Here is a 57,671-nt window from a genome sequence, read left to right as displayed (position 1 = left end):
GACTGGTCACGTCGCTGGCGACGACCAATTCGATTCCCCGCAGGTCGGGTGCGTCTGCGGCGCACACTACGTCGATGCGATGCAGATCGGCCGCAGTCGGGGTCAGGCGGCGGCCGTCGTGGTCGTGGAATGTGTACCCGAGCGCGGCAAGCGTGCCCACGCCGCCGTCGGTGCTGGCGCTGCCGCCCAGGGCCAAAACCACCCGGCGTGCACCCAGATCGATCACGTGGCGGATTGCTTCGCCGAATCCATAGCTACTGGCAGTCATCGGGGCAAGCACACCGCGGGGCAGTGTCGCCAGGCCACATGTGTTCGCGACTTCCACCACGGCAGTCGCCTCGTCGATGGCGATCGTCGTATGGTGCGGACGGCCGAGCGCGGCGGCGACAACGCAGGTGCGCGAACGCATCCCGGCGGCGAGCGCGGCGGCGACGCTACCGTCGCCGCCGTCTGCCAGCGGCAGCGTCACGCTGTCCACACCCGCCCGCGCAAGTCCGTGGGCGAGATTGTCGGCGACTTCGGTGGCCGACAGGCTGCCCTTGAACTTGTCGGGCGCGATGAGGACCCGCATACGAGTCTCCTTTCTCGAAACCGGCGCGTCCGTTCAGGACCGCGCGGCGGGACTGACGAGCACCGAGTCGACAGGGGCGGCGGACGACGTGATCACATCGCTTTCGGCGTTCCCCGGTACTGGCGCAGGATCGTCGAGCGGCGCAACATCCTGGCCCGTGAACACTTTTCGAGCTCGATCGAGGTCGAGTTCGTTGTTCCATTTCGCCACGAACAGGGTGGCGACCGCGTTGCCGATGAAGTTGACCAAGGCCCGGCATTCGGACATGAACTTATCGATGCCGAAGACGAGCATGATGCCGACCGCCGGAATGTGGCCGACAGTGCTCAATGTCGCGGTGAGCGCGATGAAGCCACCGCCCGCGACGCCCGCCGCGCCCTTGGAGGTCAGCAGCATGACGGCGAGCAGGCCCAGTTGCTGGCCGATGGTCAGGTCGGTGTTCGTGGCCTGGGCGATGTACATCGCCGCTAGCGACAGGTAGATGGCGGCGCCGTCGAGGTTGAAGCTGTATCCAGTCGGCACGACCAGACCGACGGTGGTCTTGCTGACCCCGGCGTGTTCGAGCTTGCGCATGAGTCCCGGCAGTGCCGGTTCGGCGGTGGACGTGCCCAGGATCAGCAGCAACTCTTCGCGCAGGTAGTCCAGGAGCTTGAAGATATTGATCCGCAGATACGCCAGCACCGAGCCGAGCACCACGAACACGAACAGTGCCGAGGTGGCGTAGAACAACAGGATCAGGCTGCCGAGGCTGGTCAGCGTCGAAACTCCGTACTTGCCGATCGCAAACGCCATGGCCCCGAACGCGCCCAGCGGGGCGAGTTTCATGATGTAGGACAGCACCTTGAACACGATCTTGGTGAGCCGGTTCACCGCATCGAGCACCGGCCGGCCGAGCTGGCCGACCGCATTGAGCGCGATACCGAAAACGACCGCCAGGAAGATGATCTGGAGGATGTCGCCCTCGACGAACGGCCCGACAACACTGTTGGGCACGATATGGGTAATGAACTCCCACCAGTGCTGTTTCTCACCGGCGCTGATCAATTTCTGTGCCGACGCGCTGGCCTCGATCTTGGTGGGATCCGCGTCGACACCGTCGCCGAGGCGGAACACATTGATGGCCACCAAGCCGCTGATCATCGCGAGGATGGTGCCGATCTGGAAATAGGTCAGCGCCTTGATCCCGGTCAGACCGACCTTCTTCAGATCGGCCACACCGGCGATGCCGCCGACGATTGTGAGGAACACGATCGGCCCGATCAGCATCTTCATCGCGGTCACGAATGTGGTGCCGATCGGCTCCATCGCGACCGCCGCGTCCGGCGTCAACCAGCCCATCAGCACACCCAGGACAATTGCGACCAGCACCCAGATGTACAGCTGCTTGTACCACCGCTTTGTGGCCGGATGGTTGGGGCCCGAGCTCTGTGTTGCCATGATGACGTAACCTCTTGTGGCCGTTGCGGTGTCGATCAGGCGTGGGTGAGCGCCGAAGTCAGCGCGGCGATCACGGCTTCGGTGAGGTCATCGGTGCTGGCGGTGCCGCCGATATCACGAGTGAGCACGCCTCTGCCCGTTGCGGTTTCGATCGCAACCTCGACCCGGCGCGCCTCCTCGTGCAAGCCGAAGTGTTCGAGCATGAGCGCGGCACTGGCGATCGCGCCGATCGGATTACTGATCCCTTGACCGGCGATGTCCGGGGCCGAACCGTGTACCGGTTCGAACATGCTGGGGAACCGTCGTTCGGGGTTGAGATTGGCGCTGGCGGCTACACCGAGGCTGCCAGCAAGTGCCGACCCCAGATCCGACAGGATGTCGGCATTGAGATTGGAGGCCACGACCACCGACAAATCCTCCGGATGCAGCACGAATTTCGCGCTCATCGCGTCGACAAGCACGCTCTCGGTCGCCACGTCCGGGTAGTCGAGCGCGACACGCTGGAATACCTCGTCCCACAGCACCATGCCGTACTGCTGCGCGTTGGATTTGGTCACACTGGAGACCTTCTTGACCCGGCGGGTGCGGGCCAGGTCGAACGCGAAGCGCATGATGCGCTCACAACCCTTTTCCGTGAACAACGCGGTCTGCAGTGCGACTTCGTTTCCCGGCCCGCGACCACTCAGGTTGCGCCCGCCCAGGCCCGCGTATTCGCCCTCGCTGTTCTCCCGCACGACCACCCAGTCCAGTTCGCGATCGTCGGCAGCGCGCAGGGGCGATACCACGCCGGGCAGGAACTTCACCGGTCGCACATTGGCCCACTGGTCGAAGTTCTGGGTGATGTTGAGCCGCAACCCCCACAGGCTGATGTGGTCGGGTACGTTCTGCCAGCCGACGGCACCGAAGTAGATCGCGTCGAAGGACCGCAGCGTCTCGAGACCGTCGGCGGCCATCATCCGGCCGGTCTGCTCGTAATACTCACAGCCCCACGGAAACTCGGTCCACTCGAAGCCGAACTTCCCCTCCGATTGCGCGGCCGAGATATCGAGCACCCGTCGACCAGCCGCGACAACCTCCTTACCTACTCCGTCCGCGGGAATAGCGGCGATCGTGAATGTTTGCTGTGCCATGAGATAACTCCGAGCTGATCGACTGTTGTGTGCGTCACATTGCGTGTCGGATCCATTACGCGTCACACGGGCGGCGGGCGTCTAAGACCAACTTGCGATCCGGGGTATAGGTTGAGCCTATCTATCCAGGTAGAGTGGATGCTCGTGGACGTCAGACAGCTGAAGTTCTTCCTGGCGGTGGTCGACCACGGCGGTTTCGGCAAGGCCGCACAGCAGTTGATGGTCGCGCAACCGTCACTGTCGCAAGCGATCGCGGGCTTCGAACGCGAGCTCGGGATGCCGCTGTTTCACCGCGTGGGCCGCGGGGTGGTGCTCAGCGATGCGGGTAAGGCTCTCGTCGGACCGGCGCGCGTGGTTCTGCGCGACGTCGACGAGGCGGCCGCGGCAATGCGCGCGCTGAAAGGCCTGCGCGGCGGCCGGGTCGACGTGATCGCCATGCCGTCACCAGGAATGGAGCCGCTGACGACAATCCTCACCACGTTCCTCCGAAACCATCCGGACGTGACCGTCAATGTCGAAGCCGGTTTCACCCCAGACGAGGTGCTCAGCAGCGTGCGCAGCGGTGTGTGCGAGATAGGTGTGCTCGGATCCGCCGAGCCGACCCGCGCTCCCGACCTGGACGTGATCCCGCTGGAAAACCAAGCGCTGGTATTGATTTCGGGCCCACACGACGAGGTGCCGGCCGAACCGACCATCCGTCGCGAAGACCTCGGCGGCTGCCGATTGATCGTGTCGCAGCGCGGCTCGCTGATGCGAGCACTCGTCGACGACGTGCTCGCCGAAGGCATCCAGGTCACCATCGTCGCCGAGATCGCGCACCGCACCTCGATCCTGCCGATGGTCCTCAACGGCATCGGGCGCGCGGTGATGCCCTCATCGTGGACACAGTCGGCGCAACGCGCGGGCGCGCACGTACACCGCATCGTCCCAGAGTCGTACCTGCACGTCGCCGCCGTCAGCCGCCGCAACCACCTCACGGCACCGGCGACCGCACTCATGGCCGAGGCACGACGCAGCGGAATACGAACTCACCGGCACGCGGCGTCGAAGTCACACGATTCCGGCACCTGAGTTCACGATCGAAGCCAAGATCTGCGCCGCATCGCGAGTCGATGTCCCGCGGGCACCTCCGCACCACGCCACGACCAATCGCCGCACCCGTAGATCCCGACATCGTCTACAGCATGTGCACCATCGGCACCGCCGGACGCATCCACGACCGCGCAGTCCTCGACGTACTCCGCTGGCAAACCGGTACCCACCTCGGAATCCGCGCGCCTACGACGGATTCGGAACCATCACATTTGTAGAGAGCCGATACGTCGTCACTGCCACGCGCGCAGCAGATCCTCTGGTCCCCAACAGGCGGCGATCGGCAAATCACCAGCTACTCCGGACCGCGAAACCGCCACCAACGGGGTATCGAACCGCGTGCCGGGAACGGAGAGCACGCCGCGAGCGAGGGCGTCGTAGTCATGACGGTCGAACGGACGGTTTTCGAGCCACTTGATCGATCCGACGAAATGCATTGCGCCCGCGACAGGTTCGCGGTCGGCGCCGATGAGATCGAGTTCCGGGTTGTTCTGGCGGTTCCACCATCCACCCACCGCTTCGGTCTCCGGCCACCGGTCGTTCGGCAACAAACGCAGCAGCGATTCCCGAATCACAGGTTCCACCGCGCGACCACGCCACGTCGTCCACGAACGCTCGATCCGCTCCAACGCCAGATCCCCCCGACCACGCTCGATCAGCGGAATCCCGCGCTTCAGGAAAGCCAGCCAGAACCGCAAATAGGAGTCGGCGATACGGTAACGCTTGTTCTTGCTATCCGGTTTCGTGGACAGCGGCAGATCCGCCGCCACAATCCGCTTGCCCTGCAAGGTATTCAGCAACGGCGTAAGAGTTCCGGCCGCCAACACACCCGAGCCACCCGCTGCCGCGGCGATTGTGCTGTAGGTGCGTTCACCGCTGCCGATCGCCTCCAGCACGGCCCGAGAACGCGACGCCTCGGGGAACTCGCCGAGCAGCGACAACTCTCCCGCCACCAAAAGCGGTGACAGCGGATTCGTCGTGGCATCGCGCAGGAAAGCCTTGCGGCTCATGCCCGGTCGCCAGGACTGGACGATCTCCGGGAACCCACCGGTGATCAACAACGCGTCCATCGCCTCGGCCGCCGACAGCTCGGTCATGGCCCGAACATCCGCCAAATGCAACGGCTGCACGGTCATCTTCGTCGCCCGCCCGAAGAAGGGACGACCATGCGACTGCAACGCCTCCATCACCGAGATATCGCTGCCCACCAACACCAACAGCACCGGCTTGGCCGACAGGTGCCGATCCCACACCGTCTGCAGCGCCCCTTCGAACTCCGAGTCCTGCTCCACCAGCCAAGGCACCTCGTCGATCACGACAATGCTCGCAGCGTCATCCGGCAGGGCGATGGCCAAGGTCCGCAACGCCTGGTTCCAGTCGGCCGCCGATATCCCCGCAACGAGTTCCGCCCCCCGCAGCGGCGAGTAAGCCAAGGCCGCGACAAAGTCCTCACGTTCAGCCACCGGATTGCGCCCACGCGTCGCTTGGAAGACCACATACGGAACACCCGAGCGATCACAGAACTCCTGGACCAAACGCGACTTCCCGACCCGCCGCCGACCGGTCATGATCACGGCACATCCCCGCGTCACACCCGTTCCACCCGTCACCTGCCGCAGCTGTCGCCCCAGCAGGTCGATGTCCGCTACACGCCCCTTGAACTCCACCCAGACACCTCCGCAACGAAATATAGGACATATCTTACATAGATTCAATCTAAGTAAGATCTAATCTATGTATCTTGTCCATATTCTCGTGCCGCGCTCCCGACGCCCAACTTCCTCGGCACGACATACATCCGCGACGCCGACGCGCAGCAGGTGGCGAATAGACCCAGGTTCGATCGAGGCGCTCGAACACCCACTCTTTTCCCTCCGGCTCGCTCACAGCCGCCCGGTCGTGGCGCGCATCCGCCGGAAGTGCCACTCGAAGCACACATTCACATCAGAAATGAACCACCTGCGTGTTCGAGTGAACTTCGCCCAGCGCTCTACCACGCGCAATCGGTCGTACGACGCAACGGCCGCAGTACGCGCTCGGCCGCCGAATATATGGTCGGTGCGATCGGCTACCTATCCCGATTCGCGGCAAACGACGGCGTGGTCTCTGCGTTCCGCAACGCGTTTCTGCACACCGACAAGCCCAGACGACTTCCGAGCGCCCGCCTGGCGCTGTCCCCCGCCAACTCGCACAGATCAACCACGCCGCCGCGACAACGGGGGCCCGAATCCCGACGAGATACCCCGTCGCAGCCTGGATCAGCGCCTCTGCCAGCGCTTCGGGCTGGGTCGGCTGCGATTCGTAGCTGCCCAGGGCGTAGATCGGCGGTCGCCGTAGACGCCGATCTCGACGGCCGCCGCGCGCTGGCTTTTGCCTCGAACCCCGCAGGGGACACGCGTCTCGAGATCATTGCGGTGGTTCGACCCGTACCAGACCTGATTGGAAGGCGACCACTACCAGTTGGGCGCGGTGGCGGGCGCCGAGTTTGGTCATGGCGCGCTGGACGTGGGTGCGGATGGTCAGTGGGCTGAGGTACATCTGTTCGGCAATTTCGTCGTTGGACAATCCCTCCGCGACCAGCGCTACGACTTCGCGTTCGCGTGCGGTGAGAACCTCGAGCGCATCGGCGGTGGCGGTGTGGCCTTCGGGGCGTGCGAGGAAGCGGGCGATGAGTGTCTTTGTGGCTGTGGGCGAGAGGAGGGTGTCGCCCGCCGCGACGGTGCGGATGGCGCGAAGCAGTTCCTCCGGACCGACGTCTTTGCCGAGGAATCCGCTGGCACCGGCGCGCAGTGCCTGGGCCACGTACTCGTCGAGTTCGAAGGTGGTGAGGATGAGGACGCGGGTGGCTTGCAGGGATTCGTCGCGGCAGATTTCCTGGGTCGCGGCCAGTCCATCGAGACCGGGCATGCGGATGTCCATGAGCACGACGTCCGGTTTGGCACTTCGCACGGTTTCGATTGCCTGCCTGCCGTCTTCGGCGACTCCGACGACCTCCATGTCGTCGGCGGAGTCGATCAGCAGCTGGAAGGTTCCGGCCAGCAGGGCCTGGTCGTCGGCTATCACGACGCGGATGGTCATCGCTCGCTTTCCTTCTCGTCCTGGCCGGATGGGCGCGGCTCCAGGGGTAGCTTCGTGGACACTTCGAAGCCCCCGCCCTGCCGGTATCGGGCGAGCAGCTCGCCGCCGACGGAGAGGGCTCGTTCGTTCATCCCGATCAGACCGTAGCCGGGCTCGCCTGGTTGCCTCGATCCGTGACCGCTATCGGAGACGGTGATGGTCAGCAGCGACTGTGCGTAGACGAGCCGGACCAACGCGGATTGTGTTCCGGCGTGTTTGGTGACATTGGTCAGCGCCTCCTGCACGATCCGGTACGCGGTCAGGTCGACACCGGGTGACAGCGGCTGCGGCTCGCCTGTCACCGATATCGAAACCTCCAGCCCTAGCGGCTCGAACGAGGCCAGCAGCTTCGGGAGCCGGGCCAGTCCCGGTGCCGGTTCGAGCGGGGTTTCGGGGTCGTCCTCTTGGCGCAGGAGCCCGACGGTCGCCTTGAGTTCGCGCAGTGCCGAAGATGTGGTGTCGGCCAGCTGATCCAGAATCTCCTGTGCCTGTTCGGGTTTGGAGCGCAATAGATACGCGGCGGTGGATGCTTGGGCGTGGGCCAAAGCCATGTGGTGCGCGACGATATCGTGCAGTTCCCGGGCGATGCGGACCCGTTCCTCGCCGACGCGGTGTCGTGCCTCTTCTTCCCGGGTGCGTTCGGCCAGTTCTGCGCGCGCCCGCATCGCCGCGAGATAGTTCTGCCGGCTTCGTGTCGCTTCGGCGAAGGCGCCGGTCAGCAGGAACCCAGTAAGAAGCGTGACCTTCCCGGGAGCGAACAGCGCCCCGGGGCTCTGGAGTACAGCGGCAATCAGCAGAATGATCCCGCAGATCGGTGGGTAGAGGTGAGCCGAGCGGCGATCGGAGCGCCAGCCCACCGAGTACGCGCAGACGAGCGCGGGACCCACCAACGACGCCGAGATGTCGAATCCCAGTGCGCCGATGGCCAATCCGCACGCGGTGGTCACTATCAGCATGGTGCGCGGATGGGTGCGGTGCCACAGCAGGGCAATGGCGGCCGGCACCGCGATGAGGACGACAAAGGGCGATATGGCGCGGGAAAACACCGGAACGGAAGTCGTGGTGTCCAGTGTGCTCGAGACGATGGTGAGCCCGCACAACGCCCCGGCGAGTGTCACGTCGACGGTTCGGGGATAGCGTTGCAGTACCTGCCACCAGTCTCTGGCCACCGGCTCTCTTCCTGTCGTATCGAAAACTGGTCGATGGGACGGATTCGACCGGGTAGGCCGTCCCCGACGGGCGGCCTACCCGCAACACATCGCGTCACCCATGTGTGGAGACCAGTTCCTCCTTGTCGTCGGGTGCGTCATCGGTATGTGTGTCGATCCGACGCAGATCCTCACCTTCGATATCCACGTTAGGCAGGATCTTCTGCAGCCAGCGTGGCAGCCACCAGGCCTTGTCGCCGAGCAGTGCGAGGATGGCCGGGACGATGGTCATGCGGACGATGAAGGCGTCGAAGAAGACCGCGGCCGCCAGACCGATGCCCATCATCTTGATCATCGAATCGCTCATGCCGACGAAGCCGGCGAATACGGCGATCATGATGGAAGCCGCGGCGACGACCACTCGACCGCTGTGCCTGAATCCGGTGACTATCGCGTCTTTCGCCGATTCGCCGTGGACGTAGGCCTCACGCATGCGGGTGACGAGGAAGACCTCATAGTCCATGGCCAGGCCGAACACCAGGCCGATGAGGAAGATCGGCACCATGCTCATCACGGGCCCGGTCGACTGGACCCCGAGCAGGTCGGCCAGCCAACCCCACTGGAAGACGGCGACGATCACACCCAGCGCCGCGCACACCGAGAGCAGGAAGCCCAAGGCCGCCTTGAGCGGAACCAGCAGCGACCGGAACACGACCATGAGCAGCAGGAATGCCAACCCGACCACAACGGCGAGATAAGGCAGCAGCGCGTCGGTGAGTTTCTGCGACATATCGATGTTCAGTGCGGTCGTGCCGGTGACCAGCATCTTCGCGCCGGTCGCAGACTGTAGCTCACCGGCCTCACCACGAAGGGTGTGCACGAGGTCCTTGGTCGCGTCGGCGGCCGGAGCTGTCGTCGGGACGGCATTCAGTACGGCGGTGTCACCGGCCTGATTGAACATTGGCGGAGAGACAGACACGATTCCCGGTGTCTCGGTGACGACCTCCAGCGCTTCAGCCACCGTGGCTTGCGGGTCGGATGTGCCTTTCGCGTCCACGACGATGGTGAAGGGGCCGTTGGAGCCGGGCCCGAATCCGTCGTCAAGTGCGTCGTAGGCGCGGCGCTGGGTGGTTGAGGTCGGCTGCGACGAGTCATCGGGAATACCCAATGTCAGGCTCTTGATCGGCAGCGCCAGCGCACCGAGGCCGACGACCGCCAGCAGCAGGATCGGAATCGGGCGGCGCACCACGAACCGCGCCCAGCGAGTTCCCAAGCTCTCCTGGGTGTTTCGCGTATTGGTGTTCGACGCCTCGTCCGACGCCTCGTCCGACGCCTGTACCCCCTTGCGCAGCGCGCGGGGCAGCACGGCGTCCTGCACGAACCCGAGCAGCGCGGGCAGCAAGGTCAGCGCGACCAAGACGGCGATCAGCACGGTACCCGCCGCAGCCAGTCCCATGCTGGTGAGCGTGGGAAGCCCGACCACCGACAGCCCGGCTAGGGCGATGACGACGGTGAGCCCTGCGAAGACGACCGCCGAACCCGCCGTGCCCAAAGCGTGTCCTATCGCCTCGACCGCGGTCCGACCGGCTGCACGTTCGGCTCGGTATCGCGAGACCACGAACAGGGCGTAGTCGATACCGACAGCAAGCCCGAGCATCATGGCCAGCGTCGTGGTGGTGAACGACAATCCGATGGTCATGATCGCGGCCACGCCGGTCCCGATGCCCACCAGCGCCGTAACGAGCGGAAGTCCCGCAGCCGCAAGGGATCCGAAGGTGATGAGCAGCACGACCGCGGCGATGGCGACGCCGATGACCTCGGTCGCGCCCGCCTCGGGTGCGGCCTGCATAACCGTGCCGCCGAACTCGACGGTGAGCCCGTCCATGCGGCCTTGGTCGACCGCGTTCTCGAGGGCCGTCTTGGTCACGTCGGTGATGTCGGTGCTCGACGCGGCGTAAGTGATCGTGGCGTAGGCGGTCGACCCGTCCTTGCTGATGGCGCCCGGCGCCTGGAAGGGGTCGAGCGCGTTGGCCACCTGAGGGCCACCGGCCACCTGGGCGACGACCTTCTCGACCACGGCCTTGTTCTGCTCGGCGCTGATCTGCTGGCCAAGCGGCGCCACGAAGACGATGCGCGCGTTGGCGCCATCGGATTTCATGCCGGGAAAGCGCTGATCGAGCAGGTCGAATGCCTGCTGCGATTCCGTACCGGGCATGGACAGCCCGCCTTCGGAGGCTGCGGGCGCTCTGGCCGCACCGAATACCAACGCGGCCAGTAGACCCAGCCAGAGCAATACGACCACACGCCGCTTCTCGAAGCAGAACCGACCTAATCGGTACAGGAATTGAGCCATGCATCGATGCTCTCGGGGCCGCTCTGTAATCGTCATCGTGCACATGCAGGCAGTTGGTCATACTGCAGATGCAGTACCTCAGTGCCCTAGGCTGGGAGAAGTGAGTACAGGACCTGGGCTGCGGGAACGGAAGAAGGCGGCCACCCGCACCGCGATAGCCCAGGCAGCTGCGGCCCTGACCCAGCAGATCGGCTTCGAGAAGGTGACGATCGACGCGATCGCCGAAGCCGCCGGGGTCTCGATACGCACCTTCCACAACTACTTCACCAGCAAGGAAGCCGCCGTCGAACACGCCATCCGCAGCGACTTCGCCGACCTCGTCGCCGCGCTTGCGGCGCGCCCCGCCGACGAGCCGGTCTGGGATGCCCTCCTGGCCGTCATGCTCGAATGGCTCGGCACCGTACCCGGTGGCATCGACGGCATCGCCGACATGCTGCGGATCGTCGAATCGACGCCCGCGTTGATGGCTCGGTTCGCCTCCGCCCACATGGCGGACAAGCAACTGATGGCCGAGGCCGTGGCCCGGCGGACCGGCACCGACGCCGCCACCGACCTGTTCCCGATGCTCGTGGTCACGGCCTCGGAAGCGGCGCTCGAATCCGCAATGGCCTTGGCGGGCAAGGTATCCGGTCGCGAATTCGAGGATCTGCTGATCGAAGCCTTCGAGTCGCTGCGGCCCGTTCTCAACCGCGCTCGGACCGACTCTTAGAATTTTGCCAGACTCTGCAATCTTGCATAGTTCTGCAAGATTTGCTTATCGTGAGACCCGGACACAGCGCCGGACCCTCTGATCGGCGCATCGACGTGTCGTTCGAGCCACCTGACACACATCGTTGCCCGAAGGGTATTTCCATGTCTGCACCCGTTGGAGAATTGCGTGATGCAAAAGGCCGCTTACCGGCGCTGCCATCGCTTACTGGATTGAGGTTTGCCGCAGCATTCGCCGTATTCCTTTTGCACTCGGTGATGTTCGTGCAGCTCTTCCCTTTTATGGAAACCGACTCTTGGAAAAATCTGGGCGACGTCTTTCCCATGCAACTCGGAGCAACCGGGGTCGCATTCTTCTTCGTCCTTTCCGGATTCATAATCGATTGGTCCTATAACAGTGTCAGGGACCTTCGTCATCCAGTTGCCACTCGCCGCCGCCCTGTACCACCTGGTGGACAAGCCGATCATGACCCGCTGGGCACGCAAGAAACCGAAGCTCACCGCGCTTGCGCCGACGACGGAAATGGCGAAAACGCCGTCATGACCACGCCACCACTCGCGGTGACCGTTGCTGCCCCGCCGCCCCTTGTCCTACGCCTGACGAACCCCGTTCTGAACCTGCTGCTGCGCAGCCCGACCGGTAAGGAGTTCCGCAAGCGGTATCGCACACTCACCTTCACCGGCCGCAAATCCGGTGAACTCTATACCTTCCCGATCCGAACTCATCACGTGGACGGCAACCTCTACGCAGTCACCAACAGATGCTGGCGGCTGAACTTCCGTGGCGGCCTCCCGGCCCGGATCACCTACGACGACCGCACCTCGGAATACCAGACCGAACTAGTCGAAGATCCCGCCACCGTCGCCGAGTTGCTGATGAAACTCACCAACACGTACAGCAAGTGTGCGCAGCCCGCCGGGGCGCCGATACCCCCGGCGGCCCCCTGACGGCGCTGGAATTCGGCTTCACCCTTGATGATCGGGGCCTGATCAGTGAAATCAGCCCGCGCCCGCACCGCGCCGAGCCGTCCGACCTCGTCACGCCGCGCCATCGCGCGCCTGGTCGACGACACCTCAGCGGCGTTCACCGAGTCACCGCGATGACTGTCCGTCCCGTGCAGCGGGTTCGAGGCGGGAGGTCCGCGAAACCTTTGCCGTGCAAACACTTCGAAAGGAATCCTCATGACGGATAGACTCCGAGCCCTGGTGGTCGGGCTCGGGATCGCCGGTATCGCCACCACGGTGCGGCTATACGAAATCGGCTGGGAACCAGTGATCGTGGAGCGGGCCGCGACCCGGCGCACCGGCGGGTACTTCATCATGCTGTTCGGCACCGGGGCGGCCTCCGCCCGGCGGCTGGGCGTGCTGGATGCCATCGGAACCCGCAGCGGCCCCGAGGTCAGCGTCTACGAAGTGGACCGCGCCGGACGCCGCCGTCCCGGAATGAACCCTGACGCCTTCGGTTCCGGAGGTCCACGACGCCTGCTGCGCGGTGACGTGGAACATGGATTGTTCTCGGCGCTACCGCAAGACGTGCAGATCCGCTACTCCACCGTGCCGGTCCGCATCGAACAGGACGGCGCGGCAGTGGATGTGACGTTGCACGACCTCGCTGCCGATACCACTGCCACCGAACGGTTCGACCTGGTGGTCGGAGCCGACGGGATCCGGTCGACCGTGCGTGAACTCGTCTTCGGCCCTGGCGGATACGAGCTGCACCCACTGAGCTACATGATCGGGGCCACCGTTCTGGACCGTCCCGTCGACGGCTTCGGCCTATCCGAGGGCCTGGTGCTGGCCGAGCCGGGCCGCTCGGCAACGGCGTTCCCCTTCGCCGACCACGCCCCAAGCCTGCTGTTCTCCTACCGCACCAACGACGTCGACGCCGAATTCGCCCGTCCAGCAATCGAATCCATCCGCACCGCGTTCGGCCCTCGGTCGCCCGGCCCGATCCTCGAGGACCTGTTCACCCGCTACGAACAAGCATCCCACGCCCTTTTCGATTCGGTACAGCAAGTCAAGATGCCGCAGTGGCACCGCGGCCGGGTGGTACTGATCGGCGACGCCGCCTGGTGCCTGACCCTCTACTCCGGTATGGGCGCCTCCAGCGGCATCGCCGGCGGTGAACTGCTGGGCACCATGCTGACCCGGCACAACGACGACGTGCCCGCCGCGCTGCGCGCATGGGAGGCACGGATGCGGCCTTTCATCCACACCCAGCAGGCCGCGGCCAAGACCGAGCGTCGCATCTTCACCCCGCACAACCGCAGAGAGCAGATCATGCGTACCGCGACGATGCGCCTGATGAACGTGATGACCGCACCGATCATCGGCAAGGCCATGGGCAAGGTGATGGCCGGGAACGGATTCATGAAGGCCAAGAACATCGACATCGCGGCCCCTGAGCAACCCGACGGCGCAATCCGCGCAGACCTACATAGAACCGAGAACTCATGAGGAGATTGCGATGGACGATACAACCACGGTAGACCCGGCGATCGCGAAAATGCCGCGCGGCGGACCGGATGCCTCCTGGCTGGATCGACGGCTGGAGACCGACGCCTTGGAGTACACCGACCGCTACGACATCCCCGACGAGGTCAAGCAGACGGTAATCTCCTTTCTCGACGAGACGGGCACCCGCAACGGCCAGCACGAGAAGTTCGCCCGCACCGCACTGGGATTGGTCGCCGACAGCGCCAACCCACGCATACTCGAACTCGGCGCGGGGCACGGCAAGTTGTCGGCCCACATCCTGGACTTGCACCCCACCGCGACGGTGACGGTCAGCGATCTGGATCCGACCTCGGTGGCCAATATCGCCGATGGCACGCTCGGCGCGAATCCACGAGCACACACGCAGGTCATCGACGCCATCGCCATCGACGCCACCGACGGCAGTTACGACCTGGTGGTGTTCGCCTCGGCATTCCACCACCTGCCGCCAGCCACCGCCGGGCGGGCGATCGCCGAAGCCACCCGAGTCGGAAAGCGGTTCGTCGTGATGGACATCCCCCGTCCGTCCCCGCTGGTGATGATCGGCATGGCCGTGCTGGCCGCACCGGCGGCGGCCGTGCTGGCCGTGGTGCGCCCGACATTCAGGCGCGTCATACATGACGGGGCGATCAGCGTGTTGCGTTCCTACAGCCGATCCGCGTTCATCGCGCTCGGCAAAACGGCTGATCCGGCGATGAGCATCGAATTCCTGCCGTCGCCGATTGTGTCCGGCCCCAAATCGGCCGTCGTGCTCTTCTCCCGACCAGCGCCGACCGATTCGTGAAGAGTATGCGCCCCAAAAGGATTCGTTGGCGATCGGCTGCGGTGTCGATCCTGCTGACTGCCGGAGTCGCGGTGTCGGCCGCGAGCCCGGCAGCCGCGCAGTCGTCGGCTGGATCGGTCCCGCTCACTCCGCCGATGGGGTGGAACTCGTGGAACTCGGGGATACCGCTGTCGGAGATGAACATCATCACCGTTATCGACGCGATGGTGTCCTCCGGGATGCGGGACGCCGGATACCGTTACGTCAATCTGGATGCTGGTTGGGCCGCGCCACAACGTGACACCGCAGGCGATCTCGTCGCCGATCCGGCCAAATTCCCGCACGGCATCCGCCTTCTCGCCGACTATGCCCACGGCCGCGGGATGTCCTTGGGCCTCTATTCCAGCCCTTACAACCAGACGTGTGGTCAGGCACCGGCTACCGCCAGTGTTGGTCGCGAGGTTCAGGACGCTCGAACCTTCGCCGACTGGGGTGTGGACTACCTCAAGTACGACTGGTGCGGTTCGGATGCCGATCTCGGTGAACAGGTGCGCGTATTCACCGCCATGCGCGACGCGTTGCGGGCCAGCGGGCGCGACATCGTCTACAGCATCAATCCCAACAGCAACGGCCTCGCCGAGTCGACGGCCGGGCGCTACGACTGGTCCGAGATCGCCGATGTGGTGCGCACCGCCGGTGACCTGATCCCGCTCTGGGACAACACATTGCAGCCGCAGGTACTGCCCGGCGGCATATCCACCCGCGGATTCATCGGCGTCCTCGACGAACTCACCGCCACCGACCGCGTCACCCCGAGTCGGCCCGGCTACTACAACGATCCCGACATGCTCGTCGTCGGGCTACAACTGCCCCAATACGTCACGGGGCTGCTCAGCACGGCTCCGGAAGCAGCACTCCGGGATACCGGCCTCAGCCCGGAACAGCGAGCGCAGATCACGGATCGAATCCGCTTGCCCCCGTATCTCATTCAGCAACTCGGTGCACCCGAGACCAATCTGACACCCGACGAGCAACGCGCCCACTTCTCGCTGTGGGCGATGCTCGCGGCTCCGCTGCTCGCGGGAAACGATGTGCGGACCATGTCCGCCGAAACCGCCGCGATCCTCACCAGCCGCGAGGTCATCGCCATCGATCAGGACCCAGCCGTCGCCCAGGGCAGGTTCCTGCCGGGTAACGACCGGGTCATGGTCAAACATTTGTCCGACGGCTCGGTCGCCGTGGCGCTGTTCAACCCGAGCAACGCTCCCGAGGCCATCACGACCTCGGCCGCCGAGATCGGCCTCGACCATGCCGATCACTACACCATCCGAAACGCGTGGACCCACACCACAGCAGTGACCGAGGCGACCATCAGCGATCTCGCCGTCCCGGCTCACGGAGTCACGCTGCTGACAGTCCACCACTCTCGGTGAGGCGCAGCCCAAGGAAAGGGAACTATCGAAGGACACCGAAATCACCAACGGAGACATCGGAATTCATTGGAAGCATTTCCAGTGAACTCAGAAAGAAAGAAGGAAATTCTCTTGCCCATTATCGCATCTCATTCACGCCGAGCCGCGGCGCGTGTCGCGATCGCCGGAGTACTGGCTATCGCACCGATCTCAGTACTGGCGGCTACAGCGTCCGCCGAGAGCACAGATATCGTCGCCTCCACTACAGCCACTCCAGTCCACGGTAGTCCGGGATTTGATGGTCCGGGATTTGATGGTCCGGGATTTGATGGTCCCGGGTTCGGCGGACCCGGGTTCGGCGGACCCGGGTTCGGCGGACCCGGCTTCGGCGGACCCGGCTTCGGCGGACCCGGCCCGCATCTCGGGCTCCACACCGGGTCCTTCGGGAGCTGATCCGCGACACGCATAGCCCGTGGGCACTCCTCGTCGATAATGGCGAGGAGTGCCCACGTCGCAGACTGCTCAGGCGAGAAGGTGGCACCGATACCACCAGTGGTTCGTTGATCGCTGACCTCACCCGACCGGCGTCCCCTACCCGGTTTGCCACACTGGAGCAGTTGTGGGGCGGTCGCAGCGGCACGCAACGGTCTTGTCGCACCTGGCCATCACGGACATTCACGCCCCACCACCGCTCTGCTGGAAATCGTCCACCAAGCCGAGGGCGCGCTTCGATGCCGCCGTCTCCGCCGCAGTGACCAACATTGACACCACCGCCACCTACGTCAAAGCCAACCTCCACGAAATCACCGCAGCACTATCAGCACTCACCCAAGAAACCCCACCCACTACTCACCAACCAACCCCGATCACCCCCTGACAACCACGGTGCCGGTCCCCACCAACACCCGACCGGCACCACCCAGAGCAGCCCCCGTCCAACGATTCCACCCCCGCCACAACACATTTGAAGCAGACAACACACCGAAACCAAATCAACCGACAGAACCTACAGCAGCCCCTCCCATTCAGCTACTCACACCGAAATATCGAAAAGCATTGCAGCTCAACAGCATACAACTACCACCACATGACCACAGATTCTGTGCTACATTCTCGCTACGCACAATAGAAGCTACTCGTGCACACATCTGCACCAATATTGTTGCCTCCGCGTGATCGACTCCCCTCTCGCGCATTACTCGAGCACGTATTTGCATCAGATCTGATGCAAATACGTGTTCGACCACCTCCTCGCGCACGTTCCCCACCGGCTCGGGCAGTCAGACGTGGCTCAGATGCGACAACGAAGCGGCTCGCGGCACACAGTTTCGTCATTGGTGACGTTTCTGCGTGCGCGAGTAGAAGGTCGCTCCCCCCTCTAACACGCGGCGACGGTACATGAATCCCGCCGGGTTTGGTGCTCACCTCCTTTGTTGAGGAGGATGGGCGGACCATGCCATCGAAGTACGACGAAGCGACCAGGGCCAAGGCTGTCCGGCTGGTCGTCGATCACCGCGACGATTACGACAGCGAGTGGGCCGCGATCAAGGCGGTCTCGGCCCGGCTGGGCATGACCGCGGAAACCTTGCGCAAATGGATCCGTCAGGGCGCGGTCGACTCGGGTGAGGCCGAAGGCGTCTCGACTGAATCGGCGCGGGTGATCAGGGAGCAGAAACGCAAGATCGCCGAGCTGGAACAGACGATCGAAATCCTCAAGGCCGCAACGAGTTTCTTCGTGCGGGAGAGCGACCCGCGACAGCGGTAATCTGCGCGTTCATCGCCGAGTATCGCGCTCGGTTCGGGGTCGCTCCGATCTGTCGTGCGCTGACCGCGCACGGGTGCAAGATCGCCCCGAGAACGTTTTATGCGTGGCTGTCGCGGCCACCGTCGAAACGAACCTTGTGGGACACGGCGGTGACCGAGATCCTGGCTGGGATCTACGAACCCGACGAGACCGGCCGCCGCAAACCCGAGTCCCTCTATGGGGCGGAGAAGATGTGAGGGCACCTGCAACGGGAAGGTATCCCGGTGGCCAGATGCACGGTGGAGAGGCTGATGCGCGCCAACGGGTGGAAAGGTGTGGTGCGGCGCAAGGCGATTCGCACCACCGAATCCGATCCGGCCGGGACACGGGCGGCCGATCTGGTGGACCGCAACTTCCGGGTTCGGGCACCGAATCTGCTTGTCGTTGCCGATTTCACCTATGTGCGGTTGGCCAGCGGCGGGTTCGTCTACACCGCGTTCGTCGTCGATGCCTTCGCGGGCCGGATCGTGGGCTGGGAATGTTCTACCAGCAAACGGACCGCGTTCGTGGAATCGGCGATTCGGCAGGCGGCGGCGTTGCGGGCGCGTGAAGGGCGGCCCTGGACTGGGTCCACGATCCATCACTCGGACGCAGGATCGCAATATACATCGGTGAAATTCGGTGAGACACTGATGCTTTCGGGCTTGCGCCCGTCGATAGGTTCGGTTGGGGACGCCTTCGACAACGCACTCGCGGAGACCACGATCGGGCTCTATAAGACCGAAGCGATCCGTGATGATTCGCCGTTCCGGCGATCCCCTCTGCACCGACTGGCTGATGTCGAGCTACTCACCCATGAATGGGTGAGCTGGTTCAACGACTCGCGCCTGATGCATCGGCTCGGCCGCCGACCACCGGTCGAGTACGAAGCCGACTACTATGCCAACTGCTCCGAGCAACCGGCTGGAGACAGATAACTGGGGTGTGCACGGAATCCGGGGAGATTCACCCGCGCCCAGATAGCAGCCTGGATCGCGGAAAAGGCCGAACAAGAGAGTTGACGATAGCCTGGATTTCGAAGGCCGGGCAGCGGCGGTGCGTTCGACAAGCACAGGCTCCCAGCGGATCAGCCCGGCCTCCCAAATTCGAGCGGCGTGACGGCCACCGGTCAGAATGCGGCTTCGTCGAGTCGCATGATGCTGTCGTCGATGTCGGAGATCATCGACCATTCCGCGCTCAGGTGCGGCAGCACGGTCTTGGCGAAGAAGGACGCCACCGCGATCTTACCGTCATAAAAAGCACGGTCCTGCTCGCCGAGGTCGGAATCCATTGCGTTGAGAGCGATTTCGGCCGCCACGATGAGCCGCCAGCCAATGAGGAGATCGCCGACGGCGAGCAGCAGCGGCACCGCGACCAACCCGATCTTGTACAGCTCCGTGGGCTGTTCCCGGCCGGCGAGTAGATGCTGGGTCAGTTTGCCCACCATGTCCTGCACATCTTCCAAGGCGGTGGCAAGCAGGATCTTCTCGGCTTTGAGACGGCCGCCGTCGCTGGTGGATTCGGTGGTCTCGCGTACCTTGCCGGCCACGTGCGCGAGAGCGACACCGTGGTCGCGGGCGATCTTGCGGAAGAAGAAGTCCTGGGCCTGGATAGCAGTCGTGCCCTCATAGAGCGAGTCGATCTTCGAGTCGCGGATGTACTGCTCGATCGGGTAGTCCTGCAGGAAACCCGAGCCCCCGAAGCACTGCAGGGATTCGGTCAGATACTGATAGCCCCGCTCTGATCCGACGCCCTTGACGATCGGCAGCAGCAAATCGTTCACCCGCGCGGCCAACTCGGCGTCGGCACCGGAAACATGCTGGGCCGCAAAGGTGTCCTGGTGGGCGGCGGTGTAGAGGTAGATCGCACGCAGTCCCTCGACGTAGGCCTTCTGCATCATCAGCGAGCGCCGCACATCGGGGTGGTGGGTGATGGTCACCTTCGGCGCGTTCTTATCGGCGCTGCGGGTCAGGTCGCTGCCCTGTACGCGGGTCTTGGCGTACTCGAGGGCGTTGAGGTAGCCGCTGGAGAGGGTGGCAATGGCCTTGGTGCCCACCATCATCCGGGCTTCCTCGATGACCTTGAACATCTGCGCGATACCGTCGTGGACCTCGCCGACGAGATACCCGACAGCCGGGGTGCCATGCCCGCCGAAGGTCAGCTCGCAGGTCGCCGATGCCTTCAAACCCATCTTGTGCTCGAGGTTGGTCACGAAAACACCGTTGCGGTCACCGATTTCACCGCTTTGCGGATCGAACAGATACTTGGGCACCAGGAACAGGCTCAGCCCCTTGGTGCCGGGGCCAGCGCCTTCGGGGCGGGCGAGCACCTGGTGGATGGTGTTCTCGAACAGGTCACCGCAGTCGGCGGAGGTGATGAACCGCTTGACGCCCTCGATGTGCCAGGTGCCGTCGGCTTGCGGAATCGCCTTGGTGCGCCCTGCACCTACGTCGGAGCCCGCGTCGGGTTCGGTGAGCACCATGGTCGCCGACCAATTGCGCCGCACAGCGAGTTGGGCCCAGTGCCGCTGCTGCTCAGTGCCGAGACTGTGGACGATATCGGACATGACGGGCCCGCACAGGTACATGTACGCCGCGGGCTGGGCACCGAGGAGGAACTCGTTGATCGCCCATGCCAGCATCCGCGGGGCGGGCACCCCACCGATCGCTTCGGCCTTGCCGACCCGCCACCAGTCACCGTCGTACCAGGCGCGCACGGATCGCTGCAGTGACTCGGGCAGCCGCACCGAATGCGTGGCCGGGTCGAGCACCGGCGGGTTGCGGTCGGCGTCGGCGTAGGACTCCGCCACCGGTCCCTCGGCCAGCCGTGCCGCCTCGGCCAGCATCGACCGCACGGTCTCGCCTTCGAGGTCACCGAACTGCCCGGACTGCAGGACCGCCTCGAGACCGAGCACCTCGAACAGGTTGAACTCGAGATCACGCACGTTGCTCTTGTAATGCCCCACCAGCACTCGCCTTCGCACAGGCCCGGCCTGCAGCCGGGCGAGATGATACGCGCGCCCGCCGACCGCCCGTGGAAATCTCAGGCACCTCGGGAGCGCTGCTAAGTTACTCGACGCTAAGCTACAGTCTGATGATCCCGCCCAGCAATAGCCCAAAGACGGTCAGTAAGTTAATGGTTGATAAATTTCTGGAGTAGCGCGGAGCGGAATCAGGAGCGGGTGTCGCCCGAGAACGCGATCGCGTCGCCCACCGCCACCAGAGCCTCGACGATGTCCCCTCGGCGGCTCAGCCGCGGATTGCGTGCCGCGTCGATAACGACGGTGGTAACCGCCTGAATGGACACCCGCGCCGTCGGCAGGGATAACCCGGGCCGCACAGTCTGCAGCATGCGGGCCCAGCGGAGGATGCCGTCACGATGTGTTTGCCGATAGCGGGCGGCCAGGTCCCGCGGCAGATGCGCGACCTCGCTGACCGTCGTCCCCATCAGATCAGGCTGCTCGACAGCGAAGCGCGCGAAGTAAGACAACAGCAACAACAGCGACTGGCGTGGATCGTCACCCTCGGTCAACGCCCGCGACGTGTAGAGGCGAATCCACTGATCGTTGCGATCGATGATCTGGCTGAGCAACTCCGCCTTGCCGTCGAAATGGTGATACAACGCAGGACCACTCACCCCCACCGCCGCGCCGATGTCATCGATACTCACTGCGGCGTACCCGCGCGTGTTGAACAACCGGGCGGCCGCGACGATCAGCCGTTCCGGTCGTACGCCGCGATCGAATTCGGCATCACCGGTCACCCACGCCGCCCGCACTGCTTGCCTTCCCGCGGCAACACCGGTCGGTAGCCGAACGTCGATCGTTGCGGCCACGGCCTCGTCGAGCACCTCGGCGAACAGCGATCCCGGCAGCTCGACCCGGTGGTAGGACGGACTGACCGCGACCGACAGCACACACCAACTCAGCATTTCCACATCGGCGGCGGCGAGGTCGGTGCGGCGCAATCGGATCGCGGTGCGCAGATAGCGAGTAAGACGCACCGCACGCGCGAGCACCCCCATGCGATCCGTCGGCCGCAAATTGCGGAACTCGAGCTGCCACAGCCTCGGCAGACCGCGCAATTCCAGCGCGACCCGCACCAACTCGGTCAGCACCGATCCCCCTGCAGGGTCGGCGCGATGGGCACTGTCGAGCCGCGCCACGGTAGTGTCCAGACCATCGAGCAAACACTGTCCGAGCAGTTCTTGCTTACTGCGGAAATGCCGATACAGCGCCGTGGAAGTGATGCCAACCGCCGCGGCGATATCCGACATCGAGGTGCCGTGATAGCCATGCCGGGCGAAGGCCTCGCTGGCCGCGCGCACGATCGTAGCGCGACGATCGCGCGGTCGACGGCGGACAGATGATCGCACGGGCTGACTGGTGTCCATCACCGACCAGTCTCCCAGGCAACTCCGGATCCGCGACGGCCAGCAGGCCAGCCAGGGCCGTGGGCCTGACGGACAGGCAATGCCCGAGTAGAACTGCCTCAGCGCATCCTTGCGGCGTACGCACCAGATCAGACACGCCTCGGAATGGGGCGGGAACGTGTCCGATGGGAGACCAGCTTGCCCCGCGTGACTACGGCCAAGATCTCCTTTGGCTTACGTTCGAGCAGGTGCGGCCCTGATCATGCGGTTTCGCAATTCACCGATGCCGTCGATTCGGCTGACCAGCGTTTGTCCTGGTTTGAGGAACCTCGGTGGCCTCATTGCGACTCCCACACCTGCGGGCGTTCCGGTGAAGATCATATCGCCCGGCAACAAAGTGATCACCGAGGAAAGCCGCGAAATGATTTGCGGCACAGAGAAGATCATGTCCTTGGTACTTGCCCTTTGAACCTCTTCACCGTCTACTGTGCAGGTCAGCATCAGGTCGTCGCGGTCTACGAACTCATCAGGGGTCACCAGCCACGGACCCACCGGACCGTAGCCCGGTAACGACTTGCCCAGGTTGAACTGTTGTGGAGCCGGGTCACGAAACTGAATCGTTCGCTCCGAGAGGTCTTGCCCCACAGTCAGTCCTGCCACGTAGTCCCACGCATGCGCGGGCGTGGCGTTCTCGACGCTTCCGCCGAGAACGATAACTAATTCGATCTCCCAATCCGTCGTCCCGCCCTCTCGGATCGCCACATCATCGTAAGGACCGTTGAGACAACTGACGAATTTCGTAAAGACCACAGGTTCTTTCGGCTCTTCGAGTCCAGTTTCGGCCGCGTGCTGGGAATAGTTCAGGCCTACCGCGAGGATCTGCGGTGGAGACGGCGCGGGTGTCCGCAAAGATGCCGGATCGAACGGCCGCCACAGGGTGGAGAAATCGAATTCCTCAGCCCAAGAACGGAATTCATGCCAACGTGAATATATCGCTTGCGGATCCGACGAGAACAGACCCTCGCTCGCACGCTGCACGTCGACTGCCATATCGGCGGTCACGACAACAAGACGTCCGTCCAGATCGGCGATACGCATAGCACTCCTGAGGATGACGTTACCCGACCAGTCAATATCCGAGATCTGTTGGGGTATAACCGTTTTCGAGTCGGGTCTTGATAGTTGCGAGGAATCGGGAGGCGTCGGCGCCGTCGACCAGCCGGTGGTCGTAGGTGATCGAGAAATAGGCCATCGCACGCACACCGAATCGGAATCCATGTTTCGCCTGTGCCGCGGCCCTGGCGTGCTTGAACCGCGCGGAACAGTAGTCCCGGGCTGGTGATGCAAACAACGTCGGTCGCGACGCCGGACAGCGTGAGTCGTTCGGCGGCCGCGATAGCCTCGGTCATCATGGCACCCATCGCGGCGATGGTTATTTTGGTGTCGTCGTGACGGATCAGCGGATATCCACCCGCGACGACCTGCCGGCGGCGACGTTCACGCGCTGCCGGGTCGGCCGGAACAGCGGCCAATGTCTGATCGACTGGCCGGGTCGACAGCCGCAGGTAGGCCGACGTGCCGCCGGGGCGGCCGAGCCGGCTGAGGCAGGCGAGCAGAGTCCACTCGACATCGAGGGAGAATGCCGGTTCGTAGCTGATACAGCCGGGTTGTTCGAGACCGATCGACGGTGTCTTGATGGATTGGTGGGCTCCGCCTTCGGCAGCCAGAGTGACGCCGGACGGGGTGCCGACCAGAATGGATTGACCGCCAGCGTAGACGCCGTATGACCACGGCTCGAGCGCACGCTCTACAAAAGGGTCGTAGAGGACTCCGATGGGCAATAGTGGCTGTCCCCATCGACTCCATGTGGCACCGAGTTCACCGATGAGGCCGACAAGGTTGGTTTCGGCCCCAACTCCATATGCTGGCCGGTGGGTCGTTCGCGCCAGTGCAGGATGGTCTCGGCGTCGTCGGCGAACCAGTCGTGCCGCTCGACCGAGACCACACCCCGACCTTGTTGACCCACCCGGCAAGAACACTTCATCGCCAGCGGCCTCGAATTCGGCTACACCTACCGGGCCCCCTCATCTACTCCGAGCCCGGCCGGCCATCGGTCGACAAAGACGCAACCATCAACTACAGGCCGACAACCGCGCCAGGAGCACGACTGCCCCATGCCATGATCCTGCGCGACGGATCCGCACAGCCAGTCCACGACCTGCTCAGCCGAGACGGACTCACCCTCCTCACCGCCGATCCACACGGCTGGACCGAAGCCACCCGTGACCACGACAATCCGATACCCCTGCCACTACAGGTGATCGGGCTCATTTCCCGGCCCCCTTCGACCAGCAGCCACTGATCGACCGCTACGAAGTCGGCGACAGCGGCGCCTTGCTCGTCCGACCTGACGGCCACATCGCCTGGCGGACAACAAAAGACGCCCGCACAGGGGTGATCGAGCTCTTCGCACAGCTACAGCAGAAGTGGTGCCCGCATTGGCGCGCACAAGCAATCAGCCTCAGCGCCTAGCGATCTCGTCGAGACCGATTCGCCGCCCAAGGGGTTTGGCGGCAGATCACGGCCGGGCCATGGCCCGGCCGTTCATGCTGCGCGGCAGTTTCATCAGAACTTCCAACGGCATCGCACACAGAACGGCTCTGATACATGATCAACTGGAGGTGCTCTACGACCTCGGCGCCCTGCCCGACATCCTGGCCGGGGCAGCCTGTATCCGCCGTTGACAACATCGGCCACATCGCCACACGCGATCTGTCCACCAGCACTCACGCCGCAATCCGCACTGTCACGCCTGCCAGCGGCACGCAAAACCACACGGGGTGAGCACGACTGACTCCGTTCACCGACGGCGGCCGGATTCCTCGGCACGGCGGCAACGCTCACACCGGACAGACAGCGCGAGCCAGACGGTCAGCGATCACACCCGTCGACCGAACTTGACAAAAATCACATTTAAGGTAACACTGTTGCCATTATGTGTTCGTCCATGAATCTGCTGCAGACTTCGGCGTCTGCCATGTTCGCTGCCATACCGGGGACAGCCCTATGACGCGAGTTATGTTGCGCGGCGCACAGGTGATCACGATGTCATCGAATCGACCCGACGCCGAATCCATCGATATTTTGATAGATGGTGATCAGATCGCCGATATCGGCGCCGACCTCTCCGACGATGGCGCCGAAATAATCGACTGCACCGGACGGATCGTGATGCCCGGCTTGGTCAATGCCCACTTGCACACGTGGCAGACCGGGCTACGAACCCTCGGCGCCGATTGGACATTGTCAGATTATCTCGGCCACTCCCACGGCACCATAGCCAAGCATTACAGCCCAGAGGATATCCGGATCGCCACCCTCGCCGGAGCGCTCGGCCAGATCAACAGCGGCACAACCACTATCGCCGACTGGTGTCACAACACAAAGTCCCCCGATCACTCCGACGCCGCTATCGAAGGGCTTGCGACGTCAGGTATTCGGGCGGTCTTCTTACATGGCACGCCTTATTCGACGTCAACGGCACATCCTATCCATGAGATCGATCGTCTGCTCGACGGCTCCATCCGATCTCACGAATTGCTTTCGCTGGGCATGGCCATCCGGGGACCGCAATTGTCGCCGCCCGATATCGCCGTCGCCGATTTTCGTGCTGCCGGCGAGCGCGGTCTTGTCGTCTCGATGCACCAGAGCGGCGGAGAGGCCAGATCCGGCTGGGACGCGGTCTATTCCGCCGACCTTATCGGGCCCCGGACCAATATCGCCCATGGCGCCGGGCTGAGCGATGATTGGGTCAAACGACTCACCGATGCCGGTGCCACCTTCACCGCCACCCCCGAGAACGAACTCGGGCAGGGCCACGGTGCACCGATCACCGCACGCCTGCTCCCGATCGGTGCCGCACCGTCGCTGGGAACCGACACCGACTGCGTCGTGGCGGGCGACCTCCTCACATCCGCGCGAATCGCGCTGGCTCACCAGCGGGGGCTTGATCACGACCGGCAACGACGGTCGACCGGAGTGTTCTCCTTCGATCAGACGGTCACCAGCAAACAGGCGCTGGAATGGGCGACCACCGAGGGAGCACGAGCACTCGGCCTCGCTGATCGAGTCGGACGTATCGAGCCGGGGATGCAGGCAGATCTCATCGTCATCGACGCTCGTGCCCTGAATCTCTGGCCGGCACACGATCCGGTCGCCGCGGCGCTGCATTCGAGTTTCGGCAATATCGAAGCGGTCTTGATTGCCGGACAGTGGCGCAAACGCGATCACAATCTGGTCGACAGCAATGTCGAGAACGTGAAAACCGAGTTGGCACGATCCGCCGAACGACTGGTGCGCAAATTCCGGACCCCGGGAATTCTGGGCGGGCTACGACAGAAGGCCGTTCGAAAAGTGGTGCAACGTCGCATGATTCGCGAGCTGAGCACAGACTGATCGACACCATCCATATTACCGGTAACAATGTAACCATTATTTGCCCTGCTGGGTCGACCTCGACGGCCGCAACTCCCGGCCCGAGCCCCTCTGCCGAGTTGACCGGCCGGGAGTGGGAGGTGGCCGACGCCATGGCAGACGCTGGCAGCCCTGTCACCGACGCTGATGCGGCACCTGCTCGACCACACCACGAAGCGCAACAGTTCACAGTCCGGACAACTGCCGCGTAATCGCAGGAGGAGGCGTGTGCGGTAACTCTCCGTGGCGCATATGACATCGCCGCGTTGTTTCCATTACGGTTACCAAGTAACCATAATGGTCACCACGAAGGGGTGAGTCACTTTTGACGAACAACGGAGAACTGACAGGAAGCAGGCTGGGGCCGCGATTGTGGCTACCCCCGGCAGTCATCGTCACCGTCGTCATGGCAGCACTGGCAGCGCTGTACCTGGGCAGCACGGTCAACTCCTCCCACGACCTCGACAGCTTTCCCATCGCGGTCGTCAACGCCGATACCGGCGCGACCAGCACATCGGGGCAGCACGTCGACATCGGCGCGCAGATCACCGACAACCTGCGCAAGGGGGTCGATGACAACAAGTTCGACCTGCGCTTCGTCAGTCTCGCCGAGGCGAAGGAACAGATGAGCAAGGCGAAGCTCTACGGCGCGATCGTCCTGCCCGCGGACCTGAGCGAGCAGCTGATGACGCTCACGAAGAGTGCGACATCCGGCGGAGCCGCACAGCAACCCGAGATCACGGTGTACACCAATCCCCTCGCGAACACCTCCAGCGTCTCCATCGTCAACTCGTTCGCCTCTCAGGCGCTGACAGAGGCGAACCAGGCAGTCGGTGGGCAACTGCTCGCGGGTGCGGCGCAGGCTCAGGCTCAGGCTCAGGCCACGACAACCGGTCAGCCTCTCGCCGGGACCGCGCGCATTGTCTTATCCGAGCCCATGAAGGTACATATCACGCCATTCAACGAGGTTCCGGACGGCACCGGCGCCGGATTGTCGGCGTTCTACTACGCCTTGCTGCTCGCGCTGGCCGGTTTCACCGGCTCCCTGATCGCCACCAACCTCGTCGACTCGCTGCTCGGTTTCACGCCATCGGAGATCGGGCCGCTCTACCACATGGAGAGCCCCTCGGGACACAGCCGCCTGACCACCCTCATCGTGAAGTGGGGCCTCATGACCGGTATCGCGGTGGTCGTCAGCACCGTCTACCTGGGGATCGCCTCCTGGATCGGCATGCCCATAGGCCATCCAGGACAGCTGTGGCTGTTCAGCGTGCTGATGATCACATCCGTCGCAGTGGTCGCACAGGCGATTCTCGCCCTCCTGGGCGGGCTGGGCATGGTGGTCAATCTCTTCCTGTTCATCGTGCTGTCGATTCCCAGCTCCGGGGGAACAACACCACTGGAGGCCATGCCGCCCGCCATCCGATTCCTCAGCCATTTCGAGCCCATGCACCAGATCTACCTCGGAACGCGGTCAATCCTGTACTTCGGAGGTACCTGGGAAACGGGGCTGGGACGTTCCGTGATCGCCGGCGTGATCACCATCGTTCTCGGCCTTTTTATCGGAGCCTTTGGCACTCGCGCTTACGACCGCCGTGGACTCACCAGAAAGCACCACCCAGTCGTAGCCGAGCAGTGACCGACTGGCGCTCGGCGCGAGCAGTCGCATCGGTCGACCACCACACGAAGTGCGTAACCATTTCAGTCACTTTGTGAGCAATTTGGTAACATTCTGTTGTGAAGTCGACCCTGAAGCCTACGAGCGAGGAAATAGACCGCGCCTTGATCGACCTGGCGGCTGTTGTGTTCGCTCGGCATGGCTTCACACAGGGGCCGGTGCAGGCGATCGCTGATGCCGCCGGTTACTCCAAGGCGGCAGTGCTGAAGCGGTTCGGCTCGAAGGAGCGGATCCAGGATGCCGTGGTCGCCCGCGCAGAGGAGCATGCCGAGCGGGTGGCGGCTGCGGCCGAGGGTCTTCCAGTCGGGCCGGAGCGGGACGCTGCGCTACTCGGTGCTCTGATCGAGCTGATCGAGGAGTGGCCGGGAACGGGCGCGCTCATTGTCGGCGCGTTCTGGCTAACGCGAGAGCCGGAGATCATGCAGCGTCTTTCGAGGGCGCAGCACACGCTTATGGAAGCCTTCGACCCTGACGTGTGGACGGACGAGGAGCGGCATGTGCGGGTGGTATCCGCGATCGGCGCGGTGACGGTAACGATGATGGCGAACCGCGATGTCAGGTGGACCGAGCTCACGGATGTCGTGATTGCGGCGGGGCTCGGCGCGCTGGGGCACACCGCGCGGAGTCGCCGGGTGGCTAACAGCGCAGCGCGCCCGCCGGAAGATCGCCCGCGTCGGTGAGCGGAAGCTCGAGGGAGATGAGTAAGTCTCGATACCTTTGCGCCAGTTGTGTCGGCTCGCTGCGGCTGTAGGCGACGATCTCGCGGTAGACGCCGGGACCGATACGTCTGGTGTGCTGTACCCAGCCGCCGGGTACGGCATTGTTCGGCACCAGTGCTACGCCGAGACCTTCCATCGCGAACAGCAGTGCGGCGCTCACCTGCCCGGTACGAGCTACGGCGCGTGGGGTGAATCCGAGGGCGTTCGCTGTTCGTTCGGCGATTTCACTCATGCCTTGTTCAGGCTCGTACAGGATCCAATCGGCGGCGGCGAGTTCCTCCACTTCCGCCGAGGAACCCGTACCGTGTCCCGTCGGGCCGACCAGCACCATCTCCTCGTAACCGAGTGATGCGACCGGTCCGTCCCACAATTCGGGCCGCGGGCCGACCGCGATGTCGCCCTGTCCGCTGCGAACAGCGTCCTCGAGGGCACGGCGATGCGAGAAGTCGTGCACCCGAAGGACAGCGGTCGGGAACAGAGCGTGCCACCGCACCGCGCTGGGCGGCAATATCCCCGAGGCGATGGACCGCACGGTGAGCACGTGCACGTCGCCGCTTCGACCCTCGACAACCTGGCGTACTGCGTCCGCTGCTTCATCGGCAACCTGCAATACCCGCTGGGCCAGGGGCAAAAAGACGCGTCCGGCGGGGGTGAGGGCAAGACCATGCCGTCCGCGCTCGAGCAATACCGCGCCGAGTTCTTTTTCCAGCGAACGGATCTGCTGGGACAGCGACGGCTGCGAGACATATAGTCGCGCCGCGGCGGCGCTGAAGGATCCGCTTTCCCAGACGGCGAGAAAATACTCGAGTTGACGCAGTCGCATCAGACGAAGTTACCGCCGCGAACGGCGGGCGCAAATGTGCAGAAAATAGATTCACCCGACCAGTTCGACTCGGCTGTCCTGGCGACCGAGCCGGGTGAGCAGTAAGTCGATTTCCGCCCGCGCTCGGCTCGACAGCATACTGCGCGGCAAGCGCTGAGCATCGGAGGCGAGCAGTCCGCGCCGCTTCATGACGTACTTGCGTACCGCCAGACCCACACCCGGTTGCTGTTCGTAACGCAACAGCGGCAGGTGCGCGTCGAAGATGTCGTGGCTTTCCTCGATGCGGCCGGCCGCGGCATGTCCCACCACGTCGACCAACATTTCCGGGAAACAATATCCGGTCATGGCGCCGTCGGCCCCCCGCTCGGCCTCGAAATCGAGGAAGAGACCGCCGTTACCGCACAGGATCGAGATCCGGGGCATTTCACCGTCGGCTTCGAAATTGCGCAGTGCGCTGATTTTCTCCAGCCCCGGCCAGTCCTCGTGCTTCAGCATTACGCAGCTGGGTACAGCGCGGGCTATGCGTGCAATAACCGAGGGACTCATGACAACCGAGAACGACAACGGGTAGTCCTGCAGGACCAAGGGGACCGAGTCGCCGAGCGCGTCCGCGACACCCTCGTAATAGGCCACGATCCGATCGTCGGTACGCAGTGTGTTGGGCGGTGCGACCATGACACCCGCTGCTCCGGCCGCCATGACATCGCCGGTGAGTGCGCGCATCGCCGCGTAGCCCGGGGCGGAAACTCCGACGACCACGGGGAGCCTGGTCCGCTGCAGAACGTTGCCCACGATTCGTGTTGCTTCGTGGTGGGACAGTTTCGGTGCCTCGCCCAGCTGGCCGAGGAGGGTAATCCCGGTGACACCGGCTGATTCGTAGAAATCGACGAGTCGGCCCAGTGAGTCGAAGTCCACCGCGCCTTCCTCGTCGAAGGGTGTCGGCGAAATGGCGAAGACGCCCTTCGCCTCGCGCGTGAGCAGGGCCATGGTTGAAATCCTTGTGGCTGTAGGGTTTCGGTATCAGAGGCTGGGAATGAGCCCGCCGTCGACGCGCACCACCGAGCCGGTGATGTACGACGCCGCGTCACTCGCCAGGAACGCCACCGTCGATGCGTACTCGTGCGGGTCGCCGTAGCGGCCGACCGGAATGGTGGCCGCACTGGCGGCCGCGATCTGTTCGGCGGTCCGGCCTTCCGCATCGGCCTTGATCTGGTCGAGACGCTCGACCCGCTGGGTGCCGATACGTCCTGGCACGATGACGTTGCAGGTGACGCCGTCCGCGGCAACCTCACGGGCCAGCGTCTTGGACCAGCCGAGCAGCGCGGCACGAAGGCTGTTCGACATGCCGAGATTGGGGATGGGAGCGACAACCCCCGAACTCGTGCTGGTAATGACACGACCCCACCCGCGCGTCCGCATACCTGGGACGAGTCTGTCGCTGATCGCGATCACAGACAGAACCATGGACCGGAAATTGTCGAGCCACAGGGCGGGGGGCTGGCCGAGGACCGGCGCAGGCGCCGGCCCGCCGGTGTTGTTCACCAAGATGCCGACCGGACCGAAGGTCTGCTCGATCGCAGCGACATTGCCTTGGATGGCATCGAGGTCGGCGATATCCCATGCCACCGCCATGGCCTGCCCGCCGGCGGCAACGATCGCGTCGCTGCGTGATTTCGCGGCTTCGAGATGGATATCCGCGAGGACCACCTGGGCGCCCTCGGCCGCGAGTCTTTCCGCGATCGCACCTCCGAGGCCGCCGCCTCCGCCCAGAACCAGTGCCGTTCTGCCGCCAATCCAAAGATCCAACGTTGACTCCTCGACCGCATGCCCGATGAAACTCCGGCATTTTCCATGGTTGATAGATTCCGGCATTTACATATATTTCGGACCGTACCACCGCATACACGGGAGCACGAAATAGCGAAAATCATCACCCCCCATAGGCAAAACTTATACATCCAGTACAGCGTCGACACCGGCGAAAAGAAAAAATAAAACTCAGACACCAGAGATTTCCTTCAAGTAGTCTGCTCCTAATTCATCGATAACCAACCGAAAGGCGATCTTGTGCCCATTCCGGATACGATGCTCGCGGCCGTAATCGGCGAGCCGGGAATTATCGGAACCAAAACTCTGCCGGTACCGCGCCCGGGTCCGGACGACGTTCTCGTGCGTGTACACCGAGCGTCGCTGTGCGGCACCGACCTCAAGATTCGCAGCCGACGATTCTTCGGGGGCGCAGGCCCGGCGCCGGACACATTCGTGCCCGGCCACGAATACGCCGGCGTCGTGGCAGCGGTGGGGAGTGCCGTCGACGAGTTCGCGGTCGGCGATCGCGTTGTCACGGAGGCACATCGGGGTTGCATGCGCTGCGTCAACTGCCTGTCCGGTGCTTATACGGACTGCTTGAACTACGGCAACCAGGCCAAGGGCCATCGGGTGCAGGGCATGACGGTCAACGGCGGCTTCGCCGAATATGTCGTCAACCACGTCTCTACGCTGCATCGGCTGCCCGCCTACATCGACTTCGACTCGGCCGTCGTCCTCACCACCGCAGGCACCGTGATGCACGCCTTCGACGTGCTCGGCTCGCTCCTGGTCGGTGCCGAGGTCGCGGTGATCGGCCCCGGCCCCATCGGGTTGCTCGCGGTGCAGGTAGCCCGGGAACTCGGCGCGGACCTGGTGACGTTGGTAGGCACCCGCCCCGATCGACTGGAAATCGGCAAGCAGTTCGGGGCCGACCACCTGTTCAACGTCCGCGAGGAAGATGCCGTCGCCGCGGTCCGGGATATCACGGGCGGCCTCGGAGCCGACATCGTCATCGAATGCTCGGGCGCTACGAGTGCGGTCGACGACGCGATCCACATGGCCAAGCGCTCGGGCAAGGTCGTTTTGGCAGGGTTCTTCGAACAGCCGGTGTCGGTCGACCTCAACCACGCTGTCATGAACGGAATTTCGATCCAGACCGTCCGCGGCGAAGGCACCGGCTCGGTAGCCCGGGCGCTGTCGCTGGCGTCCCATGGGCGATTACAGACCGCCAACCTGGTGACACATCATTTCGCGCTAGAGGGCATCGGGGAGGCTTTCGATACCTATGCCGAACGTCGAGACAACGCCATCAAGGTGATGCTCGATGTCGCCGAATGAGGTGACCACCCGCTCCGTCCGCGAGCTGGTCGCTGCCGACATGGCGGACCGGGCGGCAGAGTGGCTGGCCACCCTCACCGTCGAACAGCGAGTTCAGGCACAGTTCGCCTCCCCCATGGCACCGGACGCGGAGGCCGAACGACTCCGATGGTTCTACACCCCGACCGACCACGGTGGACTCGCCCTTCGCGATCAGACCGCACACCAGCAGAGCTTGGCGATGCAACTGGTCGCGTCGGGTCTGTCGAGGGCCGGATATGCCACGGTCGCAACAGTGATGGGTTTAGAGAACGTCCTCGATCAGGTGGAAGGATGGCATGTCCGTTGGGGGCGGCAACGGGGCCGAGATCCGAGCCTGTACTGGCTCAGGTTGTTCGGCCGACCGGGTGACCCGGTGTGGGCATGGCGCTTCGGAGGCCACCACATCTCGCTGAACTACCTGATCGTCGGCGGTCGCATCGTCTCGACGACACCGTGTTTCATCGGAGCCGATCCGGCCAGTACCGCCTTGCTTGGCGCGGCATTGCGGCCACTGGGCGGACCGGAGGAGGCGGCGCGGCAATTGGCCCGGTCGCTGGACTCGGACCGTTACCAGGTGGCGTTATTCCACAAGAGCGCGGTATCCGACATCGTCTCCGGTAATCGGCCGACCATCACACACGGCGACACGATGATGCATATGCAGGATTTGTGGCGCGGCAGGTTCACCGATCCGGCGCTGCGGGATCTGGTCGACGATATCGACCGGCGTGCCGAAGAAGGAAGCGGATACACCGAAGCCGACCACGCGGCAACGGCAATCTACATTCCGCCCACGGGATTGTCCGCACGCGACCTCGACCCGGATCAGCGCGGCATTTTGCGCAACCTCATCGATCTGTACAGCGGTCGTGCACCGAGTGCGCTCGCCGATGCGCACACCGCGCACTACGCAGCCGACGACGTACTCGACCATGTCCACTTCGGCTGGGCGGGCAGTCTGCAGGCCGGTGAACCGCACTACTACCGCATCCAGGGCCCGGAGCTGCTCATCGAGTACGACAACACCCAGCGCAACGCCAACCACGCACACTCGGTCTGGCGCAACCCGCGTTCGGATTTCGGGCTGGACAGTCTCGCCGAGCATCGCCGACTCGCGCATTGAAACGATGCTGCCCCGGTGACGTGGTTCACCGGGGCAGCATCGTGCTTACCGCGTTCAGAACATAGGCGCGGCGTCCGGGCCGCTCGGCGCATACAGGCATTGGCACGGCATCGCCGGATAGCTGTGGTCCACTCGATCATCGACAGCGACGGCGCGGGCCCAACCCTTTTCGATCGCCTCCCGTGCGAACGTCACCGCCGCCTCATAGGAGGCAACGAAATGCAATGGTGAACCGAGACCGAAATCGACCATCAGATGCCACATCATCGCACTTCCGAACTAGATATCCGAACTGGATATAGGCCCCGTCAGCAATGCCGACGGCAGCCGCCCGATCTTGCCCGCGCACTCGGCGTCCGAAGCTCGTCCGACCACGGCGCATCCGTTCCACGCGGGATGTTGTCGCAGTTCACGCCTTCCTCGCGATGCCGGGTACGGCGGGTGCCTCGATGGCCGGGGTCATCGCGGCGGCGTATGCCAGGGTTGCCCGACCCATATTGGTGGTAGCGATGGAGCCGATATAGCCGTCGGGACGGATCAGCAGCAGGGTGGATTCGGTCAGGCCGTAGGTCCGGGCAAAGGAATCCGTGATATCGGCGAGCACCACGTGGGCATTCGCCTGATCTGCGCCATTGATGGCAACCTTTTTCAGTCCCGCGCCCGCCGACGGCCATGACAATGCTGTCAGTTCCTCGACTGCCGCGGGACCGTAGGCGATCGCGGTGAAATGCGGCCCGGCGAAGAGGTCGAAGAGGAGTTGGGCTCCCCCGGTGGCATCCAGCAGTTTCGCGTCCGGCGCGCGGTCGCCGACGTGCAGCGTCGCGGTTCGTTCAGCATCGGCCGTTACCAGTGGGCCGCCGCGATAATGAAGGCTGAGCTGGCGTTCGTCGTTGCCGCGTTTGATCGCCGACGGGTCGAGTTTGGCCAGGCCCTCGTACTTCTTTGTCGACAAGCCCAGGACCCCGGCCGCGATCGGCTGCCGCTCGGCCTCGTAGGTGTCGAGCAGGCTGTCCGGCGCCCCTGCGAGCACCTGTCCGAGTTTCCAGCCCAGATTGTAGGCATCCTGCAGGCCGGTGTTGAGTCCTTGCGCCCCAGCGGGTGGGTGTACATGAGCGGCATCTCCGGCGATGAATACCCGTCCGGAACGGTACCGGTCCGCGAGGCGAATGTTGGGGCGGAACACCGACTTCCAGCCGATGTCCGACAAGCGGAAGCCCTTGTCGCCGGTCTGGCTGTGGATGCGAGCGTTGAGGCTCTCCTCGTCGAGGGCGGGTTCCTCACCAAGGTTCAGACGAATCATCACCTGGAACCGATCGGAGTGCGGCAGCGGGCATGCGCCGACGAACCGGCCACCCGGCCGCGGCCATACATGCCAGCGGTCTCGGGAAAGCACGTCGACCGCGGCGTCGACGATGATCATTCGATCGGCTTCGTCCGTCGAGCCCTCGAAGCCGATGCCGGCTGTTTTGCGGACCGTGCTCGCGCCGCCGTCGGCGCCGACGAGGTAGCGAGCGCCGATCTCCTCGACACCATCGGGACCGGTGACCGTCGCCACCACAGCATCCGGGTATTGCTCGAATCCGGCCAATTCACACTCTGATTCGACGGCCACGCCCATCCGCTGCAGTCCGGCGCGCAGCGCGGCGTCGGTGCGGAACTGGGGAATCAGCCATGTATTCGGGTGCGGCACATCGGATGTCACGTCGTTACGGGACTGCATGTGCCAGGGAATCGTCAGTGGACCCGCGTGGATGCCCAATGGTGGGTACGTGGCTCCGCCAGCGAGGATGTCGTCGAGGACGCCGAGGTCCTCGAGCACTTCCAGGCTGCGTGGCTGGACTCCCTTGGCTCGCGAACCGTCGAATGCGTGCGCGGCTTTGTCGATTATCCGCACCGTCGATCCGCGGCGCGTCAGATCGATGGCCAAGGCGGTGCCGGTCGGCCCCGCCCCGACGACGAGGACGTCGATCAGTTCAGTCTTCGGCTCGGTCTTCATCGTGACGACTCTTTCCTGGCAGTATCGACGAAATCGGCGAACCGAAGACCCATCTGAACCGGCTCCTCGTAGGGGACCATGTGCCCGCAGGGCGAGATAATGTACGACTCGGTCGGCGCGAACAACGCGGACACTTCGTCGTAGCTCGTGATCGGGGTGACTTCATCTTCGTCGCCCCACAGCAACATCTTCGGAAACGGCAGGCGCCCGCTCTGCCGGTAGAGGTCCTGACGGGCGCCGAGCGGAAAGTCGGCAAGGGTAGCAGCCAAGGCGTAAATCGAGCCTTCGAACTCGTAAGACTCGCGCACCATCGCCGTGAGCGCCGCGGACTGCTGCGGATTCCGGACGTTGTGTGACAGGTGCCGGCCGAGCATTGTGCTGCCCAGCTTCTTCGCCAGAAAAGTGCCCGCCGTCTCGTTGCGCAGCAAGGCGGCGAAGGCGGGCGGGGGCTGCAGCCCGGCGGGACCGGCCAACGTCAGGGTGGCGATGCGGTCGGTGTGCTGGTTAGCGAAAGCCATAGCCACCAACGCGCCCATCGAGGTTCCGACGAGATGAAAGGGCCCGGCCAGATCCAGACGACCGGTCAGGTCGGCCAGTTGCCGCACGAACAGCGCCTGATCGTAGGTGACTCGCACACGATCGGAATAGCCACGCCCGTAGGCGCTGTAGGTGACAGTCCGGAATCCGCGCGAATGCAGCTCGCCGACGAGTTGATCCCAGTAGAACAGCGGAATGGTCAGACCGCCGGTGAGCACGACGACCTCGCCTCCTGCGGGGCCCGTCATCTCGTAGTGGGTGACGCCGTCACTGCATTCGATGAAGTCACCGCGCAGTTCCGCACGCGTGACCTGGTTCAGCTGCCGGGTCTCGCCGCGCACCACGAAATACTTCATCACTGTCCCTTCTTCGGCGAGGTCGCCTCGGTCAAGAAGTTCACTAGCGCGCTGGCCACCCATTCCGGATCTTCGTCGGGAAGCAGGTGACCACCGCTGGGATGAATCCGTTCGAGGCTGCCGGGGATATCGCGAGTGAAATGCTGACCATCGACGGACGCGCTACGAAGCACCAGCGTTGGCGCTGCGATGGCCGCGATCTCGGTGGTGCGGTCGATCTGTTCGGTGTTGGCGAAGTCGATGAACGCCTCTTGGTTGCCGGTCCGGGTCAGCATCGCGTACACCCGGTCCACCATCGCGTCGTCCACCACCGACTTGCGCGACCCCACCGCCGAGCGCAGATTGCGTTCGGTGGCCGACCGAGACGATAGGCGACGCAGCAACACGCGACCGATCGGGTTACGCGCCAGGCGCAGCGCCAACGGCAACGACTTGCCCGGATAGCCGGTGGCATTGATCAACACCAGCCGGTCCACTCGCCGCGGGTAATCCAGCGCGAAGTTCCAGGCCACGTTGCCGCCCAGTGAATTGCCCACTACCGAAGCCTTGGCGACCCCGATGGAGTCCAGGAAAGCGGCGACTGTATTGGCGAAGGTCTGTATCCGGTAGTCCCGGTCGGCGCGCGGGCCCGTGAGGCCGAAGCCGGGCAGGTCCGGGCGTATCACGTCGAACGCGGACAACCCCACGGCCACCTGGTCGAAGCATTGCAGCGAGGAGCCGCTGCCGTGCAGAAGCAACACCGAGGGGCCCGTCCCGGCCCGCTTGTAGTGAATGTTGCGGCCCTCGACGATCGCGAAGCGCGAATCCCGGTCGATGTAATCATCGGCAGCTGCTCGTTGACTCATAATGGTTACAGTGTTGCCGATACATGGCGCCCAGTCAAGCGATATCGGCAACATCGTTACCTTATATACTGAACAGGTGCCCAACATCCCGATACGCAACAATGCGAGGGTGTCCACTGCCGATCCAGACCCCGCAGGCACCACGACTCGCCGCTCCCCCGGCCGCCCACGGGTTCCCTTCGACCGGATCGTGACGACCGCGCTGCGCATCGTCGACGAGGAAGGGGCCGACGCGCTGTCGATGCGCACACTCGCCCAACGCCTCGACACCGGCACCGCAGTGCTCTACCGTGCGGTCGCCAATCGCGCCGAACTCATCGGCCATGTGGTCGACTGGGTGCTCGGCGAGATCGAAATCGATGACGATGCGCCCGACGGTGACTGGCAACGCGTGTGCGTCGCGGCCGGAGAGGCCATCTTCGGGACCCTTCGGCAGCACCGCGGGATCGCGCCGCTTCTCATCGAGCAGGTACCCATCGGCCCCAATGCGCTCCTCTTGCGCGAGCGGGTCTTGGCCATGCTGCTCGCCCATGGGTTTCCGCCGGAGTCCGCAGCGCTCGTGTACGCCACTCTGGCCCGGTATGTCGTCGGCTTCGCCACACAGCTAGCGGGTCATGACACTGAAGCCAACATCGACCCCGCTCCCATCGCCGCACTCTTCCGCGGGCTCGATCCGGCGCGATTCCCCGCCACGGTCGCCGTCGCCGACTGCCTGCCGATGCAAACTCTGGAAAGTGAGTTCGACTTCGGTCTGCGACTACTCGTCACCGGCCTCGTGCCGTTGCACGAGGCAGCAGCCGATGCGGTGAGCGCCCCCTGATTTCGTCCCGCATGCCGCAGCCTGTCGAGGAGTTGTTATTTCAGTGGTAGCGCGCCGTCCATACCACCTACATCGGTAATCTTCCATCCCGCGCCCGAATCAACGGTGACGTTATAGGTCACCGTCGTCTGCCCCCCATCGGGAGTCTGGGCATTCGTCGAATTGACGTTCAAAAATACGTTCACCTTGTACACACCACCGGTCTCGGCAGTAACCACTCCTTCGGCGGTTCGCGCATGTATCGGTCCACGATCACTACGCTTGAATGACGATCTGTTCGGTAATGATCATTTGGTCAGTAGTGTTGATTGAGCTATTTCGCTCGGCGTATCGAAATGAACATCGGTTCACTGACGGCACTCACCGGAATCCGCCGCCCGTCAGGTAACAGCGCGGCACGCGTGCGCGGCACATCCCGCACGGGCGCGTTCACCACGTCGCCCCACTGCACTCCCGCCACATCGGGCTTCCGTGGACGCTGCGGTCACAAAGAGCGGATTCCGGGTCGATCCGGTCATCGACAGTGGCTCGTCCAGGCATAATGGTTACAGTGTGGCCGTTATCACTCTTGCCGTCAATACGTTTTCAACAACATCGTTGCCATTATTTTACAAATATCGAGTACGACGTATCCGAATAAGCGACCTCTCGAGCGCCGAGGGCCGATTACGCAGTGCCCGCAGCCCTGCCAAGGGCAACCGCCGCCGCTGTTCGCGCAGTTCCTCGGGCAGGCGGTTACCGCCGATGGTGGCGAACCACTCGTCGGTCGAACGGGTTTCGGGCACCAATTCCTCGACGTCGACCGCAAGGGCCGCCTCGACCGAGGCGCGGGGGCCGCATCGAGGCTGGAAAGATTCAGGCCGTCCGCGGTCGGGACGTTCCCCGCGTCCGCACGGCGGGAGCGGTGCCCACCGCGCCATCTGCGACATAGGGTGACATCGGGGTTCGCGACAACGGGCGCCTGGGGTCGAGGCGGGTTGAAGGGTGGATCGAATGGCGAGCAGTCAGCAGCAACACCGGCGACCGGTGGGCCGCGAGCAGGTAGTTGCGGCGGTGGTCGAGCACGCGGCGGATCTGTTCGCCGAGCAGGGGCCGGCGGCGACGTCGATGCGCGACATCGCCGCCCGCTCCGGTGTCAATCTGGGCTTGATCCATCGGCATTTCGGATCCAAGCAACAGTTGGTGGGCGCCGTGCTGGATCGCCTCGGCGATGACGCTGCAGCGCTGTCGGCATCCGACGCCGACCGCTCCGACATCGATGCCCGCGCCGACCGCGATATCCGGGTCGCGGCCCGAGTCATCCTCGACGGCTATCCCTTGGGTGAGCTGAAGGCCCGGTTCCCGGTCATCTCCGCAGTGCTCGAGGACGCGATCGAGCAGCACGGAGACACCGAAGATGTTCGGATGGCGGTGGCGAACATGGTTGCCCTCGAGCTGGGGTGGCGATTGTTCGGGCCGTTCATACGGTCGGCCACCGGCCTGACACAAGTGCCCGACACCCGGCTGCGAGCGGCGGTGCACATGGCCACCGCCAGGTTGTTGGAACAACCGTCACAGTGACGACGGGCCCGCTCGGTCGGTAAATCAGGAACCGAGCCCGTTGCGCCGGTAGCCGGCGCGGCGCCGGTCGAGCTGTGCCGCCCGCCGCTGCGTGGTCACCATCGGGGTGCCTGCGGGCAGCACGCCCGGCAATTGCGTGAGGTCGACGACCTGCGTGGTCAGTGGTGGGATGACCGGCAGGGGTCCACGGGGCATCGCCTGCCAGCGCATGAGCAGAGTCCCCTGGGGTAGGCCAGTGGTGTCGACCCAATTGTGTACGCCGGGGTCGCGAGTACTGATCACAAAGGTGTAGGAGCCATCCGGGTTCGCTGCGGCCTGGTGACTGTTCAGGCTGGTCTGGTGCTGCCAGTACGGCAGGGACACCGTCCAGGTGTCCGCCAAGCCCAGGTTGATGTAGGGGCTGCCCCCGGTCTGGGTCGTCACAACCAGGGCCTGGTCGTCGTTCAACAGGTAGTTTCCGAAGGTTCGATTCGTGGACATCTGCGGGATCGGGGGCGGCAGGATGTTGGGCGGCAGCGGGTATTGGATCCCCAGGATGTAGAGGTAGATCCAATTCTGGTTGCGCAGCATGCCGACGGTATCGGCGACGAGCTGGTCGAACGACTTCTCCAGCGCTGCAGCAGGACCCGCGGTTCGGCGTACGACCAGTTCGGGCGGGGTCTCCCGGCTCCAGTCACCCAAGACATCGCGGATCAGCATGTGGTCGGTTCCCGCCGCGGTCTGGATGTGGTTCGCGGCGTCACTGGGGTGTGGGTCGACGGTGATGGTGAAGGTTCCGTCGGGCGCTACCACCAGGTCACGGCCGTCGAACTCGGTCAGGGTGCGAATGTCGTCGGTGTCTGCGTTGATCTGAAACCTGGTGAACGCGGGGCGGTCCGGGAGAAATCGTCCGGTCAGGGTATAGGTGGAGGTGTTGTCGAGTGGAATGAACCGAACGATCTGGTCGGGGACATCGCCGGCATACCGCGCGCCCGGCACGTTGCTGCCGCCGCGGTTGTGCGGCGGCCCGCTCCAGCCGACCATCGGACGTGTCGGATCGCTGTTGACAGCCTTCTGCGCGTACGCGAACACCAACTCTTGAATATCCGGCCCCAGCTGCGCCTGCGCCTGTGGGCTCAGCGATGTCAGCCGGGCCGTCATCACCTGCGACCACTGCTGCTCCAACCGACCGGCCTCGGCTTGCACCTGCGGTGTCTGCACCAGCTGCTGCGCCAGCTCGTCGATCCGTTTCTGATCATCGGTCGCCAACGGACCGGCCACCCGCTCATCCGCCTTCGCCGGCACGGACACGCCGACACCGGCGGCCGCTACCCCCAGTACGGCGATCCCCAGCGCAGCCCGACGACTCAACACCATAGAACCCTCCTCCGAGCCAACTGTATACGATCGTCTACAGCAGCGACTGTACACAACTGTCACAACCGAGTGCTCATTCCGCCCCGCAGCGGAGTTCAGGGCTATTCGGATCGATTTCGGTGCCCGCGATCCACGTTGACGGATAGGTGCGAAAGGCATCGTCGCGGATACCGGAATCCAGTGTGGCCAGGGCGGTTTCGGCGGCGATGAGATATTGAGCGGTGCTCGGACAATGCAGTTGCAGACCTCGGCACGACCTACGGACGAGCACCGATGTCGAATCCCCGGTCGGCAGTGACCGGACTGATCGGCGGGCCGCACGGGGGCGCCTTTCCCACACGGCTGTCCTTTGGGCTCGGCGGCAGAAGTGGCAGCGCCTGAGGCGGTGCGAGGGCCAGCTGGCGGGCATCAGCTGGCGGGACTCCCAACGCGACCAGGGTGTGCTCGGCCAGCAGGTCGACCCAGCTCTGGGTTGCCGCGGTTTGGTCGCGCAGCCAGGTGCGCAAGATCCCGAGCACGACCGCGCCACACAGGTCCATGGCAGCTCCGAGATCATGAATATGAAAGCGCTGCGAGATAATTCCGGCGCGCATCGCCTTGGTGAGAATTCCCGGGCGCTCGAGGATCGGGTATCCCTCGGCGACGATGATCGCGGCGATGTCGGGATCGACAAAGCCGATCCTGCTCGAGGTCCGCAAGTACGTCAGGACGACCTCGGCGGGATCTTCGACACCGGCGACCGCGGTCTCGAGGATCTGCGTCACCTGGTCGACAACCTCGGCCAGAACTGCGGCGAACAGCTCCTGTTTGTTGGTGAAGTGGTTGTAGAACGACCCGGTGGCTACGTCCACGTCGTGGGTGAGGTCGTGGATGCTCGCCGCGTCGGCTACACCGTCGGCAAGCGCGCGCCGCCCGGACCGCAACAAGGCTCGGCGGGTGCTTTCCTTGCGACGCGCGCGCGAGCCCATCGGCGTTGCCGCCGCGATGGGCTGCCTGCGGGTGGGCGGTGACTCAAACATATTGTGGTTCAGCTCGGGTGCGCGTGGCGAGGACGGTCCCGATCAGCGACAGCGCCGCTAACCCGGCGACGATCACGGCGAAGGCCATACCCGCATCGGGCAGGCTCCAGCATTGCGCGGCGAAGCCCATACCGATCACCGGAAGTGAGATCGCGACGTAGCCGACGACGAAGTACGTCGACGCGACCTCACCGGTCCGTCCGGGTGGAGCGGCTACGACCACGGCGCCGAGGCCTTTGACGAAGCTTGCGCCCTGACCGAAGCCGGCAACCACCGCACCCACGACAAGAATCAGCACGGACTCGACCGCCAAAGCCATTGTGATCAGCAGCATCCCGACGACCAGACCGGTGCATCCGAGAATCAGCGCCTTCGGTACCGGCATCGTCCGGGTGAGGACCTGGGCGCTCGCCGACGCGATGAACAATGCGGTTACCAGAACCCCGGCAATGGCCTTGTTATGGATTCCGAGGGTTTGGTTCAAGAAGGTCGGTACGACGGCGGTGAACAAGCTGATGACACAGAACCCGGCGAATGCCGCCGAGGCGACGCGGAGGAAGACAGCTCGCGTCTCGAGCGGAACCGACAACCGCTGAATGGTCGGTCGGGCACCGGGTTGAACAGCGACAGTCTCATTCAGCGTGGACAGCCCGAACGCGGCAACGGCCAACATCATCAAGTGCACCACAAACGCCAAGCGCAGCGGTGCTGGTCCGTACTGGACCAGCAGCCCCGAAAGCGTTGGGCCCAGGCCCAACCCACCAATATTGGCGATGGCAGCGACCATCATCGCGCGGGCTTTCCATGACGGTGGCGCCGCCTCGGCAATGGTCGCGGTCGCGGTGCCCGTGAAGATTCCCGCCGACAGCCCGGACAGTGCCCGGCCGAGCAGCAACTGCCACACCGAGCCAGCGGTAAAGAACACCAGGGAACTGGCCATCGCGAACGCGAGACCGGCCAGCAGCATCGGGCGACGCCCGACGGTGTCGGACCAGCGGCCGAATCCGATCAGCGCGGCGATGACGCCGGCGGCGTAGGTGGCGAATACGACCGTCGAAGTGGCAATGGAGAAGCCGAGTTTGTCGGCGTAGAGGGTGTACATCGGCGTCGGCATGGTGGTGCCGAGCATGACCACCGCGAACGCGTACACCACGCGGACGAACGAGGACGGTCGGAGTTTGCTCGATGACGGCACTGATACTCCTGGAAGGGGTAGCGCTCGGGATTGCCGGGCAGCAGACGGTCCGATGCGCCGCAGGCGGGCGCGCTGGTCAGGGCTGGGCGGCGCGTTCACGAGGCATGCGAGGGGATGCCGATGTGGTCGAGGATGCGGACACTGGACTCCAGCAGTGAGGATTGGTGTTCGCTGTCGGATCGGCCGGTGGCCATGGTGACGACTTGTGCGCCACGAATTGCGGTGCGAGTCATGACTTCTTCTCGGAGTGGCGTGCTGCGATATCAGCGGCGGCGGGTGTGGTGTCCGCGATCGGCGGGGTCATCGCCTGTGCGAGTGCTCGAGTGACCGAGAGCCGGTGACCGGTGGCGATAGCACCGATGTAGCCGTCGGGTCGGATCAGCAGCACTGTCGACGCGGTGAGCCCGTAGATCTGCGCGAATGTGCCGGTGATATCGGCGAGCACGATGTCGGCATCCGCGTCCGCGCCGGCGTCGATGGCCACTCGCCGCAGCGCGGCGCCTGCGATCGGCCATTCCAGCGCGGCCAGGTCCGCGGCGGCGGCGGGGCCGTAGGCGACGGCGGTGAAGTGCGGTCCGGCGAGGATGTCGAAGAGTCGCCGCGGTCCGCCGGTCGAGTTCAATAGTTTCGCGTCCGGGGCGCGGTCGCCGACCTGCACGGTGGATGTGCGATCGACTCTGTGCAGTGCCAGCGGTCCGCCGCGATAGTTCAGTTCGAGTTGACGTTCGTCGTCGCCGCGTTTGATGCTGGCTGGATCGAGTTTGGCCATACCCTGGTACGTCTTGGTCGACAGGCCGAGCACCGCCGCCGCGATCGGGCGCCGTTCGGCTTCGTAGGTGTCCAGCAGGGTGTCCGGCGCCCCGGCGAGTACCTGGGCCAGTTTCCAGCCGAGGTTGTAGGCGTCCTGCAGCCCGGTGTTGAGGCCCTGGGCGCCCGCCGGGGTGTGCACGTGCGCGGCGTCACCGGCGATCAACACCCGCGCGGACCGATAGCGTTCGGCGAGGCGGATATTGGGGCGGAACACCGATCTCCAGCCGATCTCCGACAGCCGGAAGCTCTCGTCGCCGATGTGTGCGCGAATGCGGGCGTTGAGCTGATCGTCCTCGAGCAAGGGCTCTTCGTCGGCGCCGAGGCGGATCATCCACTGGAACTGGTCCGAATGCGGCAGCGGGCACGCACCGACGAACCGGCCACCCCGGCGCGGCCATACGTGCAAGCGGTCGCGCGCGAGGCCCTCGACGGTGGCGTCGACGATGATTATCCGATCGGCGTCGTCGGTTGTCCCTTCGAATCCGATCCCGAGTGTCTTACGGACCGCACTCGACCCGCCGTCGGCGCCGACCAGGTAGCGGGCGGCGATCTCCTCGGATCCTGCCGTGTTCACTACCGTGGCCACCACAGCATCGGGTCGTTGCTTGAATCCAACCAGCTCACAACCGAATTCGACGGTTCCCCCCAATCGCCGCAAACCCGCGCGCAATGCGGCGTCGGTGCGATGCTGCGGAATCAACCACGCATTCGGGTAGGGCACATCCGATGTCGCACTGTGGAACCGGTGCATGCGCCACGGGATCATCAGCGGCCCGGCGTGGATTCCCAGCGGCGGATAGTTCGCGCCGCCGCCGATGACGTCATCGAGCACTCCGAGATCCTCGAGCATCTCCAGGCTGCGGGGCTGGACGCCTTTGGCGCGTGAGCCGTCGAACGCGCGGGCCGCCTTGTCGACGACACGCACGGCGAGTCCGCGGCGGGTCAGGTCGATGGCCAGGGCGCAACCGGTGGGGCCGCCACCGACAATCAGGACGTCGAGCAGGTCGCTTCCCATCACCTCGCCTCCTGCTTCACCTGGTCGGCGAATGCGGCGAACTTCGCGCCGACCTGGGCGGGCCGCTCACAAGGGGCCATATGCCCGCACCGCCCGAAGATGCGCAAAGCGTGAATCCGGGTCGATGTAGTCATCGGCAGCTTCCCGTCTCATCATAATGGCAACAGTGTCTCCTTTATTATTGAGAATGTCAATAATTATCGGATACACTGTTACCGTTATGGTGGTTGAATCGTCAGCCTGCTGAATTGCGACAATGTGGGCGTGAGTACCGCCGAGCACGACGTCACCGCAGCCACCACGCGCCGCTCCCGCGGCCGTCCGAGGGTGCCATTCGACCGGATCGTGACCACGGCACTGCGCATCGTCGACGAGGACGGAGCCGATGCGCTATCGATGCGCACCCTGGCCCAACGCCTCGACAGCAGTACCGCAGTGCTCTACCGAGCCGTCGCCAATCGCGCCGAACTGATCGGCCACGTCGTCGATTGGGTTTTCGGCGAGATCGAGTTCGATCCCGATGTGTTCGGTGACGCCGACTGGCCACAAGGATGTCGGTCGGCCGCCCAGGCCATGTTCGACACCCTGCGCAGCCACCGCGGAATCGCACGGCTGCTGATCGAGCAGGTTCCGACCGGTCCCAATACCCTTGCCCTGCGCGAACAGTTCCTCGCCATGCTGCTCGCAAACGGTTTCGCCCCCGATGCCGCGGCGCGCGCCTACGCGACCATCGCGCGCTACGTGCTCGGATTCGCCGCCCAGTTGCACGGCCACAACACCGCGGAAAATATCGATGCGACCACGTTGAGCACGCTGTATCACGAACTCGACCCGACCAGGTTCCCCGCCACGGTCGCCGTTGCCGACTATCTGCCCGCACAGACGCTCGAGGAGGAGTTCGGTTTCGGACTTCAACTGATCGTCGCCGGGCTCACCGCGCACCACGAGTCGACAGCCGGGCGTTGAGGATGATCAGTATCCGCGCGCAATCCACTCGGTCAAATGTCGTGCCTCGAGGCCGATGACGGTGTCGCCGCCGTGTCCGGTGTATACCGCGGTGTCCGCCGGCAACGCGAACAGTCGATTGCGGATGGAACCGATGATGGTCGGGAAGTCGGAGTAGGAGCGCCCGGTCGCGCCGGGGCCTCCAGCGAACAGGGTGTCTCCTGAGCACATCATCGATGCCTCCGGCAGATGCAGGCATGACGATCCCGGGGAATGTCCGGGAGTGTGGATCAGTTCGAGTTGCGTTCCGGCGATGGTGATCCGCTCCCCGTCCTCGAGTGGGTAGTACCGCTCGCCGGGGTGGGTCAGTTGCCACAGGACATCGTCACCGGGGTGGAGCAGAATCGGTGCGTCGAGCGCGTCGGCCAGCAGAGGTGCCACGCTGATGTGGTCATTGTGCGCGTGGGTGCAGATGATCGCGGCGACGTGTCGATCGCCGACCGCATCGATGATCGGACCCGCGTCGTGGGCGGCGTCGACGATGATGACCTCGGAATCGTCGCCGATGAGCCAGACGTTGTTGTCTACCTCCCAGGTGCCGCCATCGAGCTGGAAAGTCCCCGAGGTGACGACGCGTTCGACACGAAGATCGATCACAGGACGACCACCGAGCGCAGTACCTGGCCGGAATGCATGGTGTGGAAGGCTGTTTCGACTTCGTCGATGGCAATCCGCTCGGTGACGAACTTGTCCAGCGGCAGTCGGCCCTGCAGGTGCAGGTCGATCAGCGTCGGGAAGTCACGATCGGGCAGGCAGTCGCCGTACCACGAGGACTTGAGTGCGCCGCCGTGGGAGAAGAAGTCGATCAGCGGCATCTCGAGGGTCATGTCGGGGGTGGGTACACCGACGAGGACGACGGTCCCCGCGAGGTCGCGGGCGTAGAACGCTTGCTTCCAGGTTTCCGGCCTGCCTACCGCATCGATGACGACGTCCGCACCGAATCCACCGGTGATGTCCCGCACTGCCGCAACGGGATCGGTGTCAGTCGCGTTGATGGTGTGGGTGGCGCCGAGTTCACGGGCCCAGCGCAGTTTCTGGTCGTCGCGGTCGATGCCGATGATCGTTCGGGCACCGGCCAACCGAGAACCGACGATCGCCGCGTCCCCGACACCACCGCAGCCGATGACCGCGACCGAATCGTCGCGACCGACGTTGCCGGTGTTCACCGCTGCACCCAAACCGGCCATCACGCCACAGCCGAGCAATCCGGCGACCGTGGGGTCGACGGCGGAATCGACGACCGTGCACTGTCCGGCATGGACGAGTGTCTTGTCGGCGAAGGCGCCGATGCCGAGGGCGGGTGTCAGTTCGGTGCCGTCTTCGAGGGTCATCCTTTGCGTCGCGTTGAACGTGTCGAAACAGTACTGCGGACGTCCGCGTCTACAGGCCCGGCAGCTGCCACATACGGCACGCCAATTGAGGACGACGAAGTCGCCTGGCTTGACGGAATCGACTTCCGCGCCGACGCTTTCGACCGTCCCCGCGGCCTCGTGGCCGAGCAGGAGCGGGAACTCGTCGGCGATCCCGCCTTCGCGGTAGTGCAGGTCGGTATGACACACACCGCAGGCCGCGATATCGACCACCACTTCACCGGGCCCCGGATCCGGGATCACGATTGTCGCGACCTCGACAGGGTCGCCCGGGGTGCGGGCGACGACGCCTCGTACGTGCTGCGGCATGAGTTCCTTATTCGTTCGAAGGTAGTGACGAGTCGGCGGGGATACGCCGCGCCGATATGGTGTGGGGTTGCGCAATGGTCAGGAGTTGCGCAGGGAGTCGGCCATCGCCCGCAGCCGGGTGACCGGTTTGCGGATGCCGTAGGCGACCACGGTGGCAGGTCCGCGGCCGTGGTTCCAGGTGAGCACGGCGGATCCGTCGGCGAGGTTTCCCTGAACGGTGCTGGGCTCGCCGGTCAGCGGCAGGGGACCAACGACTTTGATGGACAGCCCGAGGAGTTCGGTCCAGAAGTAGTCATCGTTCGGAGCTCCGAGAGCCGTCAGACCGACCGCCGAGGCCGCGGCGACCTTCCCGCGAGCAACCGCATTCGACCAGAACGGGGCACGTCGATTCTCGACGTGCAGGTAGGAGACGTCACCTGCCGCGTAGACGCCGGGAACGGCCGTCGCGCAGGCCTGGTCGACGCCGATGCCGAGGTGATCGGCGAGACCGGTGCCGTGCAGCCAGCTGGTGTTCGGTGTTTCTCCGGCACAGCTCACGACGAGGTCGGCGCCGAGTTCGGTGCCGTCGAGCAGGGCTACACCGCGGATCGGATCACCGACGAGGGAAACGAAGTCCGCGGTCCGGATCAACCGGACACCGTGACGTTCGGCGCGCATGCCGACCAACTCGGACAGGAATAGCCCGAGGATGCGCTCCAATGGCCGGTCGACGTCGACCACGGTGACCGGGATATCCCGGGCGACACAGGCACTGGCAACTTCCATCCCGAGGAAGCCTGCACCGACGACGATCGCCGAGGTGGCTGTCTCGAGTCGGGAGCGCAGCGCGCGGGCGTCATCGAGCGTCCGCAGGACGAGCTCACCACGTTGTTCGGGTCCGGCCAGGCGGCGGGCATCGGCACCGGTGGCGATGATGAGTGCGTCGTAGCCGATGGTTCGGCCGTCTGCGGTCGTGATCAGTCGACGGTCGAGGTCGGCACCGACGGCCGCCGACCGCACGACGTCGGTATCGAGGCCGTCGAGCTGGTATCCGAGTGCGGCGTCGGCGGTGGCATCTTTGAGCACCGCCTTCGACAGCGGCGGTCGCGAGTACGCGCCGTGTCGGTCGGCTCCGATGATGGTTATCCGGCCGCCGTGACCGAGCGCCCTGAGTTCACGTGCGGCAGTGGTGCCCGCGATGGATTCCCCGACGATGACGGCCGAGGTCGGTGCGCTCACGACTGTACCTCGCCGGCGCTCGGCTGCGTCGTGCGCGAGGCGCGCTGTGCCGATAGTTCGCTCCGCTGCGCTGCGCTCACGACAGTTCCCGCAACGCGGCGACAGGACAGGAAGTGATGGCCGCGCGCGCGGTGGTGACCTGATCCTCGGGTACGTCGGCGCCGTCGAAGTGGTAGGTCAACTCCGCCTCGTCGTCGAGGCTGAATACGGTGGGGGCTTGTTCGGCGCACAGCCCGTGGCCCTCACAGCGGTGGTAGTCGACGGAGATCTTCATCGGGGTCTTCTTTCAGACGGGGCTCAGTCGCAGGGGCAGGCGCCCGTAGCGGTGGATGATGTTGTTCATGGCCCATTCGGGCTGCCCGGCCACCTCTATGTGGTCGACTCGCTCGAGCAGGGCACGCAGCATCGCTTGGGTTTCCATGCGTGCCAGGCCTTGGCCCGCGCAGCCGTGGGTGCCGTGGCCGAATCCGAGTTGGCGTGCGGCGTCGCGGCGGATATCGAAGTTGTCGGGAGCGTCCCATTCGAGTGGGTCGCGATTGGCCGAGCCGTAGATCACCACGACCCGCGCCCCTTTCGGGATGGTGGTGCCGCCCAGTTCGACGTCACGAATTGCTTTGCGCGAGAACGCCCGGACCGGTGACTCGAACCGGACGACCTCGTTGACCGCGTTCGAGATCAGCGTCGGGTCCGCCTTCAAGAGCCGCCATTGATCGGGATAGGTCGCGAATAGGTGCAGCGAACTGGCGATCGCGCTGATCGTGGTGTCCAGCGACGGCGCCAGGTAGTCGATCATGAGCTCGGGGCATTCCGAATGCGCGAACTTGCCCTCATCGGCGGCATGCAGCACATCTTGTCCAGCGCCGCCGGGCAGGAGTTCGCGGTCCCGGATGACGCGTCTGGCGAATCGCATCATTTCCAGACCGGAGGCGGCAGTCTTCACCGATTGCCGATTAATCGGCCCGAGTGCGTCGAAAGTGGCTCCGGCCCAGCGTAAGAGGTTTTCCCGACCATGTTGTGGCCAGCCGATCAGATCGGGGACAACCGACATCGGCAGCGCGGTCGCCAGTGCGACCCCGTCGATGCGGCCACGCGAGACGGCCGCATCGACAGCTGCGGCCGCTTGCCGATCGACCGTCTCTCGCATCGTGCGCAATGCCTTGGGAGTCAGGCGGTGCGCGAGGAGCGCGCGACGGCGGGCATGGTCGTCGCCATCACTGTTGAGTGTGGTGCCCCGGGACAGCCGATTGGTGATCGGATTGAGGGCGACGCCGTCACCGGAGATGAACGTCGCATCGTCGAGCAGCACCTTCTTGCATTCGGCGTAGCGCGGGAGCGCATAAGCACGCTGCCGAGAAAGCCAGACGACGGGGCCGAGTTCACGCAGCCGCGCATAGTGCGGGTAGGTGTCGCGAATTGCCTGCCGCGAGTACAGGTCGGGTCGATAGGTCGGCACGTCGGCGTGCTTATGCATCGGGACTCCTGTGGCGCTGCGCTGAACGGTCGATGGCTCTAGCGGACGTGGGTGGGACGGCCGTCAACCACGCTCGGAAACTCGCCGGAGTCCCATGCTCGGGGCTCACCGCCACGATGGGTGGAGCTACCCGGGTATTCATCGGGTCGCTCCGAGCGATACCACCAGATAGCCGAAGGCAACCAAGCAAGTGATGACCGCGGGCGCGAATTCCCGCACACTGTCGCGTTTGTGCAGATGGGTAGCGGCGGCTCCGATCATCAGCAGAACCAGTCCCATCCCGGCGGCCGCGCCGACCGGCCACCAGAGGATGCCGACCAGTAGTCCGACAGCCCCGCAGACCTCCAGCGCTCCGACGCCTCGATAGGCACCGATCGAGAACCCGACATGCGCCGCTCGATCCCGCATCTGTTGTGTGGCAAGCACTTTCGCCGAGCCGAGCAAGAGGAAGAACACCGCGAGAATCGCGGCGAGGACGATCGACGCGATACTCATGGGCACACCACGACCTCGCTCACCCAGCGCGGCAAATCCGATTCGGTGATGTCGGCTTTGACGATCGGATCCGCGCACGGCCCAGCAGCTCGCCAAAGACTGCGCCGCACTCGCGGTGTAGACCCCAAATCCCGCGACCGCTCGTAATGCGGGTAGGGGTCGAGAATCGCGGCCCGGGAATACAGATCGGCCCGACAGGTCGGGGTGGTAACGCAGTTACGCATCGAAACTCCTCAAACACCGAGCTGTCATCGGCCGGTGTCAAACGGTGTGTCTTCGCCTGATGTCGAAGAACGCCCGCCAGGCGATTTCTGCCGGCGGGGGGTGCGCCACATCACATGAGCGCCGAACCCAGACTAAGCGATTGGTTGATTTGAAGTCAACGACTTAGAATCAACTTGTCTTCGGCCTGGTAGACCGCCACCATCGGATTGGGCGACCGTCGAGGGAAGGGACACCAATGACCGCAACAACAGCGAAGGGGCGCACGACACGCGCCGCGCAGGCCGCCGAGACCCGGCAGCGCCTCATCGACGCCGCCGTCGAACTCTTCGCAGAACGCAGCTACGACGATGTCGCCGTGGCCGACATCGCCAAGACAGCCGGCGTCGCCCATGGGCTGCTTTTCCACTACTTCGGCAACAAGCGCGGCATCTACCTGGAGGCCATACGCGACGCCTCCGACACGATCGTCCGAGAGCAGGACTCGGACCCGAACCTTCCAGCCGCGCAGCAGATCCGCGCCGGATTGGCCGCGCACCTCCGCTACCTCGCCGCCCACCGGGGATTGGCGCTGCGCCTCGTCCTCAGCGGGCGCGGCACCGACCCCGAGACATGGGACGCATTCGAAGCCGGGCGCTGGCGGTCCATCGAGAGATGGAGCATCTTGCTCGGAATCGATCCACAGATCCCCGCCCTCCGGATGATGATGCGCTCGAGTATCGGCGCGCTGGACGAGGCCACCGCCTACTGGCTACAGAATGGCGAACCATTCGACGTCGAATCCATGGTCGACTGCCTCCTCGAGATCACCGCGGCCGCATTGCGCGCCGCCGCGACACTCGACTCCACCCTCGACGTCACAGCCGCAGTGAACACAATGCTCGACACCTGCGGGAATGAGTGAGTCACCAGCTAACAGCTACCTCCGCATTCGCGCAGATTTCCAGGTGAAGTAGTCCGCTGGCACCAACCGCAGGCTATGCGGCCACATCCACGACCTGGCACGTTCCCCGTCGCCATATCGACCTGTCGCCTGGTCCACCGACACGGCCGTGATCGGGAACCCGCTCGGCAACTCACCACCGGGATAGCCGTCGAGCATTACCCGCGCAACCACCCGGATATGGCGTTCGAGTTTTTTGAATCCTCCCGGGTTCGACGCACACTGTGAGCACCGAACTCAGGGCGGTTCAACCGGCTCTCGGACCTCTGGTGGACCGTCTTCGTCTCCGACAACAGACTCCTGGTCACCGTGGTTCCCGTCCAGGATCAGGGTTGTCTTGCAGATCGCGCAGAGATGCTCGGAATCGGACGGCCCGCTCGATACGATCCTCGACGGCTCTCAGTCAGCGACTTCTGACACGCGTTCCAGGTAATCCGGTCCGGCGGTGTAGAAGCGTGCTCGGGTACGGCCGACCGGCTCCAACACCCCGACTGCGTCGAGGTCGCGCAGATCGCGTTGCGCCTGTTGCAGACTCAGGCCTTCGGCTTATTCGTAGCGGGTCCTGCGGACCCGGCCCGACATAGCGACATCATGCAATGCGCTGACAACTCTTTCGTCCAGGCGGATGCCAGCGACACGCGCGAACCGATCACGGCGATCTTGGTGCGCCTCATGATTCCTCCCAGGTGAAGTCGGCGGCACCGAATGTCCTTGTGCCACCGGACAGTTCGGAACGAACTCGGACGCCGGGGCGCAGCAACGCCATCGGCCCGAGAGCGCCGACGTCGAACGTCATCGCCACCTCGACCTCACGCGGCTCGAAATCGTCGAGCGAAAGCCGTTCCGTTCCGACGGCGAACCACCCACTGGAGGCATTATCAGTGTCCCGCACCAACGCGAGTCCGGCCTCCACCATCGGTTGCAGCAGACGGAGCCGTCGCGCTACAGCGGGTCGGTGCCGTTCATATCGTCGAATAGCACGCCGAAGTCGGGTAGACGCCGAGGCGGGCGGGACAGAGAGCCGATCGTCAATGCAGATATGACGTGATATCCCGCACATGACCAAACGGTCGAATCAGTAATTGACGAAATCGTCACAATATGGGTCTTTCAACCCGAACAGCTGCCAGCATGGGCTTTGCGCTGGGACAACAACCGATCACGGGTTCAAGACAGGCGTCCCCGCAGAGCCGAACCGATGGAGTGAGCATGATGCGTTTGAGAATGGCCGTTGCCGCAGCCTCGGCTGCGACGTTGTCAGGGTTGTCCTGCATTGCACTGGGAAGCGGGATCGCTGCCGCAGACCCCGACTGCCCGGCGCTGTATGTGGTGGCGATCCCCGGAACATGGGAAACAGGGAAGGCGAAATCGCCGACCGCGAACGGGCGGGGCATGCTGGCCGGGGTGACCGACGGCCTGCCCCGCTCCACCCACGTCACCTATGTCGATTACCCCGCCACCGCATTCCCATGGGAGGGCGATATTTACAGCGCATCGAAGAAGCAGGCTGTCCGGAACGCGCGTGCGGTGGTCGGCGCCATGGCACAGCGGTGCGCCGCCACCCAGATCGCGCTCGTTGGCTACAGCCAGGGCGCAGATGCCGCTGGTGACCTCGCCGCCGAGATCGGGACGGGACAGGGCGTGGTGCCGCCCGATCGGATCGCCGGTGTCGGCCTGCTTTCGGACCCCAGCCGCTCACCCAGCGACACCCAAATCGGCCAGCCTGTCGGTGGCACAGGAGCCGCGGGCGTGCGGGCCAGCGGCTTCGGCATGGTTACCGACCGAGTCCGCACCATCTGTGCACAGGGCGACCTCTACTGCTCCACCGACGATCACGACTATCTCATGCGGTTGGCCGGCTACCTCGCCCGGCAGGACACGAACCCGGGTTCCCTTTGGGGTTACGGACTCCAAGCAGCCTCGGTCCTCGTCGAGCTGAGGGCACATGGCGGCATCTCCGCCCTGCAATCACAACTCGACTCCGAGTCGACTCGAGCCCATGCCCAACAGCTCGCGAAGTTCTACGCGGCCGGAACGCACGAGTCCTATGGCACCTACCAGGTCGGCGACGGACAGACCGCGACCGGTTGGATGCACAACTGGATCTCAGCCCTAGCCGATTGAACAATCAGTTTCGATTCGCACCGAGCGTCGTGAGTGCTTTGATGGCGATGGGTGCCTGGGCGTTGAGCCAGTATTCGTTGAACTGGGCGGGCGTCATGTCCAATCGGCGGCGCAGGACGCACACCAGTTTCACCGACCGCCGGATCAGATGCCCGCGGCCGCCGTGGGCAGGTGAGACGCCAGCACGGCGGCGAAGCCGGCCGCAGTTGCGCCGGTGCTCGAGGCGCGCCTCGAGCCTGTGCCTCGGTGGGTGTTATCCGTCAAATTTTTATCCTTCAAGGCGGGAATTGCTGCGCGCGATTTTCAGCATGGTTTCGCGTTGTGCGCGAATGTCGTTGCTGTAACAGTCGATGCGGGAGCCGCTGAATCTCGCGATGCATCCGTTGCAGTAGCCGCAGACGGGGTGTTCGAGACTGTCTCCGGTGACGGCGCGGTAGAGGTACGGGTCGGCGATGAATGCTCTGGCGGCTGACACGGCGTCTGCGTTGCCGCTGCTGATGGCTGCTTCCATGGCGTTCTTGGTGTGGAAGCCGCCGACCACGATTACGGGAATGTCGAGAGCCTCGGTGAAGAGGCGGGCGTAGGGGAGGTTGAATCCTTCCTGAGGTGGCCGTAACCGTCCGGCGACGCGTTCGACGAGCGGGGCGGCGGCTCGGATGGCGAGTTTGCGGATCCGAGGGGACTGCACTCCGGGGCCCTCAGTGACGCTCGCCTTCAGGAAGCCGTGGTAGTTGCCCTGGACCATTCCTGGCCACGATTCGTAGTGTCCGCGTGAGATCTCGATGGCGTCGGCGCCGATGTCCTGCAGCCACTGTGCGACCCGGACGAGTTCGGGGGTGGTTGCGCCGCGCCGGAATGGCAGGTCGTCGGTGCCGTTCATCTTGACGAGGATGGGGTAGTCGTCGCCATGGCGTTCTCGGATGGCGTGGAGGACTTCGAGCAGCAGGCGGGCGCGCGCGTCCAGGGGACCGCCGTATTCGTCGGAGCGCCGATTGGTGTGTGGGGTGAGGAACTGGCCGAGCAGGTAGCCGTGAGCGGCGTGGATCTGGACACCGTCGAAGCCGGCCTCCCGTGCCCTGACACTCGCCGCGACGAAACTGTCGACGACACCGGGGATTTCGTCGAGCCGCAGAGGTGATGGCTTCGTCCCGTACAGCGGTTCGCGGACGTCGGATGCGGAGACGATGCGGTCGGCGCCCGGGGCGAGCTTCGCGATCTGTCGTCCGCCGTGATTGAGCTGAGCCACGAGCTTGGCGCCCCCGGCGTGGGCGAGGTCGACCCACTCGCGCAGTCCTGGGATCTTGTCGTCGTTGTCGATTCCGGCTTGTCTGCCCGCCGATTTGCCCTGGAGCGAGATGTAGAGGTTTCCGGTGACGATCATCGGCGTTCCGGCCTCAGCCATCGGATCGTAGAAGGCCAGTAGGTCATCGGTAACGAAACCGTCTGTGGTGGCGCGCGTTTCGCTCGTCGCCGACTTATAGAGGCGACCCTCGACCCGCATGGGGCCGATCTCCAGAGGTTCGCTCAGCAGGCCGTCGGCCATCTCACATTCCCTTCCAATCATGATCATTTTAATCAAATGTGATGAGGCTATCATTTGAGATCGATGTGATGCTACGGTCACATCTGACAAATTCATCAATAGGAGTTCACATGCACGGAGATCTCGCCGGGCGCACGGTCGTCGTCACCGGAGGAGCTCGCGGAATCGGTTTCGAGACGGCTCGGCAGGTCGTCCGGCTCGGCGGTCGCGTTGCCATCCTCGACGTGGACGGTGCGGCGGCGCAGGCTGCCGCGGTCACAGCGGGTCCACCGCGAGTGGCCCAAGGATTTGCGGCTGACGTCCGGGACCCGTCGGCGCTCGGCGCGACCCTGGCCGCCATCGAGGACCGGTTCGGCGGTTACGACACAGTGGTAGTAAACGCGGGTATCGGAGTCCCGCACTGCACTTTTCGCGCTACCACAGCGGAACAGTTCGCCAGCGTGATCGATGTGAACCTGGTAGGCGCCGCGAACACGGTCCGTGCCACGCTATCGTCGGTGCTGGCGCGATCCGGCCAATTTCTGCTGGTCGCCTCCGTGCTGGCCTTCAACAACGGCGCGCTGCAGTCGCCGTACGCGGCATCCAAGGCCGGGCTCGAAGCATTGGGTCGCGCACTGCGCGTCGAACTCGCACCGCATCAGGTCGACGTGACGATCGTCTACCCCGGCTATGTCGACACCGACATGCTCGCCACGTTCCGGACCGGTGAGGTCGCCCGCGAATACGAGAAGGCGGTCCCACGACTGCTCAAACGCCACGTCACCCCACAAGCCGTCGGAGTTTCAATGACCGTGTCAAGCCGCATCGCTGATCGGGGCTGGTGTCTCGATGGTGAAGGTGCGGTTGTCACGGATGAGTGCCCAGATGACGTCGATGAGTCGGCGGGCGAGTGCGATGAGTGCTTGGGTGTGGGCTTTTCCCTCGGCTCGTTTCTTCTGATAGAAGGCGCGGGAGGGGCCGTCTGGCCGGCGGATGCTCGACAGCGCGGCCATGTAGAAGACTTTGCGCATGCCGCGGTGATATCGCTTGGGGCGGTGCAGGTTTCCGGTGATCTTCCCGGAGTCGCGGGGCACCGGTGCCAGACCGGCGTAGGCGGC

General features: G+C 64.4%; 52 protein-coding genes and 4 pseudogenes (1 of these 56 running past the window's edge). 20 read left to right on the top strand and 36 right to left on the bottom strand.

Annotated features, from left to right (window positions below; genetic code table 11):
- The 3 genes in view from AB0L58_RS34950 to AB0L58_RS34940 are tightly spaced (at most 35 nt apart) and all read right to left on the bottom strand, a layout consistent with a single transcriptional unit that may run on beyond the window.
- Positions 1 to 571 carry the beginning of a glycerate kinase gene (locus tag AB0L58_RS34950; RefSeq protein ID WP_364393902.1) on the bottom strand. It extends 572 nt beyond the left edge of the window, so 571 of the gene's 1,143 nt are visible here — the first part of the coding sequence; its start codon is at positions 569 to 571; its stop codon lies off the left edge, out of view.
- A gap of 33 nt (positions 572 to 604) precedes the next feature.
- Positions 605 to 2,008: a C4-dicarboxylate transporter DctA gene (gene dctA / locus AB0L58_RS34945; protein WP_364393900.1), complete on the bottom strand. Its 1,404-nt coding sequence runs from the start codon at positions 2,006 to 2,008 to the stop codon at positions 605 to 607.
- Between the two features lie 35 nt (positions 2,009 to 2,043).
- On the bottom strand, positions 2,044 to 3,138 hold the full coding sequence (locus AB0L58_RS34940; protein ID WP_364393897.1) for a tartrate dehydrogenase: 1,095 nt from the start codon (positions 3,136 to 3,138) through the stop codon (positions 2,044 to 2,046).
- A 144-nt stretch (positions 3,139 to 3,282) separates the two neighbouring features.
- On the opposite strand from AB0L58_RS34940, the gene AB0L58_RS34935 reads away from it, so the two are divergent.
- Entirely contained in the window at positions 3,283 to 4,209 is a 927-nt protein-coding gene (locus AB0L58_RS34935) for a LysR family transcriptional regulator (RefSeq protein ID WP_364393894.1), read from the top strand.
- A gap of 254 nt (positions 4,210 to 4,463) precedes the next feature.
- Here AB0L58_RS34935 and AB0L58_RS34930 read toward each other — a convergent pair whose 3' ends face one another.
- The 4 genes from AB0L58_RS34930 to AB0L58_RS34915 all read right to left on the bottom strand — a co-directional run bounded on the left by AB0L58_RS34930 (position 4,464) and on the right by AB0L58_RS34915 (position 10,848).
- Entirely contained in the window at positions 4,464 to 5,897 is a 1,434-nt protein-coding gene (locus AB0L58_RS34930) for a DUF234 domain-containing protein (RefSeq protein WP_364393891.1), read from the bottom strand.
- Between the two features lie 739 nt (positions 5,898 to 6,636).
- Positions 6,637 to 7,308 carry a response regulator transcription factor gene (locus AB0L58_RS34925; protein WP_364393888.1) on the bottom strand — a complete coding sequence of 224 codons (672 nt, stop codon included), beginning with the start codon at positions 7,306 to 7,308 and terminating at the stop codon, positions 6,637 to 6,639.
- Complete coding sequence (locus tag AB0L58_RS34920) at positions 7,305 to 8,516, bottom strand: sensor histidine kinase (protein ID WP_364393885.1); 1,212 nt, start codon at positions 8,514 to 8,516, stop codon at positions 7,305 to 7,307. Before AB0L58_RS34920 ends, AB0L58_RS34925 begins: the two co-directional genes overlap by 4 nt.
- A gap of 94 nt (positions 8,517 to 8,610) precedes the next feature.
- Complete coding sequence (locus tag AB0L58_RS34915; protein WP_364393883.1) at positions 8,611 to 10,848, bottom strand: MMPL family transporter; 2,238 nt, start codon at positions 10,846 to 10,848, stop codon at positions 8,611 to 8,613.
- A 100-nt stretch (positions 10,849 to 10,948) separates the two neighbouring features.
- Between AB0L58_RS34915 and AB0L58_RS34910 the strand changes: the two genes are divergently transcribed.
- The 6 genes and pseudogenes from AB0L58_RS34910 to AB0L58_RS34885 all read left to right on the top strand — a co-directional run bounded on the left by AB0L58_RS34910 (position 10,949) and on the right by AB0L58_RS34885 (position 18,948).
- Positions 10,949 to 11,557 (top strand): TetR family transcriptional regulator, encoded by a 609-nt coding sequence (locus AB0L58_RS34910; RefSeq protein WP_364393880.1) that lies wholly within the window; start codon positions 10,949 to 10,951, stop codon positions 11,555 to 11,557.
- A 143-nt stretch (positions 11,558 to 11,700) separates the two neighbouring features.
- Complete coding sequence (locus AB0L58_RS34905; protein WP_364393877.1) at positions 11,701 to 12,504, top strand: hypothetical protein; 804 nt, start codon at positions 11,701 to 11,703, stop codon at positions 12,502 to 12,504.
- A gap of 234 nt (positions 12,505 to 12,738) precedes the next feature.
- Positions 12,739 to 14,013 (top strand): FAD-dependent monooxygenase, encoded by a 1,275-nt coding sequence (locus tag AB0L58_RS34900; RefSeq protein ID WP_364393875.1) that lies wholly within the window; start codon positions 12,739 to 12,741, stop codon positions 14,011 to 14,013.
- A gap of 10 nt (positions 14,014 to 14,023) precedes the next feature.
- Complete coding sequence (locus AB0L58_RS34895) at positions 14,024 to 14,836, top strand: class I SAM-dependent methyltransferase (protein ID WP_364393873.1); 813 nt, start codon at positions 14,024 to 14,026, stop codon at positions 14,834 to 14,836.
- A gap of 134 nt (positions 14,837 to 14,970) precedes the next feature.
- Positions 14,971 to 16,248 (top strand): glycoside hydrolase family 27 protein, encoded by a 1,278-nt coding sequence (locus AB0L58_RS34890; RefSeq protein ID WP_364393871.1) that lies wholly within the window; start codon positions 14,971 to 14,973, stop codon positions 16,246 to 16,248.
- 1,432 nt (positions 16,249 to 17,680) lie between these two features.
- Positions 17,681 to 18,948, top strand: a pseudogene (locus tag AB0L58_RS34885) (IS3 family transposase).
- A 191-nt stretch (positions 18,949 to 19,139) separates the two neighbouring features.
- On the opposite strand, the gene AB0L58_RS34880 reads toward AB0L58_RS34885, so the two are convergent.
- The 5 genes and pseudogenes from AB0L58_RS34880 to AB0L58_RS34860 form a co-directional block, all read right to left on the bottom strand.
- Positions 19,140 to 20,975, bottom strand: a complete 1,836-nt coding sequence (locus AB0L58_RS34880) for an acyl-CoA dehydrogenase (RefSeq protein ID WP_364393868.1) — start codon at positions 20,973 to 20,975, stop codon at positions 19,140 to 19,142.
- A gap of 206 nt (positions 20,976 to 21,181) precedes the next feature.
- Positions 21,182 to 22,336 carry a helix-turn-helix domain-containing protein gene (locus tag AB0L58_RS34875; RefSeq protein WP_364393865.1) on the bottom strand — a complete coding sequence of 385 codons (1,155 nt, stop codon included), beginning with the start codon at positions 22,334 to 22,336 and terminating at the stop codon, positions 21,182 to 21,184.
- Between the two features lie 279 nt (positions 22,337 to 22,615).
- The gene (locus AB0L58_RS34870; protein ID WP_364393863.1) at positions 22,616 to 23,479 is read right to left on the bottom strand and encodes a fumarylacetoacetate hydrolase family protein; all 864 of its coding nucleotides are present in this window, start codon (positions 23,477 to 23,479) and stop codon (positions 22,616 to 22,618) included.
- A gap of 31 nt (positions 23,480 to 23,510) precedes the next feature.
- A pseudogene (locus AB0L58_RS34865) lies at positions 23,511 to 23,645 on the bottom strand (2-oxo acid dehydrogenase subunit E2); the annotation flags it as partial.
- Positions 23,646 to 23,652: 7 nt separating this feature from the next.
- Positions 23,653 to 24,415, bottom strand: a pseudogene (locus AB0L58_RS34860) (pyruvate dehydrogenase); the annotation flags it as partial.
- A gap of 145 nt (positions 24,416 to 24,560) precedes the next feature.
- Between AB0L58_RS34860 and AB0L58_RS34855 the strand changes: the two are divergent.
- From AB0L58_RS34855 to AB0L58_RS34835, 5 genes are all read left to right on the top strand, one after another.
- Entirely contained in the window at positions 24,561 to 24,743 is a 183-nt protein-coding gene (locus AB0L58_RS34855; RefSeq protein ID WP_364393860.1) for a hypothetical protein, read from the top strand.
- Positions 24,740 to 24,913: a hypothetical protein gene (locus AB0L58_RS34850; protein WP_364394047.1), complete on the top strand. Its 174-nt coding sequence runs from the start codon at positions 24,740 to 24,742 to the stop codon at positions 24,911 to 24,913. Before AB0L58_RS34855 ends, AB0L58_RS34850 begins: the two co-directional genes overlap by 4 nt.
- A 534-nt stretch (positions 24,914 to 25,447) precedes the next feature.
- The gene (locus tag AB0L58_RS34845) at positions 25,448 to 26,836 is read left to right on the top strand and encodes an amidohydrolase family protein (RefSeq protein WP_364393857.1); all 1,389 of its coding nucleotides are present in this window, start codon (positions 25,448 to 25,450) and stop codon (positions 26,834 to 26,836) included.
- Positions 26,837 to 27,179: 343 nt separating this feature from the next.
- Positions 27,180 to 28,493, top strand: a complete 1,314-nt coding sequence (locus AB0L58_RS34840) for an ABC transporter permease (RefSeq protein WP_364393855.1) — start codon at positions 27,180 to 27,182, stop codon at positions 28,491 to 28,493.
- Positions 28,494 to 28,591: 98 nt separating this feature from the next.
- Positions 28,592 to 29,212, top strand: a complete 621-nt coding sequence (locus AB0L58_RS34835; protein WP_364393852.1) for a helix-turn-helix domain-containing protein — start codon at positions 28,592 to 28,594, stop codon at positions 29,210 to 29,212.
- Here AB0L58_RS34835 and AB0L58_RS34830 read toward each other — a convergent pair.
- The 3 genes from AB0L58_RS34830 to AB0L58_RS34820 are packed head-to-tail and all read right to left on the bottom strand — an operon-like array spanning position 29,169 to position 31,880.
- Positions 29,169 to 30,074, bottom strand: coding sequence for a LysR family transcriptional regulator (locus tag AB0L58_RS34830; protein ID WP_364393850.1), 906 nt, complete (start codon positions 30,072 to 30,074; stop codon positions 29,169 to 29,171). The genes AB0L58_RS34835 and AB0L58_RS34830 overlap by 44 nt on opposite strands.
- Positions 30,075 to 30,125: 51 nt before the next feature.
- A complete protein-coding gene (locus AB0L58_RS34825) occupies positions 30,126 to 31,061 on the bottom strand; it encodes a dihydrodipicolinate synthase family protein (RefSeq protein ID WP_364393848.1) in 936 nt (311 codons plus the stop codon).
- Positions 31,062 to 31,094: 33 nt separating this feature from the next.
- Positions 31,095 to 31,880, bottom strand: a complete 786-nt coding sequence (locus AB0L58_RS34820) for an SDR family oxidoreductase (protein WP_364393845.1) — start codon at positions 31,878 to 31,880, stop codon at positions 31,095 to 31,097.
- Between the two features lie 261 nt (positions 31,881 to 32,141).
- Between AB0L58_RS34820 and AB0L58_RS34815 the strand changes: the two genes are divergently transcribed.
- Positions 32,142 to 33,221, top strand: a complete 1,080-nt coding sequence (locus AB0L58_RS34815) for a zinc-binding dehydrogenase (protein ID WP_364393842.1) — start codon at positions 32,142 to 32,144, stop codon at positions 33,219 to 33,221.
- Positions 33,208 to 34,365 carry a DUF3500 domain-containing protein gene (locus AB0L58_RS34810; RefSeq protein ID WP_364393839.1) on the top strand — a complete coding sequence of 386 codons (1,158 nt, stop codon included), beginning with the start codon at positions 33,208 to 33,210 and terminating at the stop codon, positions 34,363 to 34,365. The genes AB0L58_RS34815 and AB0L58_RS34810 overlap by 14 nt, the downstream gene beginning before the upstream one ends.
- Positions 34,366 to 34,419: 54 nt before the next feature.
- Here AB0L58_RS34810 and AB0L58_RS34805 read toward each other — a convergent pair whose 3' ends face one another.
- From AB0L58_RS34805 to AB0L58_RS34790, 4 genes are all read right to left on the bottom strand, one after another.
- Positions 34,420 to 34,632 (bottom strand): hypothetical protein, encoded by a 213-nt coding sequence (locus tag AB0L58_RS34805; RefSeq protein ID WP_364393837.1) that lies wholly within the window; start codon positions 34,630 to 34,632, stop codon positions 34,420 to 34,422.
- A gap of 142 nt (positions 34,633 to 34,774) precedes the next feature.
- A complete protein-coding gene (locus AB0L58_RS34800; RefSeq protein ID WP_364393834.1) occupies positions 34,775 to 36,361 on the bottom strand; it encodes an FAD-dependent oxidoreductase in 1,587 nt (528 codons plus the stop codon).
- Positions 36,358 to 37,239 (bottom strand): alpha/beta hydrolase, encoded by an 882-nt coding sequence (locus tag AB0L58_RS34795; RefSeq protein WP_364393832.1) that lies wholly within the window; start codon positions 37,237 to 37,239, stop codon positions 36,358 to 36,360. The genes AB0L58_RS34800 and AB0L58_RS34795 overlap by 4 nt, the downstream gene beginning before the upstream one ends.
- 14 nt (positions 37,240 to 37,253) lie before the next feature.
- Complete coding sequence (locus AB0L58_RS34790) at positions 37,254 to 38,216, bottom strand: alpha/beta hydrolase (protein WP_364393829.1); 963 nt, start codon at positions 38,214 to 38,216, stop codon at positions 37,254 to 37,256.
- On the opposite strand from AB0L58_RS34790, the gene AB0L58_RS34785 reads away from it, so the two are divergent.
- Positions 38,209 to 38,919 carry a TetR/AcrR family transcriptional regulator C-terminal domain-containing protein gene (locus AB0L58_RS34785; protein ID WP_364393826.1) on the top strand — a complete coding sequence of 237 codons (711 nt, stop codon included), beginning with the start codon at positions 38,209 to 38,211 and terminating at the stop codon, positions 38,917 to 38,919. The two genes, AB0L58_RS34790 and AB0L58_RS34785, sit on opposite strands and share 8 nt — an antisense overlap.
- A 993-nt stretch (positions 38,920 to 39,912) precedes the next feature.
- Positions 39,913 to 40,479, top strand: coding sequence for a helix-turn-helix domain-containing protein (locus AB0L58_RS34780; protein ID WP_364393824.1), 567 nt, complete (start codon positions 39,913 to 39,915; stop codon positions 40,477 to 40,479).
- A 24-nt stretch (positions 40,480 to 40,503) separates the two neighbouring features.
- On the opposite strand, the gene AB0L58_RS34775 is transcribed toward AB0L58_RS34780, so the two are convergent.
- The 6 genes from AB0L58_RS34775 to AB0L58_RS34750 form a co-directional block, all read right to left on the bottom strand.
- Complete coding sequence (locus AB0L58_RS34775) at positions 40,504 to 41,835, bottom strand: hypothetical protein (protein ID WP_364393822.1); 1,332 nt, start codon at positions 41,833 to 41,835, stop codon at positions 40,504 to 40,506.
- 257 nt (positions 41,836 to 42,092) lie between these two features.
- Complete coding sequence (locus AB0L58_RS34770) at positions 42,093 to 42,854, bottom strand: TetR/AcrR family transcriptional regulator (RefSeq protein WP_364393819.1); 762 nt, start codon at positions 42,852 to 42,854, stop codon at positions 42,093 to 42,095.
- The gene (locus AB0L58_RS34765; RefSeq protein WP_364393817.1) at positions 42,847 to 44,049 is read right to left on the bottom strand and encodes an MFS transporter; all 1,203 of its coding nucleotides are present in this window, start codon (positions 44,047 to 44,049) and stop codon (positions 42,847 to 42,849) included. Before AB0L58_RS34765 ends, AB0L58_RS34770 begins: the two co-directional genes overlap by 8 nt.
- 95 nt (positions 44,050 to 44,144) lie before the next feature.
- A complete protein-coding gene (locus AB0L58_RS34760; RefSeq protein WP_364393815.1) occupies positions 44,145 to 44,282 on the bottom strand; it encodes a hypothetical protein in 138 nt (45 codons plus the stop codon).
- Positions 44,279 to 45,874 carry an FAD-dependent monooxygenase gene (locus AB0L58_RS34755; RefSeq protein WP_364394045.1) on the bottom strand — a complete coding sequence of 532 codons (1,596 nt, stop codon included), beginning with the start codon at positions 45,872 to 45,874 and terminating at the stop codon, positions 44,279 to 44,281. The genes AB0L58_RS34760 and AB0L58_RS34755 overlap by 4 nt, the downstream gene beginning before the upstream one ends.
- The gene (locus AB0L58_RS34750) at positions 45,874 to 46,008 is read right to left on the bottom strand and encodes a hypothetical protein (RefSeq protein WP_364393812.1); all 135 of its coding nucleotides are present in this window, start codon (positions 46,006 to 46,008) and stop codon (positions 45,874 to 45,876) included. Before AB0L58_RS34750 ends, AB0L58_RS34755 begins: the two co-directional genes overlap by 1 nt.
- A gap of 130 nt (positions 46,009 to 46,138) precedes the next feature.
- Here AB0L58_RS34750 and AB0L58_RS34745 point away from each other — a divergent pair, with 130 nt between their 5' ends.
- On the top strand, positions 46,139 to 46,840 hold the full coding sequence (locus AB0L58_RS34745; RefSeq protein WP_364393810.1) for a TetR/AcrR family transcriptional regulator C-terminal domain-containing protein: 702 nt from the start codon (positions 46,139 to 46,141) through the stop codon (positions 46,838 to 46,840).
- 6 nt (positions 46,841 to 46,846) lie between these two features.
- On the opposite strand, the gene AB0L58_RS34740 is transcribed toward AB0L58_RS34745, so the two are convergent.
- The 7 genes from AB0L58_RS34740 to AB0L58_RS34710 all read right to left on the bottom strand — a co-directional run bounded on the left by AB0L58_RS34740 (position 46,847) and on the right by AB0L58_RS34710 (position 51,966).
- Positions 46,847 to 47,473, bottom strand: coding sequence for an MBL fold metallo-hydrolase (locus AB0L58_RS34740; protein WP_364394043.1), 627 nt, complete (start codon positions 47,471 to 47,473; stop codon positions 46,847 to 46,849).
- A complete protein-coding gene (locus AB0L58_RS34735) occupies positions 47,473 to 48,558 on the bottom strand; it encodes an S-(hydroxymethyl)mycothiol dehydrogenase (protein WP_364393807.1) in 1,086 nt (361 codons plus the stop codon). Before AB0L58_RS34735 ends, AB0L58_RS34740 begins: the two co-directional genes overlap by 1 nt.
- A 78-nt stretch (positions 48,559 to 48,636) precedes the next feature.
- Complete coding sequence (locus AB0L58_RS34730; RefSeq protein ID WP_364393804.1) at positions 48,637 to 49,776, bottom strand: FAD-dependent oxidoreductase; 1,140 nt, start codon at positions 49,774 to 49,776, stop codon at positions 48,637 to 48,639.
- Positions 49,777 to 49,852: 76 nt separating this feature from the next.
- A complete protein-coding gene (locus AB0L58_RS34725) occupies positions 49,853 to 50,050 on the bottom strand; it encodes a ferredoxin (RefSeq protein ID WP_364393801.1) in 198 nt (65 codons plus the stop codon).
- Positions 50,051 to 50,062: 12 nt separating this feature from the next.
- Entirely contained in the window at positions 50,063 to 51,247 is a 1,185-nt protein-coding gene (locus AB0L58_RS34720; RefSeq protein WP_364393798.1) for a cytochrome P450, read from the bottom strand.
- 138 nt (positions 51,248 to 51,385) lie between these two features.
- Positions 51,386 to 51,742 carry a DoxX family protein gene (locus AB0L58_RS34715; RefSeq protein ID WP_364393795.1) on the bottom strand — a complete coding sequence of 119 codons (357 nt, stop codon included), beginning with the start codon at positions 51,740 to 51,742 and terminating at the stop codon, positions 51,386 to 51,388.
- Positions 51,739 to 51,966, bottom strand: a complete 228-nt coding sequence (locus AB0L58_RS34710) for a hypothetical protein (RefSeq protein WP_364393792.1) — start codon at positions 51,964 to 51,966, stop codon at positions 51,739 to 51,741. Before AB0L58_RS34710 ends, AB0L58_RS34715 begins: the two co-directional genes overlap by 4 nt.
- 236 nt (positions 51,967 to 52,202) lie before the next feature.
- Between AB0L58_RS34710 and AB0L58_RS34705 the strand changes: the two genes are divergently transcribed.
- Positions 52,203 to 52,868 carry a helix-turn-helix domain-containing protein gene (locus tag AB0L58_RS34705; protein WP_364393790.1) on the top strand — a complete coding sequence of 222 codons (666 nt, stop codon included), beginning with the start codon at positions 52,203 to 52,205 and terminating at the stop codon, positions 52,866 to 52,868.
- A gap of 709 nt (positions 52,869 to 53,577) precedes the next feature.
- Here AB0L58_RS34705 and AB0L58_RS34700 read toward each other — a convergent pair.
- Entirely contained in the window at positions 53,578 to 53,823 is a 246-nt protein-coding gene (locus AB0L58_RS34700; RefSeq protein ID WP_364393787.1) for a hypothetical protein, read from the bottom strand.
- 293 nt (positions 53,824 to 54,116) lie between these two features.
- On the opposite strand from AB0L58_RS34700, the gene AB0L58_RS34695 reads away from it, so the two are divergent.
- Entirely contained in the window at positions 54,117 to 55,031 is a 915-nt protein-coding gene (locus AB0L58_RS34695) for a cutinase family protein (protein ID WP_364393783.1), read from the top strand.
- A 4-nt stretch (positions 55,032 to 55,035) separates the two neighbouring features.
- Here AB0L58_RS34695 and AB0L58_RS34690 read toward each other — a convergent pair whose 3' ends face one another.
- Positions 55,036 to 55,164 (bottom strand): hypothetical protein, encoded by a 129-nt coding sequence (locus tag AB0L58_RS34690; RefSeq protein ID WP_364393781.1) that lies wholly within the window; start codon positions 55,162 to 55,164, stop codon positions 55,036 to 55,038.
- A gap of 135 nt (positions 55,165 to 55,299) precedes the next feature.
- Entirely contained in the window at positions 55,300 to 56,601 is a 1,302-nt protein-coding gene (locus AB0L58_RS34685; RefSeq protein WP_364393779.1) for an NADH:flavin oxidoreductase, read from the bottom strand.
- Positions 56,602 to 56,615: 14 nt separating this feature from the next.
- On the opposite strand from AB0L58_RS34685, the pseudogene AB0L58_RS34680 reads away from it, so the two are divergent.
- Positions 56,616 to 57,293: pseudogene (locus AB0L58_RS34680) on the top strand (SDR family NAD(P)-dependent oxidoreductase); the annotation flags it as partial.
- A 75-nt stretch (positions 57,294 to 57,368) separates the two neighbouring features.
- On the opposite strand, the gene AB0L58_RS34675 reads toward AB0L58_RS34680, so the two are convergent.
- The coding region (locus AB0L58_RS34675; protein ID WP_364393776.1) for a transposase at positions 57,369 to 57,671 on the bottom strand (303 nt) is incomplete at its 5' end.

Origin of the sequence: Nocardia sp. NPDC052112, assembly GCF_040680135.1 — a bacterium.
Lineage (GTDB): Bacteria > Actinomycetota > Actinomycetes > Mycobacteriales > Mycobacteriaceae > Nocardia.
Note: the sequence above shows the minus strand (reverse complement) of the source record. Positions and strands in the feature narration are given on the sequence as shown.

Coding starts and splice junctions, on each gene's coding strand:
- dctA (WP_364393900.1), bottom strand. CDS start 2,008: ATGGCAACACAGAGCTCGGGCCCCAACCATCCGGCCACAAAGCGGTGG.
- AB0L58_RS34940 (WP_364393897.1), bottom strand. CDS start 3,138: ATGGCACAGCAAACATTCACGATCGCCGCTATTCCCGCGGACGGAGTA.
- AB0L58_RS34925 (WP_364393888.1), bottom strand. CDS start 7,308: ATGACCATCCGCGTCGTGATAGCCGACGACCAGGCCCTGCTGGCCGGA.
- AB0L58_RS34915 (WP_364393883.1), bottom strand. CDS start 10,848: ATGGCTCAATTCCTGTACCGATTAGGTCGGTTCTGCTTCGAGAAGCGG.
- AB0L58_RS34905 (WP_364393877.1), top strand. CDS start 11,701: ATGTCTGCACCCGTTGGAGAATTGCGTGATGCAAAAGGCCGCTTACCG.
- AB0L58_RS34900 (WP_364393875.1), top strand. CDS start 12,739: ATGACGGATAGACTCCGAGCCCTGGTGGTCGGGCTCGGGATCGCCGGT.
- AB0L58_RS34895 (WP_364393873.1), top strand. CDS start 14,024: ATGGACGATACAACCACGGTAGACCCGGCGATCGCGAAAATGCCGCGC.
- AB0L58_RS34890 (WP_364393871.1), top strand. CDS start 14,971: ATGGGGTGGAACTCGTGGAACTCGGGGATACCGCTGTCGGAGATGAAC.
- AB0L58_RS34870 (WP_364393863.1), bottom strand. CDS start 23,479: ATGCGTATCGCCGATCTGGACGGACGTCTTGTTGTCGTGACCGCCGAT.
- AB0L58_RS34855 (WP_364393860.1), top strand. CDS start 24,561: ATGATCCTGCGCGACGGATCCGCACAGCCAGTCCACGACCTGCTCAGC.
- AB0L58_RS34845 (WP_364393857.1), top strand. CDS start 25,448: ATGACGCGAGTTATGTTGCGCGGCGCACAGGTGATCACGATGTCATCG.
- AB0L58_RS34830 (WP_364393850.1), bottom strand. CDS start 30,074: ATGCGACTGCGTCAACTCGAGTATTTTCTCGCCGTCTGGGAAAGCGGA.
- AB0L58_RS34825 (WP_364393848.1), bottom strand. CDS start 31,061: ATGGCCCTGCTCACGCGCGAGGCGAAGGGCGTCTTCGCCATTTCGCCG.
- AB0L58_RS34810 (WP_364393839.1), top strand. CDS start 33,208: ATGTCGCCGAATGAGGTGACCACCCGCTCCGTCCGCGAGCTGGTCGCT.
- AB0L58_RS34805 (WP_364393837.1), bottom strand. CDS start 34,632: ATGATGTGGCATCTGATGGTCGATTTCGGTCTCGGTTCACCATTGCAT.
- AB0L58_RS34800 (WP_364393834.1), bottom strand. CDS start 36,361: ATGAAGACCGAGCCGAAGACTGAACTGATCGACGTCCTCGTCGTCGGG.
- AB0L58_RS34780 (WP_364393824.1), top strand. CDS start 39,913: ATGGCGAGCAGTCAGCAGCAACACCGGCGACCGGTGGGCCGCGAGCAG.
- AB0L58_RS34775 (WP_364393822.1), bottom strand. CDS start 41,835: ATGGTGTTGAGTCGTCGGGCTGCGCTGGGGATCGCCGTACTGGGGGTA.
- AB0L58_RS34770 (WP_364393819.1), bottom strand. CDS start 42,854: ATGTTTGAGTCACCGCCCACCCGCAGGCAGCCCATCGCGGCGGCAACG.
- AB0L58_RS34760 (WP_364393815.1), bottom strand. CDS start 44,282: ATGACTCGCACCGCAATTCGTGGCGCACAAGTCGTCACCATGGCCACC.
- AB0L58_RS34755 (WP_364394045.1), bottom strand. CDS start 45,874: ATGGGAAGCGACCTGCTCGACGTCCTGATTGTCGGTGGCGGCCCCACC.
- AB0L58_RS34750 (WP_364393812.1), bottom strand. CDS start 46,008: ATGACTACATCGACCCGGATTCACGCTTTGCGCATCTTCGGGCGGTGC.
- AB0L58_RS34735 (WP_364393807.1), bottom strand. CDS start 48,558: ATGCCGCAGCACGTACGAGGCGTCGTCGCCCGCACCCCGGGCGACCCT.
- AB0L58_RS34725 (WP_364393801.1), bottom strand. CDS start 50,050: ATGAAGATCTCCGTCGACTACCACCGCTGTGAGGGCCACGGGCTGTGC.
- AB0L58_RS34720 (WP_364393798.1), bottom strand. CDS start 51,247: ATGCATAAGCACGCCGACGTGCCGACCTATCGACCCGACCTGTACTCG.
- AB0L58_RS34715 (WP_364393795.1), bottom strand. CDS start 51,742: ATGAGTATCGCGTCGATCGTCCTCGCCGCGATTCTCGCGGTGTTCTTC.
- AB0L58_RS34710 (WP_364393792.1), bottom strand. CDS start 51,966: ATGCGTAACTGCGTTACCACCCCGACCTGTCGGGCCGATCTGTATTCC.
- AB0L58_RS34705 (WP_364393790.1), top strand. CDS start 52,203: ATGACCGCAACAACAGCGAAGGGGCGCACGACACGCGCCGCGCAGGCC.
- AB0L58_RS34700 (WP_364393787.1), bottom strand. CDS start 53,823: ATGGTGGAGGCCGGACTCGCGTTGGTGCGGGACACTGATAATGCCTCC.
- AB0L58_RS34695 (WP_364393783.1), top strand. CDS start 54,117: ATGATGCGTTTGAGAATGGCCGTTGCCGCAGCCTCGGCTGCGACGTTG.
- AB0L58_RS34685 (WP_364393779.1), bottom strand. CDS start 56,601: ATGATCATGATTGGAAGGGAATGTGAGATGGCCGACGGCCTGCTGAGC.